Source organism: Achromobacter sp. EB05 (assembly GCF_044232075.1).
In the GTDB taxonomy this organism is placed as follows: Bacteria; Pseudomonadota; Gammaproteobacteria; order Burkholderiales; family Burkholderiaceae_B; genus Achromobacter; species Achromobacter dolens.
In genome coordinates this window covers 394,804-451,821 of sequence record NZ_CP155917.1, presented here as the reverse complement: position 1 = coordinate 451,821, position 57,018 = coordinate 394,804, and the positions used below count along the sequence as shown (strand labels likewise).

Below are 57,018 nucleotides of genomic sequence, written 5' to 3'. Positions count from 1 at the left end.
ATATTGGTGTAGGTGATGTAACCATCGGATGTCTGCCCGCGCTTCAGGCAATCACTGCGATTGGGACCGTATGCGAGCGCCTGGGTGCCTTGACCTGACTTGGCCGCGCTTGCGTCCGCGCCCTGCGTTGGGGTCCTGCTGTCGGCCTGGCGCGCCGACGACCTGCTCAACTGCGCCACCTTCTGCGCCCAGGCCGTTTTCAGACAGCCCACCATGGGCGCCTCCGCTCCCTGCCGGCCAGCCTGCAGCGCCTCATACTTGCGCAGCGCCTCCTGCGCCTCCGCCAGCGTCGCGCCATTCAATTGCTTGTTGTGCCGATTTGTCGCGCTCGCAGCGCCCGCGGCATTATTCGGTCCATAGATTTGCCGTATCTCCGCCTCGCAGACGGGTTTTGCAGGGGAGGCCGGCGGCGGATTGCCGGACGCTGCCCGCGGCGACTTCGGCGCCCACTGGACGATCTGCGGCGGAAAACCGTTTTTCCTCAGATTGCCAAGGCGATACTCATATTCCGTGCGCAGTGCATTGTCGTCCTTGTCCTCGCCCAGGCCCGCGATGGCGCAGTGATAGAAATGGGGGCTGCCGTAGCGTTCGCCGTTATCCTCGCGGTACTTGCCTATCCCCTTGAGATAATCGATCCATTGGACCCTGAGCGCTTTCCATGTTGCCTCATCGGCCCTTTCAACCTGGAATATCTCCGTTCGATAGAACTGGTCGGCGCCGATGCCCTCGCCAACGCGTGACAACAGGATCCCTGCCTCGCAATAGGCGGACGCGGCCACGGCGGCGTGCGCGGCCAGCATTCCGAACAGGAAGAAAAGCGGACGAACCACAATACGGAAGGAAAGCGCGCGCATAAAGCCCTCCAAGCGCAGTAAGCGGATTGGGACGATATTCCCAATCCGGCCGCCCCCGCATCTCCAGGATTGGGGATACGGCGGGGCTGCCATCCCTACGCCTGCAACACCAACGCGCTCAACTGCGCGGCCCGCCTGATTCCCGTTTTGGCATAGATGGCTTTCAGTTGGAATCGCACGGTTCCCAGCGATACGCCGCGCACCTCGGCACACTCCCGCGGCGACAAGCCATCGCAGCAAAGCAGCATCGCCAGTTCGGCCTCGGCCCGGGTCAATCCATGGAACAAGCGCAGGCGCTCCGTCTTGGCCTTTGGCGCGGCCAAGGCCACGCCGCTCATCAGCGTCAGGCGGCCTTGCGCCGCCCGTGCAAGGCGCGACCGCTCGGGAACCGGCGTCAACGCCAGCGGCAACGGCGCACCGGAGCGCTTGCGCAACTGGATGCCGCCGGCCGCGCAGGCGGCTCGCCACTCGGCCTCGCTGGCGCCATGCGCGCTCACGAAGCGGCCGTCAACGAAACGCACCGCGGGTTCGCTCGCCATCAGCGCCTCGGCTGCCCGATTCGCGCGGATCAGCCGACGTTGTTCGTCCAAGATGAAAAGCGGCGTATCGATCCCGTCGAGCATGGATTCGGCGATGGCGAGCCGGGTTTCCAGAACCCCGACACGCGCCTGCAAGCGCAGGGCCCGGCTGACGTGCGGATAGAGGATATTGACGGCGTCGCGCTGGCCGTCGGACAAGCCGCGCGAATCCGCGGCGCCGCTCAGGCTCAGATAGGCGCTATCGAACGCGCCCCGGTGCAGGAATAACCCCGACAGGCTGCCCAGGCCGTGCGGCCGCAGGAAATCCTGGTAATAAGGATGGGACAGGCGCTCACGTTGTGAAAAGGCCCGCGTGTCCTCGAACCAGCGTCCGGCCTGCCAGGTGGACGCCACCGGCACGACCGGGTCGTCCTTGAAGAATGCAGCGTCATAGGCTTGCTGGAAGGTGGCCGTCCAGGCCTCATCGTCTCCGGCCGCGACGTTGACCGAAGGCCGCAACGAGGAGGAATCCAGCGCCATCAGTACCACCATACGCCGGCCCACCAGTTGCCGGATCCGCTGCAACGGCACGTCCCAGCCGTGCCCGCCCAGTCCCGCTGCGTAAATGTCTTCGATCACGGCATCCAATGCCGCGCTGCGGATGCTCTCTGCTCTGGAATCCATGCTTGCGACGTTTCGCCTCGTGTGGATGAAGCAGGCGACCGCGGACAATGCGGCGGAGCCGGTGGTGCGGGCAGGATAAGGAACGCGCTGGCGCCGCGTCAATCGGGAAAGACCGGGCAACGAGACACCCGCATGGCAGGAAAGCGGGACGCGGCCAGGCGATGGTGTGGATACGAGGAAAGAGGGGAGATCGGCGCCGGCCAGTCAGCATGATGGCGCTGGCATTTTCTGGCGGCCCGCCGATGCGGCATGGGCGTGGGCGCAAAGCGCCGCAACGTTGCTGATGGCGCGCCCGACAGGAATCGAACCTGTATCAAGAGCTTCGGAAACTCTCATTCTATCCATTGAACTACGGGCGCAGCGCAAGGAGGCGGTATTGTACCTAGTTTTGCGCAATCTGCATGAAGTGGATCGATTCGCCGGGCAAACTGCGTGAAAACCCCGTCCGTCCGTTGGACGCGCGTCCCTGACACCGTTATATAATCCAGCGTTTGCTTGCAAGGCGGTCTGCTTTTTGCCGCCCTTTGTGCAGTACTGATTTTCTGTTGCCGCCGCCAGGCGCCCCGGTACCCGTTAGCAGGATTTGGTCATGAGCAACGAGCAGGAACACATAGAAGAGCACTCCTCCCCCATCAAGACCCCGAAGCAACTGATCGTCACGGTCATACTGGCCTTCGTGGTGCCTATCGCCATCATCATCCTACTGGTGAACATGGTCGCCTCGGGCGCCAAGGTCGGCGCCGGCTCCGATACCCTGTCCACGGAAGCCGTCACGAAACGCATCGCCCCCGTCGCGGGATTCGAACTGGTCGACGCCAACGCGCCCAAGGTCTTCAAGACTGGCGAACAGGTCTTCCAGGCCGTCTGTACGGCCTGTCATACCGCCGGCGTGGCGGGCGCGCCCAAGGTCGGTGACAACGCCGCTTGGGCCCCCTTCATCAAGTCCGGCTTCGACGCGATGATGAACGTCGCCCTGCATGGCAAGGGCGGCATGCCCGCCAAGGGCGGCAACCCGACTCTGTCCGATTTCGAGGTTGCGCGCGCCGTGGTGTACATGGCCAACAAATCCGGCGGCTCGCTGCCGGAGCCGGCCGCCCCCGCTGAAGAAGGCGCCAAGAAGGAAGCCGACGCCGCGCCGGCCGCGCCCGCGGCTGCCGCTCCCGCCGCCGCACCGGCTGCCGCGGCTCCTGCTGCTGCCGCGCCCGCTGCCGCTGCGCCGGCTCCCGCCCCCGCCGCCGCGCCCGCGCCGCAACAGGCTGCCGCGGTCAACCCCGCTGGCGAGAAGCTCTACAAGAGCGTCTGTTTCGCCTGCCACGCCACCGGCGTGGCCAACGCTCCCAAGTTCGGCGACAAGGCCGCCTGGGAGCCGTACATCAAGACCGGCATGGACGCCATGGTCAAGGTCGCGATGCAGGGCAAGCCGCCGATGCCGCCCAAGGGCGGCGCGGCCAACGCCTCGGAAGACGACATCCGCGCGGCCGTGCAATACATGGTGGACGCGGCCAAGTAAGCCGCACATAACCCGGACGCGACGCCGCGCCAGTCGAAAAAAAGCCCCTCGATGCATTCGAGGGGCTTTTTGTTTCGGGTCGCGCCGTCAGTCGGCGGCCGAGGTCTTGAGCAGCGACATGCCCAACTGCACGCGGCGTTGCAGCCACAGGCTGGGACGATAGCGCGGATCGCCGGTAACGCGCTGGATGTTCTTCAGGATCTCCAGGATGCGCTCCGCGCCCAGCGCGTCGCCCAGGGCCAGCGGCCCCACCGGATAACCCAGCCCCAGCGTCACGGCGCGGTCGATGTCCTCGGGGGTGGCGATCTGCTGTTGCGCGATATCGGCGGCGATGTTGACGATCATGGCCACGATGCGCTGCGCGACGAAGCCCGGAGAATCCTCGACCACCGACACCGGCACGCCGTCGCCGGCCAGCACCGCGTGCGCGGCATCGCGCCATTTGGCGTCGGTTCCCGGCGACACCATCAGGGTGCGGCGCTTGGCCTTGTCGAACGCGTGCAGCGTATCGAGGCCGACGCAGCGCGCAGGATCCAGCCCTTGCGCCGACACCGTGGTGGATACATCTTCACCGAATGGGGTGACGATGATGAGCGCATCGGCCGCCGGCGTGGAGCCGGACACCAGCGGCGCGCCCAGCTTTTCCAGCAGCGCGGTGGCGCGTGCGTAGCCTTCCGGATGGCGCGGACTGACCCAGACCTTCAGGCCCTGCGGCAGCGCTGGCACGGGCGGCTCGGCCGGCACCTGCTTCTGTCCATCCACATACTTGTAGAAGCCCTCGCCGGCCTTGCGGCCGATCAGGCCGCCGGCCAGGCGCACGGTGGTGATGGGCGACGGACGGAAGCGCGGTTCGTCGAAGAACTGGCGGTAGATGGATTCCATCACCGGATGCGAGACGTCCAGCGCGGTCAGGTCCAGCAGCTCGAACGGGCCCATGCGGAAACCGGCCTGCTCGCGCATGATGGCATCCACCTGCGCGAAGCTCGCCACCGATTCCTGCGCCACGCGCAGGCCTTCGGTGTTCATGCCGCGACCGGCGTGGTTGACGATGAAGCCGGGCATGTCCTTGGCGCGCACCGGCGTGTGGCCCATGCGGCGCGCCAGTTCGGCCAGCGCGTCGCCGGTCTCGGGCGCGCTGCGCAGGCCGTCGATGACCTCGACCACCTTCATCAGCGCCACCGGGTTGAAGAAGTGATAGCCCGCGACGCGCTGCGGCAGCTTGCAGGCCGCGGCGATGGCGGTGATCGACAGCGACGAGGTGTTCGAGGCCAGGATGCAGTCGTCGGCCACCACGCCCTCCAGGGCGGCGAACAGGTCGCGCTTGACGTCCAGGCGCTCGACAATGGCTTCGACCACCAACTGGCATTGCGACATGTCGGTCAGCGCCGTGGCGGGCTCGACGCGCGCCAGCGCGGCCTGCGCGTCGGCGGCGGTCAGCTTGCCCTTCTCGGCCAGCTTGTCCCAGGTCTGGCGCAGCGACTCGCGCGCGGCGGCCACGGCGTCGGCGCTGGTGTCGTACAGGCGCACGCGCAGGCCGGCCTGCGCCGCGATCTGGGCGATGCCCCGCCCCATGGCCCCGGCGCCCACGACGCCGATGGTTTGAATCTCCGTCATCAACTTCTCCTGCCTGTCATTGGAATGGTGTGTGCGCCGCGCCCAGCGCGGCGACGGGATGGCGCGCGCGGATCAGGACGGGCTTTGCGCCAGCGCCTGGATTTCCGCGGCCGACAGCCCGAGCTTTTCGGCCAGCACCTGCGCGGTGTGTTCGCCCAGCATGGGCGGCGCTCGGCGGTATTCGACCGGGCTGCCCGAGAACTTCAGCGGACTGGCGGCCATGGGCACGGTGCCCGCGGTCGGATGCGGCAATTCGCGCTTCATGCCGCGCGCCAGCACCTGCGGGTCTTCGTAGACCTGGTCGAGCGTATTGATCGGGCCGGCCGGCACGCCCACGGCCTCGAGCGAGGCGAGCCAGTGATCGCGCGCGCCGGTGGCCATGCGTTCGGCCAGCAGCGGCACCAGCGCCTCGCGGTTCTTGACGCGCTGCGGGTTGGTGGCAAAACGCGGATCGGCCGACAGCTCGGGCAGGCCGATGGCGCCGCAGTAGTTGCGGAACTGGCTGTCGTTGCCGACCGCGACGATCAGGTGGCCGTCGCTGGCGGCGAAGACCTGGTACGGCACCAGGTTCTGGTGCGCGTTGCCGGCGCGGCGCGGCGCGTTGCCGGAGGTCATGAAGTTCAGGTTCTGGTTCGCCAGCATGGCGACCTGGCAGTCCAGCAGCGCCATGTCGATGTGCTGGCCCAGGCCGCTGACCGAGCGCTCGTGCAGCGCGGCCAGGATGCCGACGGTGGAGTACATGCCGGTCATCAGGTCGGCCACGGCCACGCCCGCTTTCTGCGGGCCGCCGCCGGGCAGGTCGTCGCGCTCGCCGGTGATGCTCATCAGGCCGCCCATGCCCTGGATCATGAAGTCATAGCCCGGGCGGCTGGCGTACGGGCCGGTCTGGCCGAAGCCGGTGATGGAGCAGTAGATCAGGCGCGGGTTCGCTTCCTTGAGGCTGGCGTAGTCCAGGCCGTACTTGGCCAGGCCGCCGACCTTGAAGTTCTCGACCAGGATGTCGCTCTGCAGGGCCAGTTCGCGCACCAGTTCGGCGCCGCGCGGCGAGGCGATGTCGAGGGCGACGGAGAACTTGTTGCGGTTGGCCGAGAGGTAGTAGGCGGCTTCGGTGGTGTCGTTGCCGGCCGCGTCCTTCAGGTACGGGGGGCCCCAGGCGCGGGTGTCGTCACCGGCGCCGGGGCGCTCGATCTTGATGACCTCGGCGCCGAGGTCGGCCAGGTTCTGGGTGCACCAGGGGCCGGCGAGGACGCGGGTCAGGTCCAGGACGCGGATGCCTGTCAGGGGAGCGGGACGTTGCGACATCTTTTATCTTTTCGCCAAAGAGTATTAGGTCAGTGGGGATATTAGCCGGTGGGGGCTTGGGTGTGTTGGGGTGGTCGTTTTGGGGGGACGCGGGTGGGTTCTTTAGACGCCCTTTGCGGTGTGGCGTGGGGAATGGGGGGCTACGATTGCGGTCCGGAGCGTTCGCTCCGGACTGCCCCTTACTCATCCTCGTCCTCGCCTGCGGCGACTCCTTCGGATTCCGTCGGGCGCATCTACACGCCCCCCATTCCCCACGCCACACCGCAAAGGGCTGCATTTAGGGCTCATGACGGGCGCTGGGACGGACGGTGTGCTTGGCATTCTGGTGACGACCATCGGGCGTGGCCGGTGGATGCACGCCACGCCTTCTCCCTGCTTAACTGTTGGCCTTGATGACCTCGCGGGCGATGACCAGTTGCTGGATTTGCGAGGTGCCTTCGAAGATGCGGAAGAGGCGCACGTCGCGGTAGAAGCGTTCGACGGCGTATTCGGACATGTAGCCGGCGCCGCCGTGGATCTGGACGGCGCGGTCGGCGACGCGGCCGACCATTTCGGTGGCGTAGAGTTTGCAGCAGGCGGCCTGCATGGTGGTGTTCTCGCCACGGTCGCGCAGGCGGGCGGCGTCCAGGACCATGCAGCGGGCGGCGTAGAGTTCGGCCTGGCTGTCGGCGATCATGGCCTGGATCAACTGGAACTCGGCGATGGGCTGGCCGAACTGCTTGCGTTCGGTGGCGTATTTGACAGCGTCGCGCAGCAGGCGGTCGGCGATGCCGACGCACAGGGCCGAGATGTGCAGGCGGCCCTTGTCGAGCACGCGCATCGAGGTGCGGAAACCATTGCCTTCCTCGCCGCCCAGCAGGGCCGAGGCGGGGACGCGGCAGTTGTCGAACACCACGTCGCTGGTGAGCGCGCCGGCCTGGCCCATTTTCTTGTCGGGCTTGCCGATGATGAGGCCGGGCGTGCCGGCTTCGACCAGGAAGCACGAAATGGAATTGGCGCGGCGTTCGGGCGCGGTGCGCGCCATCACCGAGAACAGGCCGGCGATGGGCGCGTTGGTGATGTAGCGCTTGGTGCCGTTGAGCACGTAGTGGTCGCCGTCGCGTTCGGCCGACAGCCGCAGCGCCATGGCGTCGGAGCCGGCGTCGGGTTCGGTCAGCGCGAACGAACCGATCAGTTCGCCACTGGCCAGGCGCGGCAGATAGCGGGCGCGCTGTTCGTCGGTGCCTGCCAGCACGATGGCCTGCGAGCCGATGCCGATGTTGGTGCCGGCCAGCGAACGGAACGCGGGCGAGGTCTGGCCCAGTTCGAACACCACCTTCACTTCTTCTTCCATCGTCAGGCCCAGGCCGCCGTGGTCGGGCGAGATCGACAGGCCGAACAGGCCCAGCTCGCGCATTTCGGCGACGATGTCCGGCGGCACCTGGCCGCTGGCGGCCAGTTCATCCTCGGCGGGAATCAGGCGTTCGTGCACGAAGCGGCGCACGGCGTCCAGCAACAGGGTCAGGGTTTCGGTATCCAGGGCCATGATCTGAGTCTCTCGGGAGTGCGGGGCGGCGGCGCTCAGGGGCGCATGCCGCCAACCAGTAAATCGAAATAGCCGGCGGCGATGGTCTCGGCGCTGTCGCCCTGGCCTGGCTTGTACCAGCGCACCATCCAGTTCAGCATCGACAGCACGGCGCGGCCAGTGGCGGGCACGTCCAGCGGCCGGAACGCGCCTTCGGCCACGCCCTGCGCGATCAGGTCGCGCAGGCGCTTCTCGTAGCCGTCGCGCAGCCGGGCGGCGTCCTCGCGCTCGGGCAGCGCCATGCCGGAATAGCCGATCAGCATGGTGACGAACTCGGCGTGGTGCTGCTCGAAGTAGCGGGCGTGGCCGACCATGAAGGCGCGCAGGCGGGCGGCGCCGCCCTCGGCGCGCGCCACGTCCTGGCCGACGCTCTGGTTCAGGCCATTGAGCACCGCCAGGATGATGGCGTCGTAGATGTCCTGCTTGGTGGTGAAGTAGTGATAGATGGCGGCCTTGGACACGCCAATGGCGGCGGCCAGGTCCGACACCGAACTGCCGTCGTAGCCGCTGCGCGCGAACAGCTTGGCGGCTTCGGCCAGGATGCGTTCGCGCGGCGCCGCCAGCGTTGGCGGGCGGCCGGCGCGGGCGCGTTTGGTGGCGGGGGCTGCGGAAGTCGCCATGAGGGAACCTGGTGAGGCGGCGTCGAGGCAGGCAATGCCGGACCGCGGGCGGTTCCGTTCCATTGACAGCGGTTCGGCGCTTGCCGTTAAATAAAGATTAATTAATTACCGGACGGTCGGTAGGTAATTGTAGGCACATCCCTTTCCGCCACGCAAGCGCGGCTTGGGCGCTCAACCCGAAACCACACGTGACGCCGTTATGCCCCACTCCCTCGTGACAGATCTGTATGGCCAGATGTCCCTGCCGGTCATCAGCGCCCCCATGTTCATCGTGTCCAACCCGAAGCTGGTCGTCGCCCAATGCACGAGCGGCATCGTCGGTTCGTTTCCGGCGCTGAACGCGCGTCCGCAGAGCCTGCTGACCGACTGGCTGGACGAGATCCAGGCAGGGCTGGCCTCGTACCGCGAGGCCAATCCGGGCGCCGCGGTCGCGCCCTACGCCGTCAACCAGATCATCCACCAGTCCAACGACCGGCTCGAACAGGACCTGGCGGTGTGCGCCAGCCACCGCGTGCCGCTGATCATCACCAGCCTGCGCGCGCCCGGCGACCTGGTCAAAGGCATCCACGACTGGGGTGGCAAGGTGTTCCACGACGTCACCACCATCCGCCACGCCGAAAAGGCGCTGGAAGCGGGCGTAGACGGGCTGATCCTGGTGTGCGCGGGCGCGGGCGGCCATGCCGGCACGCTCAGCCCGTTCGCGCTGGTGTCCGAAGTGCGCCGCTTCTATGACGGCCCGCTGATCCTGTCGGGCGCCATCACCTCCGGCGCCCAGGTGCTGGCAGCGCTCGCCATGGGCGTGGACTTCGCCTACATGGGCACGCGCTTCATCGCCAGCGAGGAAGCCAACGCCAGCGAGGGCTACAAGTCCGCCATCGTCGAGGCCAGCGCGGCCGACATCCTCTACACCCCGTTCTTCACCGGCATCCCCGGCAACTACCTGAAGGCCAGCATCAGCGCCGCCGGCCTCGATCCGGCCAACCTGCCGCAGCCGGACAGCGGCGCCTCCAATTTCGGCTCCAGCCGCGTCAAGCCGTGGAAGGACATCTGGGGCGCGGGCCAGGGCGTGGGCAACATCGGCAGCGTGCAACCGACCCGCCAGATCGTCGAGACACTACGCCGCGAGTACGCCGAGGCCAAGACGCAACTGGCCGCCAGGACCTTCGCATGAGCGCCGGACTGCGGGTCACGCGCGACGGCGCGGTGCTGACGCTGGTGATCGACCGCCAGGATCGCCGCAATGCGCTCGACACGGCCACCTACGCCGCGCTGACCGAACAGCTCGCGCTGGCCAGCGCCGACATCGGCGGGTCGGCGGTGATCCTGGCCGGGGCCGGCGAACACTTCACCGCCGGCAACGACCTGCGTGACTTCCAGGCCGAGCGCGGCGCCGGCGACAGCGCCGGGCTGACCTTCCTGCGCGCTTTGACGCAGGCCGACGTGCCGGTCATCGCCGCCGTCGAGGGCTACGCCATCGGCATCGGCGTGACGCTGCTGCAGCATTGCGACTTCGTCTACATCGGCGAGGGCGCCACGCTGCGCATGCCGTTCGTGGCGCTGGGCCTGTGCCCGGAGGGCGCGTCCAGCCTGCTGATGCCGCGCCTGGCCGGCGCCCGCCGGGCCGCCGAATGGCTGTTGCAGGGCAAGGCGTTCTCGGCGCGGGAAGCGTGCGAGGCCGGCCTGGCCACCGCGGTCACCGCCAAGGGCGGCGCCCTGGCGGCCGCGCAGGCCACCGCCGCCAGCCTGGCGAAACAACCGCCGACAGCGCTGCGGCTGACCAAGGCCATGCTCAAGCGCCCGGACCGGCAGGCGATCCAGGACACCCTCGATTACGAGGCGCAGCAGTTCCGCGCCCGCCTGCAGACGGAAGAGGCCCAGGCCGCCTTCGCGGCGTTCTTCAAGAAGTGAATCCGGCACGGCCGGGCGCCTTGCGCGCCCGCGCCGCCGTATGCGACGCCTGGGCCGGCTCGCTTGGCCAGATCCCGCCCGGCGCGGGGCCGGACGCGGCCGGCAACCGCCCTTGTCAGAACGGCGAGTCAGGCCGGAAGTTCGGCGCCCGCCGCTCGCGCAGCGACTGCACGCCTTCGCGCACGTCCGGGCCGCCGAACCCCATGAATTCCAGCGCCAGCGACGTATCGAAGGTCGGGCCGGCCATGCGCAGCCAGTTGTTCAGCGAATACTTGGTCCAGCGGATCGCGGTCTGCGAGCCGGCCGCCAGGCGGTTGGCGACCTCGAAGGCGCGGCCGATCAACTCGGCCTCGTCCACGCACAGCGACACCAAACCGATGCGCTCGGCCTCTTCGCCGCTCACGGTTTCGCACAGCATCAGGTAGTACTTGGCGCGCGCCATGCCGCACAGCAGCGGCCAGACGATGGCGGCATGGTCGCCGGCGGTGACGCCCAGGCGGGTGTGGCCGTCGATGATGCGGGCGTCGCGCGCGGCGATCGAGATGTCGGCCAGCAGGCCGGCCACCAGCCCCGCGCCCACGGCGGCGCCGTGCATCGCCGAGACGATCGGCTTGCTGCAATTGATGATGTTGTAGACCAGGTCGCGCGCCTCGCGCCAGACGCGGGTGCGCACGTCGAAGTCGTCCGCCATCTGCTGCACCAAGTCCAGGTCGCCGCCGCCCGAGAAACCCTTGCCCTCGCCGCGGATCACCACCACGCGGGTATCGGGGTCGGTGTCGATATCGCGCCAGATGTCGGCCAGCTCGCGGTGCATGCGGTCGTCGGCGGTGGACAGCTTGCCCGGCTTGCCGTCCTTGGACCCCATGATCAGCTCCAGCACGCCATTGGGATGGCGGCGCAGCTTGAGGGACTCGTAGGCGGAATAGTGTTCCAGCGTGATATCGGTCATCGTCGTCTCCGGTGGCGCGGGCGGAAGGCCGCGCGTTTTGGGGCACTATAGTGGATAGCCCCTGCGCCGACGATCCCGGAGCCTCAGCCCATGAACACCCCCGATTCCTTCTTTGTCGGCGAGATCCGCCGCGACGATCTGCCCGCCCTGTTCGCCGCGCGCGGCCCAGACACGCACAAAGGCAGTTTCGGCACCGTTGGCGTCGTGGGCGGCGGGCGCGGCATGGAAGGCGCGGCGCTGCTGGCCGCGCGCGCCGCGCTCAAGACCGGCGCCGGCAAGGTGCTGGTGGGCTTCGCCCAGGACGCGGCGCCGCTGCCCTGCGACCCGCTGCAACCGGAACTGATGCTGCGCGACGCGCGCTCGCTGCTCGACACGGACTGGGGCGTGACCGCCTGGGTCGCCGGGTGCGGCATCGGCGCCGGCCCGAGCGCGGCCAACGCCCTGTCCGAGCTGTTCGTGCTGCGCCATGGCGCGCCGCTGGTGCTGGATGCCGACGGCCTGAACCTGCTGGCCAACGGCGGCATCCGGCCCCACTGGGGCCACGGACCGGTGGTGCTGACCCCGCATCCGGCCGAGGCGGGCCGACTGCTCGGCCTGGACACCTCCCGCATCCAGGCCGACCGCCCGGCCGCCGCCCAGGCGCTGGCGCGGCGCTTCGGCGCCTGGGTGGTCCTGAAGGGGGCCGGCACGCTGGTCTGCGGCCCCGACGGCACCTGGCGCCGCAACACCAGCGGCAACCCGGGGCTGGCCACGGCCGGAACCGGGGACGTATTGGCCGGCATGCTGGGCTCGTTATTGGCCCAGCGCCTGCCCCTCGAGCAGGCCGTGGCCGGCGCGGTCTGGCTGCATGGCGCGGCCGCCGACGCCCTGGTGGCCCGGGGCATCGGGCCGATCGGGCTGACCGCGGGCGAGCTGGCGGATGCCGCCCGAGGCCTGCGCAACGGTGGACCGACAGGCTAAGTCCCTGGGGGAAAAAACATTTTTACAACATACTAGGGTTTTCCCCTAAAAACGCGTTGCTTTTGATTTAGGGTTATCCCTATAATGGTTTACCCCAAGACGAAACGGACTGGAGAAAACCATGAGCGAACTGACCCTGAACCACACTGCCCGCCTGACCGACGCGCTGGAGCGCGACCTGCTCCGCGGCGCCCTCGAGAACCAACCGAATTCCCACCCGCTGACCAACCTGAAGAAGGCTGGCAAGGCGATCGCCGCCGCTGTCGCTGGCGTGTTCGCCTTCATCGACGAAGTCAACGAGTCGATGAACAAGGCCCGCGCCGCCAGCTCGCGCTTCTCCGGTTCGCAGTGGTAAAACCAGCCGTGCCGGCCTGAGTCGCGACCGATCTCCCGCGATTCAGCCTGGCGCGCTGCCGGTGCGACGCCCGCCGCCCACGCGGCGCCCGTTGCATCGGACCCGGCGCCCGGGTCTTCATTACCGGGCGCCATCGCGCCGCGCCGGCCCCCCTTGCGGGGCCCCCGCGACGCCCTCCACGATGCCATTCCCGATCGCCCCAGTGCGAAGCCGTCCCGAAGCGGGACCGCCTCGAACTGGGGCGATCGGCATTTTTCGCGCGGCTTCGCCCGCTATTCCCCCTCTCGGCGTTTACCCTGACGCCGGCCCGGCGCGCATTGACAGCGCGCGAAGCCCCTACCGATAATCGGCCCCTTGCCGTCGTGCCTGGCGCCAAAAACACCGCAAGCCCCCCGGCCGACGTTGCGTTCCCCCGGTGGCCCCGCCCGCTGTTTCCCCCCGCCAGCACGATCCGGTTCGTTTCCCATCCGGAGTTGTCACCATGAAGTTGCGCACCACCCTGGCCCTCGTGGCCGCCGCCATTCCCTTGGCCGCTGCCCAGGCCCAGACGCTGAAGATCGGCCTGTCCGCCGAACCCACCTCGGCCGACCCCCACTACCACAAGATGACGCAGAACGACGCGTTCTCCGCGCACGTCTACAGTTCGCTGGTGGGCCGCAGTGCCGACATGAAGCTGGTGCCCGCGCTGGCCACGTCCTGGAAGAACCTGGACGACCTGACCTGGGAATTCAAGCTGCGCGACGACGTCAAGTTCTCCAACGGCAAGCCGTTCACGTCCGAAGACGTGCTGTTCACGATCTGCCGCACGCTGAACAACGAGACCAACGTGTCGCAGTCCTACATGGACACGACCAAGCTGATCACCGACGTGCAGACGCCGGACGCCCACACCGTCATCATCAAGACCGGCGCCCCCTTCCCGCTGATGCCCGCCGAAATGGCGCGCTCGCTGCCGATCATCTGGAACGGCATCGTCGAGCACGGCAAGCTGACGTTCGACCCGAAGAAGGGTTGCGGCGTAACCGGCGCCTGGCCGACGGTGGCCGACTTCAACAACGGCAAGGACGCCATCGGCACCGGCCCGTACACCCTGAAGTCGTACGTCAAGGGCACCGGCATCGAGCTGGTGCGCAACGAGAACTACTGGGGCCCGAAGCCCTACTGGAAGGAAGTGAAGTTCGTGCCGGTGCCGGCCGCCGGCCCGCGCCTGACCGGCCTGCTGTCGGGCGACTTCGACATGATCGAGAACCCCGCCGCGCGCGACCTGCAGCGCCTGAAGGACAACCCCAAGTTCGGTTTCGTGGCCACGCCCTCGACCCGTCTGGTGTTCTTCCAGCCCGACGTGGCGCGCAACCCGAGCCCGTTCGTCAAGAGCGCCGACGGCAAGAACCCGCTGCAGGACCTGCGCGTGCGCAAGGCGATTTCGATGGCCATCGATCGCAAGACCATCACCGCCCGCATCATGGACGGCATGGCCACCCCGGCCTACCAGTACATGCCCGACGGCATGTTCGGCGCGCTGCCCAAGGCCCCGGAAATCAAGTACGACCCGGAAGGCGCCAAGAAGCTGCTGGCCGAAGCCGGCTACCCCAACGGCTTCGAGCTGACGCTGTCGTCGACCAACGACCGCTACGTCAATGACGGCCAGGTGGCGCAGGCCGTGGCCCAGTACCTGGCCCGCGTCGGCATCAAGACCAACGTCGACGCCATGACCGCCTCGATCTACTTCCCCAAGCGCGCCAAGCGCGAGTTCAGCTTCTCGATGGGCGGCTGGCCGGCGGAAACAGGCGAAGCCTCGGCGCTGTTCCAACTGTGGGTCGCCTCGCTCGACTCGCCCAACAGCCTGGGCACCAGCAACTACGGCGGTTTCACCAACGCCGACTTCGACAAGGTCTACAAGCAGGCCATCGTCACGGTCGACGCGCCCAAGCGCGAGAAGCTGCTGCAGGAAGCCACCCAGATCGCGCTGGACAACGTGCCGCTGATCCCGCTGCACTTCGAAAGCAGCATCTGGGCCTTCCGCAAGGGCATCTCCTATGAAGGCCGCCGCGACCAGTTCACGCTGGCCACCTCGGTCAAGCCCGACGCCAAGTAATCCGGCGCGCGCGACATGAAAACGGCTGCCTTCGGGCAGCCGTTTTTCTTTGGATGCGCGTCGCGTCCCCACCGGACGGCCGTGGCGGTCTCAGGCGCCCGGCCCTTGCGCCAGCAGCACGTCCAGCTCGCGCGACAACAGGTCGATGAAGGCTTCCGTCTTGGGCGGCAGCTGGCGCCCCTGCATGACGTGCAGCTGCAAGGTGCGCGACTGCAACTGCGCGTTGGAGATCGGCACCGCCACCAGCTCGTCGCGCTTGAGGCTCCAGGCCACCGAGATGTAGCCGCTGAGCATGATGGCGTCGGAACCGAACACGAAGCCATGCAGCGGCGAGGAATCATTGCAGGTAAAGGTCGGTTCGAGCTGCACCGATTCCAGCAGGCAGCCCATCTCGAACAGATGGCGGGTGGTGGTGCCGGGGCCCGTCAGCGCCAGCGGGTAGCGGCCCAGGTCCTGCAAGCTGACGCTCTTGCGGCCGGCCAGCGGGTGGCCCGCGGCCATGACGGCGTGCACCGGCGCGCGCCGCGAATAGCGCACGCTGACGCCGCTGAGCCGTTCGACGTTGAAGGTCATGCCCAGTTCGACGCTGCCTTCGGCGACGCGGCGCGCGACATCGGCCGGCGTGCCCACGTGCAGGTCGAAGCGCGCCTCGGGCCAGTCGCGGCGAAAGCGCGCCATGGCCGACGGCAGGAAGATGCGCGCCACGCCCTCGACCGCCGCCATGCGGATCTCGTTGCGCGCCATGCCCTTGAGCGCGGCAATCTCCTGCAGCACCGAGTCCGATTCCAGCAATGTGCGGCGCGCGTGGGCCAGCAGCAGCCGGCCGGCCTCGCTCAGCACCATGCCGCGCGCGGCGCGCTCGAACAGCGGCGCGCCCGCCTCTTCCTCCAGCTTGGCGATCTGCCGGCTGATGGCCGACACCGCCACGTGCAGGCGTTCGGACGCCCCGCTCAGGCTGCCCGCCTGGGCGACCTCGACAAAGTAACGCAGGGCGATGCCGTGCATGTTTCCCCCTCGCTGGGGCCTGACGCCGATGAAAATAGCTTTGCCTTTTTTGCAAAGCTTCCGATAAATATTCTAATTGTAGAGAAAGCTTCCCTGATCCTAGAATTTGCGCAACGATTCAGCAGGGTGCGCAATGACGCGCCCTGCCAGACAAGGGGAAGTCCGTGCCAGCAGCAGTCACGAGCGCCAGCCGCGCCGCCGCCATCGGCCGCGCGGTCGCGTATGCCGATAGCGGCGCCTTGCAGCGCGACCTGGCGGAGCTGGTCGCGCACCGCACCGAAAGCCAGAACCCGGACCAGCGCGCCGCGCTCCACGACTACCTGCGCACGGCGGTCGCGCCGCGCCTGGAAGCGCTGGGCTGTTCCTGGCGCGTCGAGGACAACCCCGTCGCCGGCGGTCCGCCGTTCCTGCTGGCCGAGCGCATCGAGGACCCGGCCCTGCCCACCGTGCTGATGTACGCCCACGGCGACGTGGTGCGCGGCTATGACGAGCAATGGCGCGCCGGCCTGGCGCCGTGGCGCCTGACCGCCGAGGGCGACCGCTGGTATGGCCGCGGCGCCGCCGACAACAAGGGACAGTACTGCATCAACATGACCGCGCTGGAACAGGTGCGGGCCGAACGCGGCGGGCGCCTGGGCTTCAATCTGCGCATGCTGGTGGAATGCGGCGAGGAAGTCGGCTCGCCCGGCCTGCACCAGGCCTGCGCCGCGTGGCGCGAGTCGCTGGCGGCGGACGTCTTCATCGCCTCCGACGGGCCGCGGCTGGCGGCCGACCTGCCGACACTGTTCCTGGGGTCGCGCGGCACGCTGCTGTTCGACCTGACGGTGGACCTGCGCGGCCACGCCCACCACTCCGGCAACTGGGGCGGCGTGCTGCCCAATCCCGGCCTCATCCTGGCGCACGCGCTGGCCAGCCTGGTGGATGCGCGCGGCCGATTGCTGGTCGACGGCCTGCGTCCGCCGGCGATTCCGCCCGCCGTGCGCCAGGCGCTGGCGGACATCCAGGTCGGCCAGGACGACGACGCGCCCGAGATCGACCTGGACTGGGGCGAGCCCGGCCTGTCGCTGGCCGAGCGCCTGTTCGGCTGGAACACGCTGGAAGTGCTGGCTTACAAGACCGGCAACCCCGACAACCCGGTGGGCGCGATTCCGCCTCGCGCCAGCGCCACCTGCAACCTGCGCTTCGTGGTCGGCACCGACTGGCGCCAGGCCGAGGGCATCCTGCGCCGGCACCTGGACGCGCGGGGCCTGCGGCAGGTCCAGGTCCGCGTGCGGCGCGGCACGCCGGCCACCCGGCTGGACCCGCACGATCCATGGGCGCGCTGGGCCGTGGCCTCGCTGGCCGCCACCACCGGCAAGACGCCCGCGCTGCTGCCGAACCTGGGCGGCACCGTGCCCAACGACGCTTTCTCGGAAGTGTTGGGGCTGCCCACCATCTGGGTACCGCATTCCTATCCCGCCTGTTGCCAGCATGGCCCCGACGAACACCTGCTCGCCTCCGTGGCGCGCGAAGGCGCGGCGGTGATGGCCGGCCTGTTCTGGGACCTGGGCGAACAGGGCGCGGCCGTGGCCGCGCAACGCGAGCGCCTGACCGCCACCTGACCGCCTTCGGGCGCCATCCCTTATACAATCCCCCTCGCTTGATCGGAGTTCCCATGTCCTCGTCCCCTACCGCGTCCCGTCCGCGCCCCTTTTTGCTCGCCTGTCCGGATCTGGCGGCCGAGCGCGTGGGCAACACGGATACCCCCGGCGTCTGGCATTTCGACTCCGGCGTGCCGGGCAAGCGCGTGATGCTCAGCGCCCTGGTCCACGGCAACGAGCTGTGCGGCGCCTGGGCCCTGAAGGACGCGCTGGCGGCCGGCCTGCGGCCGCGCCGTGGTTCGCTGACGCTGGCGTTCTGCAACCTGGCCGCGTTCGACCGCTTCGACCCCGCCAACTACGCGCCGGCGCGCTTCGTCGATGAAGACATGAACCGCGTCTGGAGCGACGACAAGCTGGCCCAGCCCATCAGCCAGGAACGCCGCCGCGCTGCCGCCCTGCGTCCGTGGGTGGCGCAGGCCGACTGGCTGCTGGACTTCCACTCGATGAGCAATTCCGACGTGCCGCTGCAACTGACCGGCATGGAACAGCGCAACATCGACCTGGCCCTGTCGCTGGGCAACCCCGCCACGATCATCGCCGACGCCGGCCATGCCGCCGGCGTGCGCATGCGCGACTACGGCCGTTTCGGCGAGGCCGGCGACAACGGCACCCGCTCGCTGCTGATCGAATGCGGCTTCCATGGCGCGCCCGAGGCGCGCGGCGTGGCGGTCGATCAGATGGCGCGCTTCCTGGTGGCGGCCGGCACCGTGGACGAGGCCGACCTGCCCGCCGCCTGGTTCGCCCCCCAGGCCAGCGCGCAGCGCGCGCTGCGCGTGACCCACGCGATCGCCGCCAAGAGCGCCGACTTCCGTTTCGCCGAGCCCTGGAAGGGCCTGGAGACGCTGGCGCGTGCCGGCACCGTCATCGGCTGGTCCGAGGGCGAGGCCGTGACCACGCCGTACGACAACTGCGTCCTGATCATGCCGTCGACCGCCAACCTGCGGGCCGGGGTGACGGTGGTGCGGCTGGCGCAACCGATCGTCTGATGCATCGCGCGGCGCGCCCTTGATGGCGCGCCGCCTCATATAAAAAAAAGCCAAGGGAAGCAGCATGTCCGCAAACGTTTTCATCCGCAGCGCGTTATCGACCTGTACGCTGGCGGCCGCCCTGGCCGCTGGCGCCATGGCCCAGGCCCAGCCGACCCCGCAGACGCTGCGCATCGGCCTGTCGTCCGAACCCACGGCGATGGACCCGCACTACCACCAGGTCACGCCCAATGATGCGATGACCTCGCACATCTTCGAGACGCTCGTCGGCCAGGACGCCAAGATGAATCTGGTGCCGCGGCTGGCGACCGCCTGGAAGGCGGTGGACGACACCACCTGGGAATTCACCCTGCGCGACGGCGTGAAGTTCTCCAATGGCCAGCCGTTCACGCCCCAGGACGTGATCTTCACGCTGTGCCGCGCGTTCCACAACGAGCAGTCGATCGGCGGCTCGTACCTGAGCGTGGTGCAGAAGCTGGCCAGCATCGACGTGCGCGACGGCAACGTGCTGGTCATCAAGGCCCACCTGCCCTACCCGCTGCTGCCCAACGACCTGACCCGCAACGCCATGCTGTGGAGCGGCATCGTCGAGCATGGCCCGATCCGCTTCGATCCCAAGAATGGTTGCGGCGTGACCGGCCCCTGGCCCACCATCAGCGACTTCAACAGCGGCAAGTCCGCCATCGGCACCGGCCCGTACACGCTCAAGTCGTACGTCAAGGGCAGCGCCATCGAGCTGGCGCGCAACGACTCCTACTGGGGCGACAAGCCGGCCTGGCCGAACGTGCGCCTGATTCCGGTGCCGGCCGCCGGCCCGCGCCTGACCGGCCTCCTGGCCGGCGACTTCGACCTGATCGAGAATCCCGCCGCGCGCGACGTCAAGCGCATCTCGGAAACGCCGGGCTTCGGCTACGTCATCACGCCGTCCGTGCGGGTGGTGTACTTCCAGTTCGACGTGGCGCGCAGCCCCAGCCCGATGGTGCGCGCCGCCGACGGCAAGAACCCGCTGCAGGACGTGCGCGTGCGCCGCGCCATCTCGATGGCGATCGACCGCAAGGCCATTACCGCCCGCATCATGGACGGCGCCGCCACCCCGGCCAACCAGTTCCTGCCCGACGGCATGTTCGGCACGCTGCAGCCGCCGCCAGAACTGAAGTACGATCCGGCCGCCGCCAAGAAGCTGCTGGCCGAGGCCGGCTACCCGGACGGCTTCGAGCTGACCATCTCGTCGACCAACGACCGCTACATCAACGACGCGCAGATCTCGCAGGCCGTGGCCCAATATCTGTCGCGCGTGGGCATCAAGACGACCGTGGACGCGATGACGCGCTCGGTCTACTTTCCCAAGCGCGCCAAGCGCGAGTTCAGCTTCGCCATGGGCGGCTGGTCGTCGGAAACCGGCGAAGCCTCGTCGTTCCTGCAGTACTGGGTCAGCGCCTTCGACAAGGAACACGGCCTGGGCACCAGCAACTACGGCGGCTATGACAATCCGGCCTTCGACAAGGTCTTCAAGCGCGCCCTGACCACCGTCGATCCGGCGGTGCGTGAGAAGCTGCTGCAGGAGTCCCTGACCCTGGCGCTGGCCGACCTGCCCAGCATTCCGCTGCATTTCGAAAGCAGCATCTGGGCGTTCCGCAAGGGCCTGACGTACGAAGGCCGCGCCGACCAATACACCCTGGCCATGTCGGCCAAGCCCGCCAATTAAGATCGCCGTTTCCGGCGCCTGCAACCCCGAGCCCACCAAGGAAATATCACGTGGCCCTTTTCATCCTACGCAGACTGATCCAGAGTCTGTTCGTGCTGCTGGCCGTCTCGGTCGTGGTCTTCTTCGCGGTGTATGCCGTGGGCGACCCGATCGAACTGCTTGTCAGCCCCGAAGCCAGCCAGGCGGCGCGCGAGGCGATGATCGCCCGCCTCGGCCTGGACCTGCCCGTGTGGCAGCAATACACAGGGTTCCTGTGGCGCGCGCTGCACGGCGACCTGGGCACCTCGTTCGTGCACGGCATCCCGGCCATCGAGCTGATCGTGCAGCGCATCCCCGCCACCTTCGAGCTGGTGATCGTGGCCATCGGCCTGACCTGTGTGATCGGCATTCCGCTGGGCCTGGTGGCCGGCCTGTACCGCGATGAGCCCCTGGGCCGCGGCATCATGGCGTCGTCGGTGCTGGGCTTCTCGCTGCCCAACTTCTGGCAGGGCATGATGCTGATCCTGCTGTTCGCGGTGTGGCTCGGCTGGCTGCCCGCCACCGGCCGCGGCGACACCGTGACGGTGCTGGGCGTGCGCCTGTCGATCCTGACGGCCGACGGCTGGTCGCACCTGATCATGCCGGCCATCAACCTGGCGCTGGCCAACATCGCGCTGGTGCTGCGCCTGACCGCCTCCGGCGTGGTCGAGGCCCGCAGCCAGGACTACGTGAAGTTCGCGCGCGCCAAGGGCATCAAGCCCGGCCGCATCGTGCGCCGCCACATCCTGCGCAACATCCTGATCCCGGTGGTCACCGTCATCGGCATGGAATTCGGCAGCCTGATCGCCTATTCCACCATCACCGAGACCGTGTTCGCGTGGCCCGGCATGGGCAAGCTGCTCATCGACAGCGTCTACCAGCTCGACCGGCCTGTGGTGGTCGCGTACGTGATGCTGGTCACCCTGATCTTCGTGGTCATCAACCTGGTTGTGGACATCCTGTACGCCGCGCTCGACCCGCGCGTGCAGCTCGTGACCCCCGCTCAATAATCGCCATGGCTCAATCTCCCAATACCGGCCGCACCCGTACCGTCCAGCCCCTGGCCGATACGCCCAAGCGCGCCTCGATCCTGAAGAAACTGCGGGCCCGGCCGACCGTGCGCGGCTCGGTCATCGCCCTGACCATACTGGTGCTGCTGGTGGTGTTCGCGCCCTACTTCGCGCCGCAGAATCCCTATGATCTGGCCAACCTGTCGCTGATGGACGGCCGCCTGGCGCCGCGCCAGGCGCTGATGGACGGCAGCATCGCCTGGCTCGGCACCGACGACCAGGGCCGCGACATGCTCAGCGCCATTCTCTATGGCCTGCGCATCAGCCTGATGGTGGGCCTGTCGGCCGTGGTGCTTGCCACCGCCGTGGGCGGCGCGGTCGGCCTGGTGGCCGCCTACGTCGGCGGCCTGGTCGACACCGTGCTGATGCGCATCGTCGACTTCATCCTGGGTTTCCCGACCATCCTGGTGGCGCTGGTGCTGCTGGTGGTGCTGGGGCGCGGGGTCGACAAGGTGATCCTGGCGCTGGTGCTGGTGCAATGGGGCCACTATGCCCGCATCATGCGCAGCCGCGCGCTGCAGGAGCGGCGCAAGGAGTACGTCGAGGCCGCCGCCAACCTGGGCTTCCCGGCCTGGCGCATCATGGTGTTCCACCTGCTGCCCAACTGCCTGGGCCCCGTCATGGTGTTCGCCACCATCCAGATCGCCACCGCCATCGCGCTGGAAGCGACGCTGTCGTTCCTGGGCGTCGGCGTGCCGATCACCGAACCCTCGCTGGGCCTGCTGATCTCCAACGGCTTCCAGTACCTGCTGTCGGGCGACTACTGGATCAGCCTGTTCCCGGGCATTGCGCTGCTGTTGCTCATTCTTTCAATCAATATCGTCGGCGACCGCCTACGCGAAAGCCTGGATCCGAGGAAATGACCCACCCCCGAAGCGCTTCGCGCTCCCCCCTCAAGGGGGCATGCCAGCGGACCGGCGGAGCCGGCTCCGCGGCATCCCGATTGGGCAAGGCCTCCCGCATGCTTGGCGGCTGGCGCAATGGACAAATGATATGAATGACACGCTTCTAGAAGTGCGCGGCCTGCGCACCGCATTCCATACCGAGGCCGGCGCCTGGCTGGCGGTCGACGGCGTCGACCTGACCGTGCGCCGCGGCGAGATCGTGGGCCTGGTCGGCGAGTCCGGCTCGGGCAAGTCGGTCACCGGCTTCTCGCTGCTGGGGCTGATCGATCCGCCCGGGGAAGTCGTCGACGGCGAAGTGAAGTTCAAGGGCAACGACCTGCGCAAGCTCTCCGAAGAGCAGATGCGCCAGTTGCGCGGCAACCGCATCGCCATGATCTTCCAGGACCCGCTGATGACGCTCAACCCGGTGCTGCGCATCGGCGAGCAGATGATGGAGGCCATCCTGACGCACGAGGACGTGCCGCGCGCCGAAGCGCTGGAGCGCTGCCGCGAGGCACTGGCCATGGTCGGCATCCCGTCGCCGGAGAAGCGCCTGAAGAGCTACCCGCACGAGTTCTCGGGTGGCATGCGCCAGCGCGTGGCGATCGCCATCGCCATGATCAACAAGCCCGACCTGATCATCTGCGACGAGCCGACCACGGCGCTGGACGTGACCATCCAGGGCCAGATCCTGTACCGCATGCAGGAGATCTGCCGCGAGCACAACACGGCGCTGATCTGGATCACCCACGACCTGGGCGTGGTGGCCGAGCTGGCCGACCGCGTCGCGGTCATGTACGCCGGCCGCATCGTCGAGAGCGGCCCGGTCGAACAGGTGCTGGACGCGCCGCGCCATCCCTACACCCGCGGCCTGCTGGACTCGATGCCCGGCGCCACCACGCCGGGCGCGCGCCTGCACCAGATCAACGGCATGGCGCCCAGCCTGGCCGGCCGCCCGTCGGGCTGTGCCTTCCGGCCGCGCTGCACCCACGCGGTCACGCGCTGCACCGAGCAAGCCCCCACCGTTACCACCGAAGGTCCGCGCAGCTATCGCTGTTACGTCCCGATCGCCCGCGAGGCCGAGCAAGCATGAGTCAAGCCGATACCCCCGTCATCGAGCTCAGGAACGTCCACAAGCGCTTCGAACAGCGTCCCGACCTGGCCCAGCGCATCCTGGCCCTGGGCGGCCGCCCGATCGACCGCCGCACCGTGTACGCCGTCAACGGCGTCGACCTGCGCATCGGCCGCGGCGAAGTCGTCGGCCTGGTGGGCGAGTCCGGCTGCGGCAAGTCCACCCTGGGCCGCGTCGTTGCCGGCCTGCACCGCCAAACCGAAGGCGACCTGCTCTACCAGGGCCAGGACGCGCGCCGCCTGCGCGGCGCCGACAAGCTGGCCTACACGCTGGGCGTGCAGATGATCTTCCAGGATCCGCAGGCCTCGCTCAACCCGCGCCAGCGCCTGCGCCAGATCCTGGGCGAATCGCTCAAGGTGCACAAGCTGGCGCCGCCGGCCGAGATTCCCGCGCGCATCGACCAGGCCCTGAAGGAAGTGGGCCTGGACACCGAGTACCGCGACCGCTTTCCGCACCAAATTTCGGGCGGCCAGCGCCAGCGCATCGGCATCGCCCGCGCGCTGATGGTGGCGCCCAAGTTCCTGGTGTGCGACGAACCGGTGGCGGCGCTGGATGTTTCGATCCAGGCGCAGGTGATCAACCTGTTCATGGACCTGCGCGAGCAGCACGGTTTCACGTACCTCTTCATCAGCCACGACCTGGGCGTGGTGCGCCACATCTCGGATCGCGTGGCTATCATGTACCTGGGCAAGATCGTCGAGATCTCGACCTCGGCCGAGATCTTCGCGCGCGCCAACCATCCGTACACCCAGGCCCTGATGGCCGAGGTGCCGGACGTGGCGCGCCGCGGCCGCAAGTTCACGCCGATCAAGGGCGAGATCCCGTCGCCGCTGAATCCGCCGTCGGGCTGTACCTTCAACCCGCGCTGCCCGCACGCCATGCCGCGCTGCCGCGAGCAGGCGCCGACGCTGAAGGAAATCTCTCCGGGCCACTGGTCGGCCTGCCACCTGAACGAAGCCACCGCCTGAACGCCATGAAACCCTCTGACATGTCCAACGTGGACCGCATCGCCATCGAAATGGGCCATGCCGGCCGCAACGCCATCACCTATATCGACGAGGATCGCAATTCCGATCGCCCGTTCAAGCTGCAGACCTACCGCCCCTACGGCTACACGCCGGATCGCCCGGTGGTGATCGTGCAGCATGGCGTGCTGCGCAACGGCGACGAATACCGCGACTTCTGGGTCGAGGCCGCCGACAAGCACAAGCTGCTGATCGTGGCGCTGACCTTCTCCAACGAGATCTGGCCCGGCGTGGAAAGCTACAACAATGGCCGCGTGTTCTCGGCCGGCGGCAATCCGCGCCACATCGACGGCTGGACCTACGCGCTGGTCGGCAACGTGATCCGCGACATGATCGACGCCGAGATCACCGATGGCCAGAATGTCTACCTGTTCGGCCACTCGGCCGGCGGCCAGTTCGTGCACCGCCTGATGAGCAGCCAGTCGCACGCGCCGTTCAAGGCCGTGGCGGCCGGCAACCCCGGCTGGTACACCCTGCCGACCTTCGACTACCCCTTCCCCGAAGGCATGGACGGCGTCGGCCTGACCGAGGACCACCTGGTCAAGCTGCTGGCCTATCCGATGACGATCCTGGCCGGCGACCAGGACATCGCCACCGACGACCCCAACCTGCCGTCGGAACCGGCCGCCATGCGCCAGGGGCCGCACCGCTTCGCCCGCGCCCACAACTACTTCGAGGCCGGCCGCAAGGAAGCCGAGCGCCGCGGCGTGCCGTTCAACTGGACGCTGCAGGTGGTGCCCGGCATCGGCCACGACGGCCGCGCCATGTCCGCGGTCTGCGCCAGCCTGTGGTTCGAGGGCGGCATGCCGAGCGACGCCGAACTGGCCCGCCTGGCCGGCCAGCAGGTCGCCTGAACGTTCCCTTTCATTTCCGCTAGCAGAATCGCCATGTCCTCCACTTCCCGCACTGAACAACTCGTCGCCGGCATCCAGAGCTGGCTGCAATGCGAATCGCCTTCGAACTTCCCCGAAGGCATCGCCGCGATGGCCCGCATCATCGCCGACTACGCCGCCGCGGCCGGCCTGACGGTGGAACTGTCGTCGCTCGGCCCCGCCACCGGCCCGCTGCTGTACGCCACCAACCGCGCCGCTGGCGACACCCGCCCCGGCATCCTGATCCTGGCGCACATGGACACAGTGCACCCGGTCGGCACGCTGCTGGAGAACCCGGTGCGCATCGAGGGCGACCGCCTCTACGGCCCCGGCAGCTACGACATGAAGGCCGGCATCTACCTGGCGCTGACGGCGCTGGCCAGCGTGGCCCGCCCGGGCGCGACGCAACTGCCGGTGGATTTCTTGGTGGTGCCCGACGAGGAAACCGGCAGCCATGCCTCGCGCGCGCACATCGAACGCTTCGCCGCCAATGCCAAGTACGCCCTGGTGTGCGAACCGGCCCGCCCCAACGGCGGCAAGTGCGTGACGGCGCGCAAGGGCACCGGCATGCTGAACCTGAACGTCAAGGGCCGCCCCGCCCACGCCGGCATGCAGCACGAGAAAGGCCGCAGCGCGATCCGCGAAATGGCGCACCAGGTGCTGGCGCTGGAAGCGATGACGGACTACGAGCGCGGCATCACCGTGAGCGTGGGCACGATCGCCGGCGGCACCGTCACCAACACCGTGCCGGCGCTGTGCCGCTGCGTGGTGGACTTCCGCGTGCCCGACATGGGCGCGGCCGAAGACGTGCTGCGCCGTATGCGCGAGCTGTGCGCGGTGGGCCCGGACGTGGAACTGGACATCGACGTGGAACTGAACCGCCCGCCGATGGTGAAGACCGAGGAAGCCGCCGCGCTGCTGGCGCTGGTGCAAGGCTACGCGGAACGCGCCGGCTTCCTGCTGGAAGACGCGCCGATGACCGGCGGCGGCAGCGACGCCAACTTCACCTCGGCCATGGGGATTCCGACGCTGGATGGTCTTGGGGCGGATGGGGACGGGGCGCATACGCTGAATGAGTACATCTTGGTTTCTACGTTGGAGCAGCGGTTGAAGTTCTGGGAGTTGTTGTTGAAGGAACTTGCTTAGAGTTCTTTTTGCGGCGGGTTGGGTTCTTTAGCCGCGGGTGTCGGGGCAGGCGGAGGATGGCGGGGCTACGATTGCGGTCCGGAGCCTTCGCTCCGGCCTGCCCCGTCGTCATCCTCGTCCTCGCCTTCGGCGACTCCTTCGGATTCCCTCGGGCGCATCTACACGCCCCGCCATCCTCCGCCTGCCCCGACACCCGCTCACGATGAGACTTAGTGACGGGCTCTGGGGCGAATGGGGTGCTTGGCATGCTATTGCCCATCAGGGGTGGGGAGAGGATCTTGCGGGGCCCGCCTCAAGCCGGCCGCGCGGGCGGCCTTTTGAGGCTTACGCGGCGTCTTGCGTCGTCGCGTTGACGCTGGCGCGCGTGGATGCGGCGCTGTCGAGCACGACTGAGAGATTGCGCGCAGCACACTTGTTTGTGGGCGGCGCGGCAGACTCGTGACGCGCAACATGACATCCATCGCGCCGCCCACCACCGCCCCTCCCCCTGATGTGCGGCCCAAATAGAAAACCCCTCAACACCAGCGCACAGCGCACCCGTCTCGCCTTCAAATGCGCAGACGCCCCTTGCGGCCGCCTGCCCGAGGGGCGGCCTACGAAGCGCCCCGCCGCCCCCGAATAGAAAGCCCCGCCCCCATCGCCTAGAATATTCCCAAGAAAATCCCAAAAAAAGCCCATGCAAGAACACCCCCAAAACAGCGCCATCGCCTACGGCCTGGCCACGATCGCCGCCGACGGCACCGTCCTCGATACCTGGTATCCGCGCCCGTCCCTGACCGACAAGACGCCCGCGGGCGGCACCCGGCACCTCACGCCTGAAGAAGCGCGAGCCGCGCTCGGCGAGCACGTGCCCACCTCGCTGGGGCGCGACACCCGGCGCAAAGTCGACATCGTCGCCGTGCGCACCGCCATCGCCTCGCTCGACCAGCCGCCCGCCGACGCACACGACGCCTACCTGCGCCTGCACCTGCTCAGCCACCGACTCATTCGGCCGCATGGCGCCAACCTCGACGGGTTGTTCAACGTGCTCGCAAATGTGGCCTGGACCTCCGCCGGCCCCTGCGCCGTCGACCAGGTCGACGCGCTGCGCTGGCAACTGCGCGCCACCGGGCAGATCCTTGAAATCCGCGGCGTCGACAAGATCCCGCGCATGACCGACTACGTCGTGCCCGCCGGCGTGCGCATCGCCGACACCGCCCGCGTGCGGCTCGGCGCGCACCTGGCCGCCGGCACCACCGTGCTGCACGAAGGCTTCTGCAACTTCAACGCCGGCACCCTCGGCGCCTCCATGGTCGAAGGCCGCATCAGCGCCGGCGTCATCGTCGATGACGGCACCGACATCGGCGGCGGCGCCTCCATCATGGGCACCATGTCCGGCGGCGGCAAACAGGTCGTGGCGATTGGCAAGCGCTGCCTGCTTGGCGCCAACTCCGGCATCGGCATCTCGCTGGGCGACGACTGCGTGGTCGAAGCGGGCTGCTACGTCACCGCCGGCACCCGCGTGCTGACGCCGGAAGGCGCGGTGGTCAAGGCGGTGGAGCTGGCCGGCCAGCACGGACTGCTGTTCCGCCGCAACTCGCAGACCGGCGCGGTCGAAACGCTGGTGCGCACGGCCGCCTGGGGCACCTTGAACCCGGCGCTGCACACCGGGCACTGATCGGGCGGGCCCGCGGCGCGGCGCCGTCGTCAGGCGTGCAGCAACCGCCGCATCGCCTGCGGCGACTGGCCGAACGCGCGCAGGAACGCCTTGCGCATGCGGTCGCGGTCGCCAAAGCCGGTTTCGCGCGCCACCACCTCGGCCGCATGACGGCCGGACTGCATCATGTCCTGCGCCGCCTCCAACCGCAGATGTTCCACCGCCTTGGCCGGAGACTGGCCCGTTTCCTGGCGGAACACACGGCTGAACTGGCGCGGGCTCAGGTGCGCGGCGCGCGCCAGCTCGTCCACCGACAATTCGGCCTTCAGGTTGGCCTTGGCGTAGGCCAGCGCCGTCTGCACCCGATCGGACTTCGCATCCAGCTCCAGCAACGCCGAATACTGCGACTGTCCGCCCGCGCGGCGTTGTGTCAGCACCAGCTTGCGCGCGACCGCGCGCGCCATGTCCGCCCCCAGGTCCGCCTCCACCATGGCCAGCGCCAGATCAATGCCGGCGCTCATGCCCGCCGAGGTCCAGATCGGGCCGTCAGCCACGAAGATGCGGTCCTCGTCCACCTTGACCCGCGGATACTCGCGCTGCAGGCGCCGCGCATAGAACCAGTGGGTGGTGGCGCGGCGGCCGTCGAGCAGGCCGGCCTGCGCCAGCACGAACGCGCCGGTGCACATCGAGGCGCAACGGCGCACCCGTTCGCTGGCGCCGCGCAGCGCGCGCAACAGGCTCTCGGACGCGCCCTCGCCGGTGTTGTCGCCGGCGACGATCAACGTGTCGAACGCGCGCCGCCCCAGCTTCTGCGTGTCCTGCGCAAACCCCAGCGAACTGGCCACCGGGCCGCCATGCTCGGACACCAGGACGACGCGATAGGCCGGTTCGCCGCTCTGGCGGTTGGCCATCTCGAAGACCGCGCTGGCCGCCAGGCTCATGAGCTGGAAGCCCGGGTGCAACAGGATCGCGATGGTTTTCATGGCTGTTCCGTCCGTTTTCATCGTATGTCCTGAAAAGACGTTTCTATGTCATTGAGGATATTCCATCCCGGTTCTACTCTGCAAGGGTACCGGCACTACCAGCCGTCCCCATTTCGGAGTCTTTCATGAGCAACACCCCGTCTGGCAAATCCCCCGGCCGCGCCCTGGTCACCGGCGCCTCGTCCGGCATCGGCGCGCGCTACGCCCACCACCTGGCCCATCGCGGCCACGACCTGACGCTGGTGGCGCGCAACGTCGAACGCCTGGAAACCCTGGCCGCGCGACTGCGCGCCGAGACCGGCCGTGACGTGCGCGTGCTGCCAGCCGACCTGTCGCGGACCGACGGTGTGCAACGCGTGGCGCAAGCGCTGCGCGAGGACGACTCGCTGACCCTGCTGGTGAACAACGCCGGCATCGGCGCGGTGGCGCCGCTGCTGCAATCCGATGCCGCCCAGATGCAGGCCATGATCGACCTGAACATCAGCGCCCTCACCCACCTGACCATGGCGGCCGCGCCCGCCTTCGTGGCGCGCGGCGGCGGCACCATCATCAATATCGCGTCGATCGTCGGCCTGCACCCCGAGCTGCTCAACGGCGTCTACGGCGCCAGCAAGGCCTATGTGCTGGCCTACTCGCAGTCGCTGCGCCACGAACTGGCGGACAAGGGCCTGCGCGTCCAGGCGGTGCTGCCCGGCGCCACCGGCACCGAGTTCTGGGACCAGGCCGGCAAGCCGGCCAGCGAGTTGCCGTCCGCCATCGTGATGAGCGCGGACGACATGGTGCGCAGCGCGCTGGCGGGCCTGGACCAGGGCGAGTTCGTCACCATCCCGTCGCTGACCGACCCGACCCTGCTGGAACGCCTGGAAGCGGCGCGCCAGGCCCTGGGGCCGGAACTGTCGCGCAATACGCCGGCGGCGCGCTATGGCATTCAGGCGCCCGGCGGCACCGGCACGAACGGATAGTGCTCGACGCGGCCCCGGCCCGCGATGATGGCGGTGGATTCGGGCACCTCTTCCCAGGCGCCCGGCATCTCGCTCAGCGGCTCGGACAGCAACAGGAATGCGTCATCGTCCAGCGCCGCGACCTTCGGGTCGTCGGGATAAAGCTCGCGCAGATGCCGCACGCAGGTGTTGTGGAACAGCGTGCGCGAATCGCGCTCGCTGGAATAGCGCACCGCGATCAGGCGCTCGCCATCCAGCGCGCACACGGTCATGTTGATGGGCCGGGCCACCCCTTGGCGCCGGCCGGTCTCCTCGACCGCGCCGACCATGCGCGCCAGCGCCTGCAGCGCGTCTTCCTCCAGGCCGAAAGTCAGCGCCAGCAGGAACATCACCTCGGAATCGGTCGACCCTTCCAGTGAACCGAAGTAGGCCGGCGCGATCATCAGCATCAGGTCGCGCCGCAGCAGCGGATAGTCGCGGATCACGCCGTTGTGCACGAACAGCCAGTTGCCATGGCGGAACGGATGGCAGTTGGTTTCCTGGGCCGGCGTGTCGGTGGCGGCGCGGATGTGCGCCACGAACAGCGGCGAATGGATGGCGCGCGCGGCCTCGCGCAGGTTGCGGTCGTTCCAGGCCGGATGCACGCTGCGGTAGCGGAACGGCGGCTCGGGCGGTCGGCCGTACCAGCCCAGACCGAAGCCGTCGCCATTGGTGGTGGTGGCGCCCATGCGCGCATGCAGGCTCTGGTCGATCAGCGAGTGCGTGGCCTTGAACAGCACGCTCTCCATTTGCAGGGGACTCCCGGTGTAAGCCAGCCAGCGGCACATGATGCGCTCCTTGAAAAACCGGCCCGGCGCGGGCTCGCCGGGTCCGCCCCAGTGTAGGAGCGAGGCGCAATTTTCTACAAGCCCGGCCCGGCGCCGGCGGGCATAGTGAGGACCTGTCTGTCTTCACCGGAGCCCCGTATTGGACACCCCCGCCGCCGCCTCGCCCCAACAGGGTTTCGCCAGCGACAACACCGCCGGCGCCAGCCCCCAGATCCTGGCCGCGCTGCTGCGCGCCAATGAGGGACAGGCCCCCGCCTATGGCGCCGACGACATCACCCTGCGCGTCGAACGGCGCCTGGCCGAGATCTTCGAACGCGAGATCGACGTGCTGCTGGTGCCCACCGGCACCGCCGCCAATTCGCTGGCGCTGGCGGCGCTGACGCCGCCCTGGGGCAGCGTGCTGTGCCACGCGCACAGCCACATCGCCAACGACGAATGCGGCGCGCCGCAGTTCTACAGCGGCGGCGCGCGCCTGGCGCTGCTGGAGGGCGCGGCCTCCAAGCTCGACCCCGCCCGGCTCGCGGAACAAGCGCGCCACAAGGCCGGAGACGTGCACTCGATGCCGCCGGCCTGCGTCAGCATCACACAGGCCACCGAGACCGGCAGCGTGTACACGCTGAACGAGATCCGGGCCCTCGGCGCCGTCTGCCGCGATGCCGGGCTGCCCCTGCACATGGACGGCGCGCGCTTCGCCAATGCCCTGGTCAGCCTGGACTGCACGCCAGCGGAAATGACCTGGAAGGCCGGCGTCGCGGCGCTGTCGTTCGGCGCCACCAAGAACGGCGCGCTGGGCGCCGAGGCCATCGTGCTGTTCGAACCCGGACGCGCCGCCGAACTGGCCTACCGGCGCAAGCGCGGCGGCCACCTGTTTTCGAAGATGCGGCTGCTGTCGGCACAGATGGAAGCCTATCTGGCGGACGACCTGTGGCTGCGCAACGCGCGCCAGGCCAACGCCATGGCGGCGCGGCTGGCGGCGGGCATGGCGAACCTGCCGGGCGTTGAACTCCAGGGGCCGGTCGAGGCCAACATCCTGTTCTGCCGGCTGCCGATCGTCGCCATTGACGGCCTGCTGGCGCAGGGCTTTCGCTTCTACCACGACCGCTGGGGCCCGGGCGTGGCGCGGCTGGTCACGTCGTTCACCACGCACGAGCAGGACGTCGATCACTTCCTGGCGGCGTTGCGCGCGCTGGTGCGATAACGACCCGCGCCGTCCCTCCGGCGCGCCGCGCGCCAGCGCCAGGACGACGCGGGAATCGGCGCGCTCAGGCCGCGCGCCGGTAGGCCGAGGGCGGCACCCCATAGGCCGTGCGGAACGCGCGGTTGAAATGGCTCTGGTCGTAGAAGCCGACATCGGCCGCCACCTGCGCGATCGGAGCGCGCGCCCGCGCCAGCGCGGCGCAGGCCCGCTCCAGGCGCAGCCGCGTCAGCCAGGCGTGCGGCGTCAGCCCCACCGACAGCGCGAAGCGGCGCAGGAACTGGTAGCGGCTCAGGCCGCAGAGCCGCGCCAGGTCTTCCAGACCGATCTTGTCGCCCAGGTGGGCCTGGCAATAATCCCGCACGACCCGCTGGTGCGCGAGCGACAGGCCGCCGCGCACCGCCTGGGGCGTCACCGCCCCCGTGCGCGCGAACAGCGTCCCCATCAGGGCCAGCGAGACGGACTCGTGCGCCAGCGGCCCGGCGGCCGCATCCGCCATCCAGGAAGCGTGCAACGCCTTGAAGCGGGCCGCCAGCGCGGGCTCCTCGATCAAGGTGCCCAGGAACCGCTCGTCGGATGCGCCGCCCGAGACTTCGGCGATGAAATCGCGCATCAGGTCGGGCGACAGACGGAAGGTCTTCAGGGTGTAGGACTGGCCATAGTCGGCCACGCCGGCGCCATCATGGACCTCGCCGGGCGGCATCAGGGCGATGCCCCCGGGCCCCAGCAGCGTGCTGCGGCCACGGAAGGTCTGGCGCTGCACGCCCTGGGTCACCAGGCCGATGTGGTAATCGACGTGGTAGTGCCGGTCGAACTGGAAGTCGACCAGCCGCGCCACGCCCAGCACCAGGCCCGGCGTGCCGGGCACCGGTTGGTAACGCACGTCATCCTTCATCGTCAGCGCCATGATGCAAAGCGGCAGGTATAGATCCTGGACGCTCCCCCGTCATGTAATTTATTGCGGGGCTATTTCTTCAGCAAGGCCTTGAGCATGGCCATGCGTTCCTTGGGATTCATGGCGGCGGTGGTCTCGTCTTCCTGGATGCCCGGAGCATCCAGGCCCATTTCCTCGATGAAGCGCGACGGTTCGCGCACCAGGTCCTCGCGCGCCCGGCGCCGGCGCTTGCACCAGCTCAGGTTGAGGCTGCGCTGGGCTCGCGTGATGCCCACGTACATCAGCCGCCGCTCTTCCTGGATACGGGTGGCCAGGTTCTCCGCGGCGCGCGCCGGATCGCCCACCTCGTCGTCCTTGCCCAGGTGCGGCAGCAGGCCTTCTTCGACGCCCGCCAGGTACACGTGCGGATACTCCAGGCCCTTGGAGGCATGCAGGGTCGACATCTTGACCGCGTCCGGCTCCTCTTCCTCGCCCCGTTCGAGCATGGTCACCAGCGCAACGTGCTGCACCAGTTCGAACAGCGACATGTTGTCCTCTTCGGCCTTGCGCTTGAGCCAACCGGTCAGCTCCAGCACGTTCTGCCAGCGGGTCTGCGCCGGGCGTTCGTCGAACAGCTCGAACAGATGGCGTTCGTACTGGATCGCCTGCACCAGGTCGTCCAGGATCACGCCGGCGGGTTCGGCGGGCGCGCCATCGGTGCCGGCGGTGGCGCCACGGCCGGCGCGCCACTGCATGCGGCGGATGAATTCGGTGAAGGTGCGCAGCGGTTCGAGCTGGCGCGGCGCCAGCAGGCTTTCCAGCCCGGTCTCATCGACCGCCGCCAGCAGCGACAGCTCGCGAGTGGCGGCATACTGGCCCAGCGTCTGCAAAGTGGCCTGGCCGATGCCGCGCTTGGGCGTGGTGGCGGCGCGGATAAAGGCCGGATCGTCCTCGTCGTTGGCCAGCAGCCGCAGGTAGGCCAGGATGTCGCGCACCTCGGCCTTGTCGAAGAAACTCTGCCCGCCCGCGATCGTGTACGGGATCTTCAGGTTGCGCAGCGCCTGCTCCAGGATGCGCGACTGGTGATTGCCGCGATACAGGATGGCGAAATCCTTCCACTGCGCCTGGCGCTCGAAGCGCGAGGCCGAGATCTTCATGGCGATGGACTCGGCCTCGTGCTCCTCGCCGTCCATCGCCGAAACGACGATCGGCTCGCCCACGCCCAGGTCCGACCACAGCTTCTTTTCGAACAGCTTGGGGTTCTTCTCGATCACCTGGTTGGCCGCCGCCAGGATGCGCTGCACCGAGCGGTAGTTCTGCTCCAGCTTGATGAGCTTGAGATTGGGATAGTCGGTGGTCAGCTTGGCCAGGTTCTCGATGGTGGCGCCGCGCCAGGCGTAGATGGCCTGATCGTCGTCGCCCACCGCCGTGAACATGGCGCGCGGGCCGGTCAGCAACTGCACCAGGCGGTACTGGCAGACGTTGGTGTCCTGGTATTCATCGACCAGCAGGTAGCGCACGCGGTTCTGCCAGCGCGTGCGCACCTCTTCGTTGTTGGCCAGCAGGATGGCCGGGATGCGGATCAGGTCGTCGAAATCCACGGCCTGGTAGGCGGCCAGCGTGGCGGCGTAGCTGCGATAGACGTTGGCGGCCTCGACGTCGCCCGGCGTGATGGCTTCGCGCGCGGCGTCGTCGGGTTCCATCAGCGCGTTCTTCCACAGCGAGATGATGCCCTGCACATGGCGCAAGCGGCCCTTGTCGGTGGTGGCCAGCAGCTCCTGGATGATCGCCATGGCGTCATCGGCGTCCAGGATCGAAAAGGTCGGCTTGAGACCCGCGTTGCGCGCCTCTTCGCGCAAGAGCTTCACGCCCAGCGAGTGGAAGGTGCTGATGGTCAGGCCCTTGCCCAGCTTGCGGTCCACCAGCGTCTTGACGCGCTCATCCATCTCGCGCGCGGCCTTGTTGGTGAAGGTCAGCGCCACCACGTTGCGGCCCATGTAGCCGCATTCGCGCAGCAGGTAGGCGATCTTCTGCGTGATGACGCGCGTCTTGCCGCTGCCGGCGCCGGCCAGCACCAGGCAGGGGCCGTCCAGGTACAGCACCGCCTCTTTCTGCGCGGGGTTCAGGCCGTGGCCGATGGGTTCGTGTGCGGACATGGGAGTCGGGGAAAGGGGAACGACATAGAGTAAACGGACGAATGCGCGGCGCCTGTCAGATTTCCAGCGGGTCGACCTCCAACTGCCAGCGCACCCGGGCCTCGTTGGCCAGGTACGGCAGGTGGTGCGACCACGACGCCAGGAAAGCCTGCAGCGCCGGACGGCTGGTGCTTTCCACCAGCAACTGGGCGCGCTCGATGTTGGCCACCCGCACCACGCGCAGCGGCACGGGGTCGTACAGCATGATCGCGTCCAGCCCCGGGAAGTCGGCGGCCCACTCGCCTTCGGGCAGCGCGCGCGCCTGTTGCAGGAACGCCTGCGCCACCGCCAGCTCGCGCGCCTCGGCCGTCAACAGCGCCTGGTAGGCGAACGGCGGCAGGCCGGTGCTTTCGCGTTCCTGCAGCGCATGGCGCGCGAAGCCCGCGTAGTCATGGCGCAGCAGCGCCTGGTACACCGGCTGCTCGGGGTAGCCGGTCTGGATGATGACCTGGCCGTTGCCCTGGTGGCGGCCGGCGCGGCCGGCCACCTGCATCAATTGGGCGAACAGCCGTTCGGGCGCGCGGAAGTCGTGCGCGAACAGCGCCGAATCGGGATTGAGCACGCCGACCAGTCCGAGCCGCGCGAAGTCGTGGCCCTTGGACACCATCTGCGTGCCGACCAGGATGTCGACCTCGCCCGCGTGCACCGACGCGAACAGGGCCTCGGCGCTGCCCTTCTTGCGGGTGCTGTCGGCGTCGATGCGCAGGATGCGCGCCTCGGGGAACAGTTCGGCCAGGTGTTCCTCGACCCGCTGCGTGCCACGGCCCATCGGCGCCAGGTCCTGGTCGCCGCACTCCGGGCACGCGTGCGGCACCGGCGCCTGGTAGCCGCAGTGGTGGCATTGCAGGCGATGGCCGCGGCCGGCGGCGCGGTGCAGCACCGTGAACGCGGTGCAGCGCGGGCAATTGCTGACCCAGCCGCAGGACTGGCAATGCAGCACCGGCGCGTAGCCGCGGCGGTTCAGGAAGATCAGCGACTGTTCCTTGCGCGCCAGCCGTTCGCCAAGGGCCTCCAGCAACTGTGGCGACATGCCGTGCTTCATCTGCAGGCGGCGCGTGTCCACCAGCTTCATGGCCGGCAGCGAACTGGCGCGGGCGCGCGCCGGCAGCGCCAGCCGCAGGTAGCGGCCGCGCTCGGCATGCTGCCAGGTCTCCAGCGACGGCGTGGCCGAGCCCAGCACCACCGGGATGTCCAGGTCGTGCGCGCGCCACACCGCCAGATCGCGCGCGGAATAGCGCAGGCCGTCCTGCTGCTTGTACGAGGCGTCGTGTTCTTCGTCCACCACGATGAGGCCCAGTTCGCTCATGGGCGCGAAGATCGCCATGCGCGTGCCCAGCAGCATGCGCGCCTGCCCACGCTGCGCGCGCGCCCAGGCCTGCAGGCGCTCGCCATCGGACAGGCCGCTGTGCAGCACCGCCAGGCCGTCCGGCCCGACCAAGCCTTCCAGGCGGGCGCGCAACGCGCCCTCCAGTTGCGGCGTCAGGTTGATTTCCGGCACCAGCAGCAGCACCTGGCGGCCGGCGGCCAGCACTTTCTCGGCGGCGCGCAGGTAGACCTCGGTCTTGCCGCTACCGGTCACGCCGTACAGCAGCACGGGCTTGAACTTGGTGAGTCCGGCGATGGTGTCCACGGCCTCGCGTTGCGCATCGTTCAGTTCGGGTGGCTGGTCGGCCTCGGCCGGGTTGCGGACCGCCTTGCGCTTGCGTCCGTCCAGCCGCGCCACCGGACCACCGGCCGAGCGCTTGCCCTGATAGGCGGTCGGCTTGCGCAGCGGCGGCGGCAACGTCGGCAGCATCACCTCGCCCAGCGGCCGCTGGTAATACTCGGCGGCGAAACGCGCCAGGCGCAGCCAGGCCTCGTCGAAGGGCGGCAGGTCGCGCAGCACTTCCTCGATCGGCTTGATCTGCTTCGGCTCATAGGACGGCTCTGCCGGGTTGTCCACCACCACGCCGATCAACTTGCGGCGCCCGAACGGCACGATCACCCGCAGGCCCGCCCCCACGGGTTCGTGGTGCCGGTAGTCGAACGGGCCGGGCAGCGGCACGTCGAGCGCAACGCGCACCCAGCAGACCACCGCAGGCGCGGCCGGCATGGATTCGACCAGCGCGAAGTCTTCAGACATGGAGAAGGGAACGGAACATGAACGGAACTGGCCCGAAAGGCGCGATGACGGTGGCTGGAAGAGCGGACCGGGCCGGCGCCCGGACCAGAGAGGATTGTCGCCGCAATCCCTGCCGGGATTCCAGCCCCGCCTGTGGATAACTTTGGGGAAAAGGCGAGAGCAACGTCAGAAATTGGAATAAGGCAAGATTGCATCAACTCTTGCAACCCTGTTGAAAACCCATTTTATTCCATTAAAAACATCGACTTAAGCAAACTTCCAAGATTGTAAAATAGCTTCCAGAGGGTTTTCCCCGAGTCTGATCTTGCTGTGCACAACTGCGCTCGGGGGGCCTCGATGTCCGGCCCTGCGGGCCGAAGCGTTCACTCACTTACCCTCTGAGCGAACGGCTGTGACGGTGGACTTCGTCGACCAATTCGGCTACCGCTTCGGGCGGCGTGAAGCGCGAAATGCCATGGCCGAGATTGAAGACATGGCCGCCCTTGCCCACCGGGCCGAAGGCGTCGAGCACGCGGCGCGCTTCGGCGCGGATGGCCTCGGCGCCGCCAAACAGCGCCATGGGATCGAGGTTGCCCTGGAACGCGACCGAATCGCCGGTGCGGCGCCGCGCCGCGGCCAGGTCCACCGTCCAGTCCAGGCCGACGGCGTCGCAGCCGCAAGCGGCGATGTCCTCGAGCCACTGGCCGCCGCCCTTGGTGAAAACGATGGCGGGCACGCGGCGGCCTTCGTGTTCACGGGTCAGGCCGGCCACGACCTTGCGGGTGTAGGCCAGCGAAAATTGCTGGAACAGGCCGTCGGCCAGCACGCCGCCCCAACTGTCGAACAACATCACGGCCTGCGCGCCCGCGGCGATCTGTGCGTTCAGGTACTGAAGCGTCGCCTCGGCGTTGATTTCCAGGATTCGATGCAGCAGGTCGGGCCGCGCATACAGCATGGTCTTGATCAGGCGATAGTCATCGCTGCCCTGCCCTTCGACCATGTAGCAGGCGATGGTCCAGGGGCTGCCCGCAAAGCCGATCAGTGGCACCTTGCCGCCCAGGTCGCGGCGGATCGTGCTGACGGCATCGAACACATAGCGCAGCCTGTCCATGTCGGGCACGGCCAGGCGCGCCACGTCTTCCTCGGTGCGCACCGGCCGGGCGAAGCGCGGGCCCTCGCCTTCGGCAAAGTCCAGGCCCAGACCCATGGCGTGTGGCACGGTCAGGATGTCCGAGAACAGGATGGCCGCGTCCAGATCGAAACGCTCCAGCGGCTGCAGCGTGACTTCCGAGGCGTAGTCCGGGTTCTGAGCCAGGCCCATGAAGGAACCGGCCCGGGCCCGCGTCTGGCGGTATTCGGGCAGGTAGCGGCCCGCCTGGCGCATCAGCCAGATCGGGGTGTAGGGCACGGGCTCGCGCAACAGCGCGCGCAAGAACACATCGTTCTTCAAGACGGAAGCAGACACGACTATCCTCGATGATCGGAAGCCGTGATTTTACTGCCCCAAGCTGACAGGGCATGGCGGCGGCGCGGCCGGCATTTGCCGGCGCGCAAACCGGGCAAATTCAGCCGGCGTCGCCAACCCCTTCGGCCTGCATCGCGGCCTGGCGCCGATACGGCGCGGCATCGATGCCGTGCTTGCGCATCAGCGCCCAGAACGCCCGCCGATGCTTGCTGGAAGCGCGCGCGGCGCGCGCCACGTTGCCATGATGACGCGACAGCGCCAGGCGGATGTAGTCGGACTCGAACCCATCAACCACCCGCGCCTTGGCCTGCCGGAAGGCCTCCTGGGTGTCGCGGCGGGGTTGGTAACGCAACCCCGCCAGCCCCTGCTGCAACACCTGCCGCGGCACTGGCGGCCGGGTGCATGGCTTGCCGGCCGACAGCGCACCGCCCGCGGCATACGCCGCCTCGGGTTCCCGCAAGCCCTCGGCCAACAGGGGCGAGCGCCGGGCCAGCCGCCCCAACCGCACGCGCAGGCTTTCGAGGCAATATGGCGCGGCCAGGAAATCCGATGCGCCCAACCGCAGCAGATCCTCGATGGCGGGCGCGGTCATGTCGTGCACGAACAGCAGGATGGGCGTGGCCAGCGCGCCGGCGGCCTGCTGCAGCGACATGCGGGTCCAGGCCAGCGATGCCGGCGCGACCGGCAGGATGCAGTGATCGTAGCGCCGCAGACCGACGGCCAACCCCGCCAGCGCATGGATGTCGGGGCCGCCCGACGCGCCACCGGGCGTGCGCAATGGCACCAGGTGCAGGCGCACCCGCGCCAGCCGGGGCTGGTCGCGCGCGACCCAGTGGCCCATGGTGATTTCGTGGCCCGGGGCGAGCAGCACCCCGCAATCCATGGCTTCTCGCATGCAATCCCTCCTGGCTTGTGTTCCAAAGATTGCAGGCTACCGTTGCAGAACACGCCCGGCCATTCGTAGTGAGCGCAAGCGGGACTGCGGTCGACCGAGGGAAGCCGCCGCCGAACGAGCACGAAAGGCGGGCATGAAAAAAGCGGCCCAGGGCCGCTTTTTCCGGATCCGGGGCGAACCCCGGCAGGTCGTGCGCTCAGTGCGAGCGACCGCCTTGACGCAGCTTGCGCGCGGCGACGGCTTGCGCCGCCAGCATCGCCAGCTCGGCTTCGACAACCGCGATGTCGGCCTTGTCCTTGGCGTTGGCCAGGGCCTCTTCGGCGCGCTTGCGCGCTTCCAGGGCACGGGCCTCGTCCAGGTCGGCGGCACGGATGGCCGTGTCGGCCAGGACCGTCACGCTGCCCGGCTGCACTTCCAGAATGCCCCCGGCGACGAAGATGTTTTCCTCGCCTTGGTCGGCACGAACGATCTTGACCGTCCCGGGGCGTATGCGCGAAATCAGCGGGGTGTGACCGGGCAGGATGCCCAGCTCACCCGCCTCGCCAGGCAGCACCACGAACTTCGCCTCACCGGAGAAGATCGCTTCCTCTGCGCTGACGACATCCACATGCAGGGTAGCCATATCGGTTCCTTATTGCAGTTTCTTGGCCTTCTCGAAGGCCTCGTCGATCGAGCCGACCATGTAGAAGGCCTGTTCCGGCAGCGCATCGCACTCGCCGTTCACGATCATCTTGAAACCACGGATGGTTTCGGCCAGCGGCACGTACTTGCCGGGCGAACCGGTGAACACTTCGGCCACGTGGAACGGCTGCGACAGGAAACGCTGGATCTTACGGGCGCGGGCCACGGCCTGCTTGTCTTCCGGCGACAGTTCGTCCATGCCCAGAATCGCGATGATGTCGCGCAGTTCCTTGTAGCGCTGCAGCGTCTGCTGCACGCCACGGGCCACGGCGTAGTGCTCTTCGCCGACGACTTGCGGGTCGAGCTGGCGGCTGGACGAATCCAGCGGATCCACGGCCGGGTAGATACCCAGGGCGGCGATGTCACGCGACAGCACGACGGTCGAGTCCAAGTGCTGGAAGGTGGTGGCGGGCGACGGGTCGGTCAAGTCGTCAGCGGGCACGTACACGGCCTGGATCGAGGTGATCGAGCCGGTCTTGGTGGACGTGATGCGCTCTTGCAGCTTGCCCATTTCTTCGGCCAGCGTGGGCTGGTAGCCCACCGCCGACGGCATACGGCCCAGCAGTGCCGACACTTCGGTACCGGCCAGGGTGTAGCGGTAGATGTTGTCCACGAAGAACAGGATGTCGCGGCCTTCGTCGCGGAACTTCTCGGCCATCGTCAGGCCGGTCAGCGCCACGCGCAGACGGTTGCCCGGGGGTTCGTTCATCTGACCGAACACCATGGCGACCTTGTCCAGAACGTTCGACTCTTCCATTTCGTGGTAGAAGTCGTTGCCTTCACGGGTGCGCTCACCCACGCCGGCGAACACCGACAAGCCGCTGTGCTGCTTGGCGATGTTGTTGATCAGTTCCATCATGTTGACGGTCTTGCCCACGCCAGCGCCGCCGAACAGGCCGACCTTGCCGCCCTTGGCGAACGGGCACACCAGGTCAATAACCTTGATGCCGGTTTCCAGCAGTTCCACCGACGGCGACAGCTCGTCGAAACGGGGAGCCGGTTGGTGGATGCCACGCTTTTCGTCGTGCTGGATTTCGCCAGCTTCGTCGATCGGGCGGCCCAGCACGTCCATGATGCGGCCGAGCGTGCCGGTGCCGACCGGCACCGAGATCGGGGCGCCGGTGCCGGCGACCTTCATGCCGCGGCGCAGGCCGTCGCTGGAGCCCAGGGCGATGGTACGCACCACGCCGTCACCCAGCTGTTGCTGCACTTCCAGCGTCAGACCCTTTTCGGCGAACGAGGAACCCTCGTCGACCAGAGTAAGCGCTTCGTAGATCTTGGGCATGTGATCGCGGGGGAACTGAATATCCACCACGGCGCCGATGCACTGAACGATGGTTCCGTTGCTCATGTCGATTCCTTGCTTGATAGCTTTTGACGGGATGCTGCCTGCCTCAGACGGCGGCAGCGCCCCCTACGATTTCCGAAATTTCCTTGGTGATCGCGGCCTGGCGGGTCTTGTTGTAGACCAGCTGCAGATCGCCGATGACCTTCTTGGCGTTGTCCGACGCCGCCTTCATGGCGACCATCCGGGCCGACTGCTCCGAAGCCATGTTCTCGGCCACGGCTTGGTACAGCAGGCCTTCCACGTAACGCTGCAGCAGGTCGTCGATCACGCTACGAGCGTCGGGTTCGTAGATGTAATCCCAGCTGTAATCCGATTTCACTTCCGAAGTCTTGGCCAGGCTTTCGGCGCCCGTCTGGTACGGATCTTCCAAACCGCTGGCCAGGGGCAGCAGACGCAGGAACAGCGGCTCCTGCTTCATCGTGTTGACGAAGCGGGTCGAAGCCACGTACAGCGCGTCGATGCGGCCTTCCAGGTAGGCGTCGAGCTGCACCTTGATCGCGCCCAGCAGGCGATCCAGTTGCGGCTTGTCACCCAGTTGCACTTCCTGGGAAACCAGCTTGGCGCCGATACGGGACAGCACGCCCACGCCCTTGTTGCCGAAAGCGGTCGCCTGAACGGCGATGCCGTTCTTCTCGAACTCTTTCAGCTTCGTCAACACCACGCGGGTGATGTTGGTGTTCAAGCCGCCGCACAGACCCTTGTCCGTCGTCACCATGACCACGCCGACCGCCTTGATTTCGCGCTCGACCAGGTACGGGTGGCTGTACTCGGGATTGGCCTGCATCAGGTGCGCGGCGATCTCGCGCACCTTGGTGGCGTACGGACGGCCCGCGCGCATCCGCTCCTGCGCCTTGCGCATCTTGGATGCGGCGACCATTTCCATCGCCTTGGTGATCTTGCGCGTGTTTTGCACGCTCTTGATCTTGGTTCGGATTTCCTTAATTCCGGGCATTGCGCTTTCCTGTGAAGACTGGCCGATGGGTTGTCGCTTGCGCCTCAACCATCCGATAAGGATGGGTGAGGCGCTTGCGCGCCTAACCCATCACTTTCTTAAAAAGCACCGTGCTTCTTGAATTCCTGGATGGCGGCGGCGAGTTCGCTTTCGTCATCCTTGGACAGTTCCTTGGTGTCTTCGACGCGCTGGATCAGGGCCGCGTGCTTGGCCTTGAGCTGGTCCTTCAGCGCCTTTTCGAACGACAGCACCTGGGCCACGTCCACGTCATCCAGGTAGCCGTTGTTGACCGTGTACAGCGTGACGGCCAGTTCCCACACTTGCAGCGGCTGGTATTGCGGCTGCTTGAGCAGTTCGACCACGCGCTTGCCGCGCTCGAGCTGGCGACGGGTGGCGTCGTCCAGGTCCGAGGCGAACTGCGCGAAGGCGGCCAGTTCACGGTACTGCGCCAGGTCGGTACGGATACCGCCGGACAGCTTCTTGACGACCTTGGTCTGGGCGGCACCGCCCACGCGCGACACCGAGATACCGGCGTTGATGGCGGGACGCACACCGGCGTTGAACAGGTCGGTTTCCAGGAAGATCTGGCCGTCGGTGATCGAGATCACGTTGGTCGGAACGAAGGCCGACACGTCGCCCGCCTGGGTTTCGATGATCGGCAGCGCGGTCAGCGAGCCGGTCTTGCCCTTGACGGCGCCACCGGTGAACTTCTCGACGTAGTCTTCGTTCACGCGAGCGGCACGCTCGAGCAGGCGCGAGTGCAGGTAGAACACGTCGCCCGGGTAGGCTTCGCGGCCCGGCGGACGGCGCAGCAGCAGCGAGACCTGGCGGTAGGCCCAGGCTTGCTTGGTCAGGTCGTCATAGACGATCAGGGCGTCTTCGCCGCGATCGCGGAAGTATTCGCCCATCGTGCAGCCGGCGTAGGCGGCCAGGTACTGCATGGCGGCGGAGTCCGAAGCCGAGGCGGCCACGACGATGGTGTATTCCATCGCGCCGTGCTCTTCCAGCTTGCGCACCACGTTGTTGATCGTCGAAGCCTTCTGGCCGATGGCGACGTACACGCAGGTGACGCCCTTGCCCTTCTGGCTGATGATGGTGTCGACGGCCACGGCGGTCTTGCCGGTCTGGCGGTCGCCAATGATCAGTTCGCGCTGGCCGCGGCCGATGGGAACCATCGAGTCGATAGCCTTGATGCCGGTTTGCAGCGGCTGCGACACCGAGCGGCGGGCGATAACGCCGGGGGCCACTTTTTCGATGATGTCGGTGGCCTTGGCGTTCACGGGGCCCTTGCCGTCGATCGGCTCGCCCAGCGTGTTGACCACGCGGCCTTTCAGCTCGGGGCCGACCGGCACTTCCAGAATGCGGCCGGTCGTCTTGACCGCGTCGCCTTCGGACACGCCGGTGTAGTCACCGAGAATAACGGCGCCGACGGAATCACGCTCGAGGTTGAGCGCCAGACCGAAGACGTTGTTGGGGAATTCGAGCATTTCGCCCTGCATCACGTCGGACAGGCCGTGGATGCGGGTAATACCGTCGGTCACGGACACGACGGTGCCCTGAGTACGGACATCAGCCGAAGCGCCCAGGCCCTCGATGCGGCTCTTGAGCAGTTCGCTGATCTCGGAGGGATTGAGTTGCATATTGACTCCTGGAATCCTGTTAGTGCTGCCTTTAAGCGGCGAGCGTATCGCGCATGCGGGCCAATTGGGCTTGTACGGAAGTATCGAGCACCTGGTCCCCGACGGCCACGCGCACGCCGCCGATCAACGACTGGTCGACGGTGACGACGGGCTTGAGCTTCAGGCCGAATTTCTTCTCGAGGGCAACGACCAGTTCTTGGACCTGGGCGTCGCTCAGCTCGAACGCGCTGGTGATTTCCGCCTGCGCCGTGCCGTCGTGACGGTTCCGCAGCACCACGAATTGCGTGGCGATCTCGGGCAGCAGCAGCAACCGGTCGTTTTCGACCAGCAGCTCGATGAAATTGCGGGCGGCCTGGGGCAGTTCGGCCTTCACCAGGCCGGTAAACAGCTCGACGCGCTGCTTGTCGCCCAGACGCGGATCGGCCATGGCCTCGCGCACGTCGGGGTTGGAGGCGACCTGCGACAGCTCGCTGACCAGGTCGGCCCAAGCCTGCAGGCCGGCCTTGTCGTCGCGCGCGGCGGCGAACAAGGCTTCGGCGTAGGGCCTGGCAACAGTGGAAAGTTCAGCCATGACGGTCCCGGATTAAAGCTGCGCGCGGAGCTGGTTCAGCAGCTCGGCGTGGGCGCGGGCGTCAACCTCGCGCTTGAGGATCTGTTCAGCACCCTTGACGGCCAGCGCGGCGACGTCGTCGCGCAGCGAATCACGGGCGCGCTGGACTTCCTGCGCGGCATCCTGTGCAGCTTGCGCCACGATGCGGGCACGCTCGGCTTCCGCTTCACGGCGGGCCTGCTCGATCAGGGAGGCGGCTTGCTTCTCGGCCTCGATGATGCGGGCGTGGTTTTCGGACTTGGCAGAAGCCTCGATCAGACTGACACGCGCCTGGGCCTGGGCCAGATCGGCCTTGCCCTTCTCCGCGGCGGCAAGGCCGTCGGCGATTTTTTGGCGGCGCTCGTCCATCGCCTTCGTCAGAGGAGGCCACACGAATTTCATCGTGAACCAGCCCAGAACGAAGAACACGAGCATCTGGAAAATGATCGTCGCGTTCAGATTCACGGTCGTTCCTTTAACACCTTGCGGCTCCGACGGCGCCCGGGACGGGCAACGCGGAGCACTCGATACTTTGCCGGTCGGCGACGGGGCTCAGGCCCGCATCGCCGCCAGCGTCATGACCCGCCTTTTCGCCGGCGGGCGTGCCTTAGCCGACGAACGGGTTGGCGAAGGCGAACAGCATGGCGATACCCACGCCGATCAGGAATGCCGCGTCGATCAGGCCAGCCAGCAGGAACATCTTGGTTTGCAGAGCGTTCATCAGTTCAGGCTGACGAGCCGAAGCTTCCAGGTATTTGCCGCCCATCAGTGCGATGCCGATGCAAGCGCCGATAGCGCCCAGACCGATGATAAGACCGCAAGCGAGAGCAACGAAAGCGACGTTGGTCATGACAACTCCTTGGTTAGAAATCTGAAGTCAAAAAAATAAAAGATTGGGGTACTGCTCAATGCAAGAGGATCTTGCTATCCAGCGCCGGCCCGGAGGCCGACGCCGGAAATTCGGGGGATCAGTGGCCTTCGTGCGCCTGGCCGAGGTACACCAGGGTCAGCATCATGAAGATGAAGGCCTGGAGCAACACGATCAGGATGTGGAAGATGGCCCAGATCGAGCCGGCCAGCACGTGGCCGATTCCCAAGCCGATGCTGGCGCCGTTGAAACCGGTCCAGGCACCGCCCAGCAGGGCGATCAGCATGAAAATCAATTCGCCGGCGAACATGTTGCCGAACAACCGCATGCCCAGCGACACGGACTTGGCGGCGTATTCGATCAGGTTCAGCAGCAGGTTGAACGGCGCCAGGACGAGCGCGCCCAGGCCATGCGCATGGAACGGCGCGGTGAACAGTTCCTTGACGAAGCCGCCCGGGTGCTTGATCTTGATGCCGTAGTAGAACATCAGCAGCAGCACGCCCAGCGACATGCCCATCGGCACGTTCAGGTCGGCGGTCGGCAGCACGCGGTGGTAGTAGAGGGGGTCGCCGTGGTGCGCGCCCAGGCCGGTCAGGCGCCAGATCGACGGCATCAGGTCAACGGGCAGCAGGTCCAGCGCGTTCATCAGGATGATCCAGAGGAACACGGTGAGGGCGAGCGGAGCGATGAAGAGGCGGCTCTTGGCATTGTGGACGATGCCCTTGGCCTGGTCGTCGACCATGTCGACGATCATTTCCACGAAGGCCTGGAAGCGGCCCGGAACGCCGGCGGTCGCGCGGCGGGCGGCGCGCCACAGGAAGAAGATGACGATCAGGCCCGTCAGGCCGGACCAGAACAACGAGTCGTAGTTGATGATGTCAAACTGAGCAATTGCAGTCTGTTTTTCGCCCGTATTGTTCAGGTGCACCAGGTGGTGCTGAATATAAGCGGACTGAGGCGACACGTCGCTGGCAGCAGCCATTTGAATCCTACCCTATTTGCTGTATGCCCGAGCCCTTGCGAGCCGGACGATTCCACGATTCCGTTTGCCGTTACCTACCCGGCGCGCTATGACAACTTGCGGAACATCAAAAGCAGGAGATATCCCTTCAGCGTGAGTATCAAGCCCAGCAGCGCGGCGGGCCAGACGAGACTGTCCTGCGCCACACGCGAAAGCAGCCACAACAGCAACGCCGTTGCGAACAACTTGATCAACTCACCAGAGAGAAAGGTAAAGGGACTGGCCTTACCGGCCCGAACACTGACAGCCAGGCGCAATGCGAACAACGCATTGGGTATGAAATACGCTCCAGCCCCCGCCAGCGCCGACCAACCTGCCGCCGCCCCTCCGACAAACCCCGCTATTACTGCTGCTGCGAGCCCCATGGCGCCTTGCGCCGCCAGTGCCAACAAGAGTCCGCGGCCAGCCTGCGCATTCAGCGCCGCGCGGTCCGCGTCGCTGAGAACCAGCACCCGGTCCACCGGATCCTGATCCGCCAGAACCTGGCGTGCCTCGCCCTGTTGCGCAAGGGGCTGATTCAACCCACAGGATGCATCCCGGGTTTTCTCATCCCAACCGCGCGCAGGTTCGTGCCGCACTGTGTTCTGCTGCATCAAACTTCCCCGCTTAAAGCCTCATCCCGCAAGCCTTGCCCCTGTCAGAACCCTGGCGAAATCCCTGCCATGTGTTCTTATCCCGCAAGCGTCAAACCCGCAGAGTATAGCGTGATTCTTTTTACCCGAGCAAATGAACTTTCGGCGGTTTGTAAGGCGGCAACAGCATCCGCCGAGCCGCCCGCGGCGTGAAAAATTGGGGACGCGAAATCGGAGCGCCCTTGCATGCGCCAAGGGTCGCGCGGACCTCGGGCGAGCAAATAAAAACGGCCCCTCGCGGGGCCGTTGTTCGCGTCTCGGCGGCGAAAGCCGCGCCGCGTCGGATCGGTCAGTCGCGCTTGACCGGCGGCGGCGCCCACTGCCCGTCGAGCGCGACATCCTGCGGCCAGTACAGGCGCATGCTCAGCAGGAACTGGCCGTCGGCGGCGGGCGTCGCCAACCAGTTGGCGCGCTTGCGCTCGCCCGGATCGCGGCGCTGGATGTAGATATCCAGGGAGCCGTCGGCGTTGTACTTCAGGCCGTCGGTGCTGCGCAGCGCATAGCGGTTGGCCGGGTTGTCGGCGAAGCCGTGCTTGTCGTTATAGACATGCAGCGACCAGAAGGCGTTGGCCGGCGGCAACTGGCCCTTCTCGAAATGCAGCACGTAGTCCTCGTTCGAGTTGAGCGGGCGACCCTTGCTGTCGGCCACCGTGACCGGATAAAGCACGTCCTCGGCGGTCGGCGCGCCCAGGCCGGCATAGGCGATGGCGGCGCGGCGCGTGTAGTCGGTGCCATAGGTGCCGATGCCGGTGAGCACGGTGTTCCAGCCGTTCATCGGCGTGGCCAGGCGCGACACGCCATCGGCGATGCGGCGGCCGGCCAGCGGCTGCGCCTCGGTCAGCGCCTGTTGCACCGCGGGACTCAAGCGGCCATACGAGAACGGTTGGCGGGCGTCCAGACCGATGCGGCGCATGCGGTCCAGAATCGGCGTGTCGTTGGCATGCGGCGGATTGTTGCGCATGACGTCGAAGAACAGCGTGAAGAACGACGCCGCATCCAGGCCCGCGGCCTGCTCGGCCGGCGTGCCCTCGCCCACCGTCACCGGGGTGGACATTGGCATCGGCACGTCGCTGCCGATCGGGGCCGTGCCTACGCCCGGACCTGTCTGCGGATACGGCGTGGCGCTGCCAGGACCGCGATGGCGGCCGGGCGCCGGCGCCACCGGCGTCACCATGGGGCTGGCCGACATGTTGGCCTGGATCTGGTTGACCGCGGCGTAGTCCTGCGGACCGCCGGTCTGGGTCCAGCCGATCAGCCAGCCTGTCGAGGTGGGGCTGCGGATCACGTCCACGCCCGGCGGCGGCACGCCTTCCCAATGGGGACCGACGATGGCGAACGATTGCGCGCCCTGGCCATTGGTGCGCGTGCCGCGCGAGGCGAACACGTCGCTCCACATATCCAGCGCCGAGAGCACGGTGTAGCGGTTGCCGGTGTCGGGCAGGCGCACGATCAGCGGTGCGCGCGAGACATCGAACCACAGGCTCGAATACAGCGCGTCGGCGCTGGGCCACGGCGTGTCGGCGGCGCGCGGATCGGGGAAGGCGGCCTTGTGGCCGAACTGGTTGACGGGCGCCTTGCCTTCGAGCGGCGACTGCACCGCAGTGGCCTTGCGGCGCGCCAGCTCCATCACCACCATCGGATAGGCGTAGACATAGGCGTCGATCGCGATGTCGCGCAGTTCCTGCGCGCTCATCTGCGGCGCGGGCGCGTTGGCGGCGGGATACGGCGTTTCCGATACCAGCCGCAGCGTCGGCTGCGGCGATTGCGCTTGCGTAGCGGTCATGAAGCAGGCGCTGAGGGCGCCCGCGAGCACGGCGGCTGACCACCGGCGGTTGAAGGGGGAAGTACGCATGCAAGGCTCCTTGTTGCTATTGTTTGCAGACGAGCCGCCGCGCTTGGGGCTTACCAGTTCGGGCAAGCCTCTCTGGCGCGACATCCCGTTTTCAGAGTGACGCCTTTTCAGGATAGGGCCGATCACTGCAACAAGGTGCTGTCCAAAAGTTTCAAGGCGCAACGCGCCAACCCGATCGCGCAGGCATGAAAAACGCGCCCGGAAAGGGCGCGCACGGGAAAACAGGGCCGGACGTCGGGGGCCACGCGCCCGGGATACCCGGCCCGGGCGCAGCCGGGCCGGCGTAACAAGGCTTAACGGTGTTTGAAGTCCGGTTTGCGCTTTTCGGTGAAGGCGGCCATGCCCTCCTTCTGGTCCTCGGTGGCGAACAGGGAATGGAACACGCGGCGCTCGAACAGCAGGCCTTCGTTGAGCGAACCTTCGAAGGCGCGGTTGACGCATTCCTTGGCCATCATGACCGAGGGCAGCGACATCGAGGCGATCACGGTGGCGGCCTCCAGGGCTTCGTCCATCAGCTTGTCGGCCGGCACCACGCGCGACACCAGGCCGGCGCGCTCGGCTTCCTCGGCGCCCATCATGCGGGCGGTCAGGGCCATGTCCATGGCCTTGGCCTTGCCCACCGCACGCGGCAGGCGCTGGGTGCCGCCGGCTCCGGGAATGACGCCCAGCTTGATCTCGGGCTGGCCGAACTTGGCCGTGTCGGCGGCGATGATGATGTCGCACATCATGGCCAGTTCGCAGCCGCCGCCGAGCGCGTAGCCGGCGACCGCGGCGATCACGGGCTTGCGGATGCGCTTGAGGGTTTCCCAGTTGCGGGTGATGTATTCGCTGCCGTACACATCCATGTACGACCAGTCTTTCATGGCGCCGATGTCGGCGCCCGCGGCAAAGGCCTTTTCGCTGCCGGTGATGACGACCGCGCCGATGTCCGCATCCGCCTCGAAAGCCAGCAGCGCCGCCCCGAGCTCGTTCATCAGTTGATCGTTGAGCGCGTTGAGCGCCTTGGGGCGGTTCAGCGTCAGCAGACCGACGCGGCCGCGGGTTTCGACCAGCACAAACGACTCGCTCATTACCTGTCTCCAGAGGATGGGATGAAATAAGATATACGCATGGAAAAAACCGATGCTTTCCCCATACTTTACCGCCTCGCGCCCCACGACCCCGCGGGGCACCGCTACCGGATAACCCTAACCATCCAGGCGCCCGCGCCGGACGGCCAGCGCCTGTCGCTGCCGGCCTGGATTCCGGGCAGCTACCTGATCCGCGATTTTTCGCGCCAGATCGAGTCGCTGACGGCCCATTGCGGCAATCGCCGCGTGGCTGTCGACAAAATAGACAATCACACCTGGCAGGCCGCGCCCTGCGACGGCCCGCTGCGGGTCGAGTACACGGTTTACGCCTGGGACCTGTCGGTGCGCGGCGCGCACCTGGACGAAACCCACGGTTTCTTCAACGGCACCAGCGTGTTCCTGCGCGTGCATGGACAGGACCACCTGCCCTGCCTGGTGGACCTGGCGCCGCCGCGCGGCATCGACGGCTGGAAGGTCTACACCAGCCTGCCCGAGGCCCGCGGCCACACGGGCGCGGCGCGCCGCCATGGCTTCGGCCTGTACCTGGCGCCGGACTACGACGCGCTGATCGATCATCCCGTTGAAATGGGCACGCCGCAGGTGGCGAGCTTCACGGCGCATGGCGCCGAGCACGAACTGGTGTTCACGGGCGTGGCGCCCAACCTGGACCTGGCCCGCATCACCGACGACGTGCGCAGGATCTGCGAAACCCAGATCGCCTTTTTCGAACCGCGCGGCAAGCGCGCGCCGTTCCTGGACAGCAGCGACCGCTATGTCTTCATGACGATGGTGACGGGCGACGGCTACGGCGGCCTGGAACACCGCGCCAGCACGGCGCTGATGACGGCGCGCAAGGACCTGCCGGTGCTGGGCCAGCAGGGCCAGGGCGAAGGCTATCGCGGCTTCCTGGGGCTGGTCAGCCACGAGTATTTCCATACCTGGAACGTCAAGCGCATCAAGCCGCAGGCGTTCGTGCCGTACGACCTGGCGCAGCCGGACCTGACGCGGCTGTTGTGGGTGTTCGAGGGGTTCACGTCCTACTACGACGATCTGCTGCTGCTGCGCTCCAACGTCATCACGCAGAACGATTACCTGCGCCTGCTGGCCAAGACCATCACCAGCGTGGCGCGCACGCCGGGGCGGCACAAGCAGTCGGTGGCGGAAAGTTCGTTCGACGCGTGGACGCGCTATTACAAGCAGGACGAGAATTCGCCCAATGCGCTGGTGAGTTATTACACCAAGGGCGCGCTGGTGGCGCTGGGGCTGGATCTGCTGATCCGGCAAGAGTCGGCGGGCGCGCATTCGCTGGACGATGTGATGCGCCTGCTGTGGCAGCGGTACGGGCGCGATTTCTATCGCGGCAAGGCGCAGGGGCTGGCAGAGGATGGCCTGCCGGCGCTGATCAAGGAGGCGACCGGCGTGGATGCGCGGCGCTTCATCGCACGGCATGCCTACGGGACGGCGGATGTGCCGCTGGCGGAGCTGCTGGCCGCTCAAGGCGTCAAGCTGCAATGGAAAGCCTCGGTCAATATTCCTTCGCTGGATGTGCGCACGCGCAAGCAGGGGGATTCACTGATGCTGGCGACGGTGCTGGAGGGCGGCGCGGGACATAAGGGCGGGTTGTCTGCCGGGGATGTGCTGGTGGCGATCGATGGCTTGAAGGTCGAAGGGGCCGCGGGCGTCGAAGTGTTGCTGGGGCAGTATCGGGTGGGGGATCGCGTGGACGTGCATGTGTTCAGGCGGGATGAGTTGCGGGTGTTTCAGGTTCGTTTGAATGGGCCTGAGGCGCTGGATTGTGTGTTGTCGGTTGGGTGAGTATTTTTTTGAGGGCCTTCTTTATTGGAAGGCTCTTTTTGCATTGGGGCCGTGGGGTTCTTTAGGCGCGTGTGGCGGGGCAGGCGGGGGAGGACGGGGCTACGATTGCGGTCCGGAGCCTTCGCTCCGGACTGCCCCTGCGTCAACCTCGTACGCCTTCGGCTCCCTTCGGTTTCCCTTGGGCGCATCTACACGCCCCGCCCTCCCCCGCCTGCCCCGCCACACGCTCGCGTTGAGACTTAACGGCCGTTGCTGGGGTGGGCTGTTTGCTTGGCGTTTTTGCCGTCTAGGTGTGGGGTGGGAGGGTCTTGCGGGGCCCGCCGCAAAGCGGCCGCGCGGGCGGCCTTTTGCGGCTTACGCGGTGTCTTGCGTCGCGATGAGGGCGCTGTCGCGTATGCGAGGATTTGCGTCTTGCGCGAGCGTTTTCTCGGGTATGCGGGTCTTGAGGGGGCTGTCTCGCTTGAACCTACAGTGACTTTTCCGGTTGCACACGGTGGGCGCGAAGCGCCCTGCCGGGTCAGTTCAACTTCGCGCCGGAGACTTCGACGGCTTGTTTCCAGGTGTCGAGTTCCTTGTTGATGTGGTCGGCGAAGACGGCGGGGGTGGAGCCTACGGTCTCGTAGCCGTAGCTGTTTAGCTGGGCCTTCAGGTCGGGGGTGTTGATGGCGGCGGCGATGGCGCTGCTGAGGGTGTCGAGGATGGCGGGTGGCGTGTTGGCGGGGGCCAGGATGCCGTACCAGCCGTTGACGACGAAGCCGGGGACGGCTTCGGCGACGGTGGGGACGTTGGGCAGCAAGGGGGAGCGGTGTTCGCCGGTGACGGCCAGGGCCTTGAGCTTGCCGGACTGGACCTGGGGCAGCGAGGTGGAGATGCTGTCGAACATCAGGGAGACCTCGCCGCACAACAGGGCGACGACGGCGGGGCCGCTGCCTTTGTAGGGGACGTGCAGCATGTCGGCGCCGGTGCGGTGCTTGAAGATCTCGGCGGCCAGGTGGCTGGTGTTGCCGTTGCCGGCGGAGGCGAAGCTGAGCTTGCCGGGATGCTGCCTGGCGTAGGCGATGAGTTCAGGGATGTTGTTCGCTGGCGTGGACAGCGGGGCCGAGACCAGCATGGGCAGGGTCGCGACCAGCGAGACCGGGGCGAAGTCGCGCCGGGTGTCGTAGGGCAGCGAGGGGTAGAGGCTGGGATTGATGGCGTGGGCGGCCAGGACCATCAGCAGGGTGTAGCCGTCCGGTTTGGCACGCGCCAGTTGCGAAGAGGCGATGGCACCGCCGGCGCCCGGCTTGTACTCCAGCACCACGGGCTGGTTCCACTTCTTCTGCAAGGCCGCGCCGAGCGGGCGGGCCAGCATGTCGGCGCTGCCGCTGGGCGGGTACGGGATCAGCAGCGTAATCGGCTTGTCGGGATAGGCGCCGGCGGGTGCTGCCGCCGCGGGCTGTGCGCGGACGGTGGTCGCCGCGGCAAACAACAGGCTGGCGGTTGCCAGGACGGCTAGGACGGGACGGTGCATGGCGGACTCCGGGATGGCTCGGACAGGGCGGGTTGCGTCAGCCCCTGACGTAGCGCGGCGCGCCGGCGGCATCGAGCGCGATGACCGATGGCGTGTCGGTAAACCGCAAGGGCGCTTCGGTGGCGGCCTGCAGATCGTCGGCGCTGACGCCCCGCAGCATGGCGTGCACGCGCAGGCCGTCGGGCGTAACGTCGATCACGGCCAGGTCGGTATAGATACGTGTGACGACGCGCGCGCCGGTCAGTGGGTAGCGGCATTGGCGCAGGATCTTGGGCGCGCCGTCGCGGCCGCGGTGTTCCATCATGGCCAGCACCTGGCGCGCGCCGACCGCCAGGTCCATGGCGCCGCCGACGGCCGGAATGGCGTCGGCGGCGTCGGTCTTCCAGTTGGCCAGGTCGCCGCGTTCCGAGACCTGGAAGGCGCCGAGCACGGCGTAGTCGAGATGGCCGCCGCGCATCATGGCGAACGACACGGTGTGTTCGGTGATGGAGGCGCCCGGCAGCAGCGTGATGGGCTGGCGGCTGGCGTTGATGAGGTCCGGATCGATGGCGTCTCCAGCCGCGGCCGGCCCCATGCCGGTGATGCCGTTCTCGCTATGCAAGAGGATGTCCTTGTCGGGCGGCAGGTAGTCGCCCACCAGGGTCGGCATGCCGATGCCGAGGTTGACGACCGAACCGTCGGGGATATCGCCGGCCAGCAGTTGCGCGACCTGCTGGCGGGTCATAGGGGTGATCGTCGGCATGTCAGGTCTCCACCCGCACCACGGTTTTCACGAACAGGCCGGGCGTCATGATGTACTCGGGCGCGAAGGCGCCCAGCGGCACGACCTCGTCGACCTGGGCGATGGCGTGGCCGGCGGCCATGCACATCACGGGATTGAAATTGCGCGCGGCGTGGCGGTACATCAGGTTGCCCCAGCGGTCGCCCTGGTGCGCGCGGATCAGTGCGTAGTCGCCGCGCAGCGGCTGCTCCAGCACGTAGCCGACGCCGTCGATCACCTCCTGGCGGCGGCCTTGCGCCAGCTCGGTGCCGTAGCCGGTGGGCGTGTAGAACGGCCCCAGGCCCGCGCCGGCCGCGCGCAGGCGTTCGGCCAGGGTACCCTGCGGCACGCATTCCAGCTCCACCTCGCCGGCGCGGAAGGCGCGGGCGAACGCTTCTGAATTGGGCGGGCGCGGATGCGAGCAGATGATCTTGCGCACCTGGCGGCGATTGAGCAGCGCGGCGATGCCGCGGTCGTGGGTGCCGGCGTTGTTCGCGATGAGGGTCAGGTCGCGCCGGCCCAGCTCGGCCAGGCAGTGCAGCAGTTCGTACGGCACGCCGGCCTCGCCGAAGCCCCCCACCAGCACGCTGGCGCCGTCGGGAATGACGGCCACGGCATCCCTCATGCAAGCCTGAATCTTGTCGATCACTTATTGCTCCTGCGCGATGCCCGCGGCGTCCACGATCTGTTTCCAGCGCGTGCGTTCCTGGTCGATGAAGGCGGCGAACTCGGTTGGCGTGTTGCCGCCGGCCTGCCCGCCCATGGCACGAAAGCGCTCGGCGATGTCGGGGCTGCGCACCACGTCGCGGGTGGCGGCATAAAGCGTGTCGATGACGGTGGCGGGCGTGCCGGCCGGCGCCACCAAGCCGAACCAGGCGGTGACCACCATGTCGGGCACGCCGGCCTCGGCCATCGTCGGCACGTCGGGCAATTCCGCCAGGCGCCGCGCGCTGGTGACGGCCAGCGCGCGCAGCTTGCCCGACTGGATGTAGGGCATGGAGCTGGGGAGGTTGTCGATCATGAAGGTGAACTGCTGGCCCAGCAGCGCCGCCACCGCGGGGCCCGCGCCCTTGTAGGGCACGTGCGTGCCGCCGATGCCGGCGCGCTGCTTGAACAGCTCGGCCGACAGGTGCGGCGACTGGCCGCTGCCCGAACTGCCGAACGACACCTTGCCCGGGTCCTTGCGAGCCAGCGCCAGCAGGTCGGCCACGCTGTGCGCGGGCGAGGCCTCGTTGACCACCAGCACGTTGGGCACGGAAATCACCAGCGTCACCGGCGCGAAGTCGGCCGGCTTGTAGGGCAGCGTCTTGTAGAGCGCGTAGTTGATGGCGTTGGGGCCGATGTTGCCCATCAGCACCGTGTAGCCGTCAGGCTTGGCGCGCGCCAGGGTCTGCGCGCCGATGATGCCGGCGGCGCCGGCGCGGTTCTCCACGATAACCTGCTGGCCCAGCTTCGCGGCCAGCTTGTCGGCGATCAGGCGCGCCGCGATGTCGGTGGTGCCGCCGGGCGAAGCCGGCACGATGAGGGTGATGGGCCGTTCGGGCCACGCCGCCAGGGCGGGACCCGCCATGGCGAGCGACAGCGCGCTGGCGGCCAGCCAGCGTTGCGGGTGCGGCATGCTTGTCTCCCTGCGCGATCCTGGTGCGAATCAACTTGTGCGGGAGAGTGTGGCCGCGATGCCGCGAAATGCCTATTCCGGAATCTGGAGGAGCGGCTTCGCCTGCGCAAAAGAGCGCGCGTCTCAGCGCGGCGGGCGCGCCGCGATCTGTCCCGCCGTGCGCAGGAACGCCTGCAGCGCGCGGTTGCCGTCGTCGCGCCGCGTGACTGCGTAGACCGTGCCGCTGCCGACCGCGGCCGGCAGCGCGCACACCGCGATGCGCGCGCCGAAATGGCCGCACGCCGAGCCCGGCACCAGGGCCACGCCCAGCCCGGCCGCCACCAGCGCCAGTTGCGCCGGCACTTCGGCCACGCGCTGCGCCACCGACTGCGCCAGGCCGGCGCGGGCGCAGGTATCGGCCAGCTCGCGGGCGAAGGCCGAGGTCTCGGTGCGCAGCATCACGAAAGCGTCCTGCCTGAGGTCGTCCAACGCCAGGCGCTTGCGCCCGGCCAGGCGGTGCCCGGGCGGCAGGGCCGCCACCACCGGATCGGGCCACAGCGCCAGCGATTGCAGTTCGTCGTCGTCCACGGCGGTGCGCGAGATGCTGACGTCGATCCGGTGGCCGCGCACCGCGTCCAACTGCGCGGCGGGATTCATTTCATTGAGCAGCACCGACACCTGCGGGTGGGTCTGCGCATGGCGCGCGATCAGCGCCGGCACCGGCCCCAGGAAGTGCGAGCCGGACAGGCCGATCTCGACCCGCCCCGCCCTGCCCTGGTCGACGGCGCGCGCCCGCACCGTGGCGTCCTTGAGGCCGGCGAGCGTGGCGCGCACGTCGTTCAGGAACGCGGCGCCGGCCTCGGTCAGCGTCACCCGCCGGTTGGTGCGGTCGAACAGCCGGACCTCCAGCTCGCGCTCGAGCTGGGCGATCTGCAGGCTCAGCGGCGGCTGCGAAATGTGCAGCCGGGCAGCGGCGCGGGTGAAGTTGAGTTCTTCGGCCAGCACGGCGAAATAACGGAGTTGGCGGATTTCCATGGCGGCCAATGATTTGCGAAAGATATGAAACCAGACAAAAACTATATTGGAAACTATCGTTCGCGGCGAGCAGAATCGGCTTCTCGCGCCCTCCCGGGCGCTGACAACGCTTACCGGAGA

50 protein-coding genes and 1 tRNA gene (1 of these 51 only partly in view) are annotated in these 57,018 nt (G+C 67.8%); 19 read left to right on the top strand and 32 right to left on the bottom strand.

Annotated elements, in window-relative coordinates; genetic code table 11:
- The 3 genes from AAID08_RS02110 to AAID08_RS02100 all read right to left on the bottom strand — a co-directional run.
- A protein-coding gene (locus tag AAID08_RS02110) for a hypothetical protein (protein WP_395757314.1) crosses the window boundary here: on the bottom strand, positions 1–854 show its 5' portion. The gene continues 304 nt to the left of window position 1, outside the view; the window shows 854 of its 1,158 coding nt (coding positions 1–854); it begins with the start codon at positions 852–854; its stop codon lies beyond the left edge, outside the window.
- A 95-nt stretch (positions 855–949) separates the two neighbouring features.
- The gene (locus AAID08_RS02105; protein WP_395757313.1) at positions 950–2,056 is read right to left on the bottom strand and encodes a helix-turn-helix transcriptional regulator; all 1,107 of its coding nucleotides are present in this window, start codon (positions 2,054–2,056) and stop codon (positions 950–952) included.
- A gap of 284 nt (positions 2,057–2,340) precedes the next feature.
- Positions 2,341–2,415, bottom strand: a tRNA-Arg gene (locus AAID08_RS02100).
- A gap of 230 nt (positions 2,416–2,645) precedes the next feature.
- Between AAID08_RS02100 and AAID08_RS02095 the strand changes: the two genes are divergently transcribed.
- Positions 2,646–3,566 carry a cytochrome c5 family protein gene (locus AAID08_RS02095; RefSeq protein WP_049070873.1) on the top strand — a complete coding sequence of 307 codons (921 nt, stop codon included), beginning with the start codon at positions 2,646–2,648 and terminating at the stop codon, positions 3,564–3,566.
- A gap of 87 nt (positions 3,567–3,653) precedes the next feature.
- On the opposite strand, the gene AAID08_RS02090 is transcribed toward AAID08_RS02095, so the two are convergent.
- From AAID08_RS02090 to AAID08_RS02075, 4 genes are all read right to left on the bottom strand, one after another.
- The gene (locus AAID08_RS02090; RefSeq protein ID WP_064524973.1) at positions 3,654–5,180 is read right to left on the bottom strand and encodes a 3-hydroxyacyl-CoA dehydrogenase; all 1,527 of its coding nucleotides are present in this window, start codon (positions 5,178–5,180) and stop codon (positions 3,654–3,656) included.
- Between the two features lie 72 nt (positions 5,181–5,252).
- The gene (locus AAID08_RS02085; protein WP_059269117.1) at positions 5,253–6,482 is read right to left on the bottom strand and encodes a CaiB/BaiF CoA-transferase family protein; all 1,230 of its coding nucleotides are present in this window, start codon (positions 6,480–6,482) and stop codon (positions 5,253–5,255) included.
- Positions 6,483–6,858: 376 nt separating this feature from the next.
- On the bottom strand, positions 6,859–8,007 hold the full coding sequence (locus AAID08_RS02080; protein WP_006386797.1) for an acyl-CoA dehydrogenase family protein: 1,149 nt from the start codon (positions 8,005–8,007) through the stop codon (positions 6,859–6,861).
- Positions 8,008–8,042: 35 nt separating this feature from the next.
- Positions 8,043–8,666 (bottom strand): TetR/AcrR family transcriptional regulator, encoded by a 624-nt coding sequence (locus AAID08_RS02075; protein ID WP_020925435.1) that lies wholly within the window; start codon positions 8,664–8,666, stop codon positions 8,043–8,045.
- A 199-nt stretch (positions 8,667–8,865) separates the two neighbouring features.
- On the opposite strand from AAID08_RS02075, the gene AAID08_RS02070 reads away from it, so the two are divergent.
- Positions 8,866–9,837 carry a nitronate monooxygenase family protein gene (locus tag AAID08_RS02070; protein WP_054503596.1) on the top strand — a complete coding sequence of 324 codons (972 nt, stop codon included), beginning with the start codon at positions 8,866–8,868 and terminating at the stop codon, positions 9,835–9,837.
- On the top strand, positions 9,834–10,574 hold the full coding sequence (locus AAID08_RS02065) for an enoyl-CoA hydratase-related protein (protein WP_395757312.1): 741 nt from the start codon (positions 9,834–9,836) through the stop codon (positions 10,572–10,574). The genes AAID08_RS02070 and AAID08_RS02065 overlap by 4 nt, the downstream gene beginning before the upstream one ends.
- Positions 10,575–10,689: 115 nt before the next feature.
- Here AAID08_RS02065 and AAID08_RS02060 read toward each other — a convergent pair whose 3' ends face one another.
- Positions 10,690–11,523, bottom strand: coding sequence for an enoyl-CoA hydratase/isomerase family protein (locus tag AAID08_RS02060; RefSeq protein ID WP_006392559.1), 834 nt, complete (start codon positions 11,521–11,523; stop codon positions 10,690–10,692).
- Between the two features lie 90 nt (positions 11,524–11,613).
- Here AAID08_RS02060 and AAID08_RS02055 point away from each other — a divergent pair, with 90 nt between their 5' ends.
- The 3 genes from AAID08_RS02055 (at position 11,614) to AAID08_RS02045 (ending at position 14,933) form a co-directional block, all read left to right on the top strand.
- Positions 11,614–12,483 carry an NAD(P)H-hydrate dehydratase gene (locus tag AAID08_RS02055; RefSeq protein ID WP_395757311.1) on the top strand — a complete coding sequence of 290 codons (870 nt, stop codon included), beginning with the start codon at positions 11,614–11,616 and terminating at the stop codon, positions 12,481–12,483.
- A 121-nt stretch (positions 12,484–12,604) separates the two neighbouring features.
- Positions 12,605–12,838, top strand: a complete 234-nt coding sequence (locus tag AAID08_RS02050) for a hypothetical protein (protein WP_049070864.1) — start codon at positions 12,605–12,607, stop codon at positions 12,836–12,838.
- Between the two features lie 481 nt (positions 12,839–13,319).
- Positions 13,320–14,933, top strand: coding sequence for an ABC transporter substrate-binding protein (locus tag AAID08_RS02045; RefSeq protein ID WP_054419285.1), 1,614 nt, complete (start codon positions 13,320–13,322; stop codon positions 14,931–14,933).
- A 90-nt stretch (positions 14,934–15,023) separates the two neighbouring features.
- Here the strand turns inward: AAID08_RS02045 and AAID08_RS02040 are convergent, their stop codons facing one another.
- Positions 15,024–15,938, bottom strand: a complete 915-nt coding sequence (locus AAID08_RS02040) for a LysR family transcriptional regulator (RefSeq protein WP_049070861.1) — start codon at positions 15,936–15,938, stop codon at positions 15,024–15,026.
- Between the two features lie 164 nt (positions 15,939–16,102).
- Here AAID08_RS02040 and AAID08_RS02035 point away from each other — a divergent pair, with 164 nt between their 5' ends.
- The 10 genes from AAID08_RS02035 (at position 16,103) to dapD (ending at position 28,073) form a co-directional block, all read left to right on the top strand.
- A complete protein-coding gene (locus AAID08_RS02035; RefSeq protein ID WP_395757310.1) occupies positions 16,103–17,539 on the top strand; it encodes a M20 family metallopeptidase in 1,437 nt (478 codons plus the stop codon).
- 53 nt (positions 17,540–17,592) lie between these two features.
- The gene (locus tag AAID08_RS02030) at positions 17,593–18,564 is read left to right on the top strand and encodes a succinylglutamate desuccinylase/aspartoacylase family protein (protein WP_049070857.1); all 972 of its coding nucleotides are present in this window, start codon (positions 17,593–17,595) and stop codon (positions 18,562–18,564) included.
- 64 nt (positions 18,565–18,628) lie between these two features.
- Positions 18,629–20,269 (top strand): ABC transporter substrate-binding protein, encoded by a 1,641-nt coding sequence (locus AAID08_RS02025; RefSeq protein ID WP_395757309.1) that lies wholly within the window; start codon positions 18,629–18,631, stop codon positions 20,267–20,269.
- Between the two features lie 50 nt (positions 20,270–20,319).
- The gene (locus tag AAID08_RS02020) at positions 20,320–21,297 is read left to right on the top strand and encodes an ABC transporter permease (RefSeq protein ID WP_006392551.1); all 978 of its coding nucleotides are present in this window, start codon (positions 20,320–20,322) and stop codon (positions 21,295–21,297) included.
- A gap of 5 nt (positions 21,298–21,302) precedes the next feature.
- Positions 21,303–22,220: an ABC transporter permease gene (locus AAID08_RS02015; protein WP_063569477.1), complete on the top strand. Its 918-nt coding sequence runs from the start codon at positions 21,303–21,305 to the stop codon at positions 22,218–22,220.
- Between the two features lie 130 nt (positions 22,221–22,350).
- Positions 22,351–23,334, top strand: coding sequence for an ABC transporter ATP-binding protein (locus AAID08_RS02010; RefSeq protein ID WP_395757308.1), 984 nt, complete (start codon positions 22,351–22,353; stop codon positions 23,332–23,334).
- Positions 23,331–24,341, top strand: coding sequence for an ABC transporter ATP-binding protein (locus AAID08_RS02005; protein WP_020925445.1), 1,011 nt, complete (start codon positions 23,331–23,333; stop codon positions 24,339–24,341). Before AAID08_RS02010 ends, AAID08_RS02005 begins: the two co-directional genes overlap by 4 nt.
- Positions 24,342–24,346: 5 nt before the next feature.
- Positions 24,347–25,252 carry a hydrolase gene (locus AAID08_RS02000; protein WP_035182640.1) on the top strand — a complete coding sequence of 302 codons (906 nt, stop codon included), beginning with the start codon at positions 24,347–24,349 and terminating at the stop codon, positions 25,250–25,252.
- A 33-nt stretch (positions 25,253–25,285) separates the two neighbouring features.
- Complete coding sequence (locus AAID08_RS01995; RefSeq protein ID WP_175189058.1) at positions 25,286–26,416, top strand: M20 family metallopeptidase; 1,131 nt, start codon at positions 25,286–25,288, stop codon at positions 26,414–26,416.
- A 676-nt stretch (positions 26,417–27,092) separates the two neighbouring features.
- Positions 27,093–28,073 (top strand): 2,3,4,5-tetrahydropyridine-2,6-dicarboxylate N-succinyltransferase, encoded by a 981-nt coding sequence (gene dapD / locus AAID08_RS01990; RefSeq protein ID WP_054503605.1) that lies wholly within the window; start codon positions 27,093–27,095, stop codon positions 28,071–28,073.
- Between the two features lie 29 nt (positions 28,074–28,102).
- On the opposite strand, the gene AAID08_RS01985 is transcribed toward dapD, so the two are convergent.
- A complete protein-coding gene (locus tag AAID08_RS01985) occupies positions 28,103–29,035 on the bottom strand; it encodes a GlxA family transcriptional regulator (protein ID WP_054503606.1) in 933 nt (310 codons plus the stop codon).
- A 125-nt stretch (positions 29,036–29,160) separates the two neighbouring features.
- Between AAID08_RS01985 and AAID08_RS01980 the strand changes: the two genes are divergently transcribed.
- The gene (locus AAID08_RS01980) at positions 29,161–29,997 is read left to right on the top strand and encodes an SDR family oxidoreductase (RefSeq protein WP_175189059.1); all 837 of its coding nucleotides are present in this window, start codon (positions 29,161–29,163) and stop codon (positions 29,995–29,997) included.
- On the opposite strand, the gene AAID08_RS01975 is transcribed toward AAID08_RS01980, so the two are convergent.
- Positions 29,964–30,803: a class II glutamine amidotransferase gene (locus tag AAID08_RS01975; RefSeq protein ID WP_395757307.1), complete on the bottom strand. Its 840-nt coding sequence runs from the start codon at positions 30,801–30,803 to the stop codon at positions 29,964–29,966. The genes AAID08_RS01980 and AAID08_RS01975 overlap by 34 nt on opposite strands.
- Positions 30,804–30,942: 139 nt before the next feature.
- On the opposite strand from AAID08_RS01975, the gene AAID08_RS01970 reads away from it, so the two are divergent.
- Positions 30,943–32,001 (top strand): threonine aldolase family protein, encoded by a 1,059-nt coding sequence (locus AAID08_RS01970; RefSeq protein ID WP_395757306.1) that lies wholly within the window; start codon positions 30,943–30,945, stop codon positions 31,999–32,001.
- A 64-nt stretch (positions 32,002–32,065) separates the two neighbouring features.
- Here the strand turns inward: AAID08_RS01970 and AAID08_RS01965 are convergent, their stop codons facing one another.
- From AAID08_RS01965 to AAID08_RS01890, 16 genes are all read right to left on the bottom strand, one after another.
- Positions 32,066–32,893: a helix-turn-helix domain-containing protein gene (locus AAID08_RS01965; protein ID WP_395757794.1), complete on the bottom strand. Its 828-nt coding sequence runs from the start codon at positions 32,891–32,893 to the stop codon at positions 32,066–32,068.
- A 71-nt stretch (positions 32,894–32,964) separates the two neighbouring features.
- Positions 32,965–35,028, bottom strand: coding sequence for a UvrD-helicase domain-containing protein (locus tag AAID08_RS01960; protein ID WP_059269091.1), 2,064 nt, complete (start codon positions 35,026–35,028; stop codon positions 32,965–32,967).
- Positions 35,029–35,083: 55 nt separating this feature from the next.
- Positions 35,084–37,189, bottom strand: coding sequence for a primosomal protein N' (locus tag AAID08_RS01955; protein ID WP_054503611.1), 2,106 nt, complete (start codon positions 37,187–37,189; stop codon positions 35,084–35,086).
- Between the two features lie 370 nt (positions 37,190–37,559).
- Positions 37,560–38,633, bottom strand: coding sequence for a uroporphyrinogen decarboxylase (gene hemE, locus AAID08_RS01950; RefSeq protein WP_054503612.1), 1,074 nt, complete (start codon positions 38,631–38,633; stop codon positions 37,560–37,562).
- 100 nt (positions 38,634–38,733) lie between these two features.
- Positions 38,734–39,528: a hypothetical protein gene (locus AAID08_RS01945; RefSeq protein WP_155755621.1), complete on the bottom strand. Its 795-nt coding sequence runs from the start codon at positions 39,526–39,528 to the stop codon at positions 38,734–38,736.
- 196 nt (positions 39,529–39,724) lie between these two features.
- Complete coding sequence (locus AAID08_RS01940) at positions 39,725–40,150, bottom strand: F0F1 ATP synthase subunit epsilon (protein WP_049070837.1); 426 nt, start codon at positions 40,148–40,150, stop codon at positions 39,725–39,727.
- A 9-nt stretch (positions 40,151–40,159) separates the two neighbouring features.
- Positions 40,160–41,560 (bottom strand): F0F1 ATP synthase subunit beta, encoded by a 1,401-nt coding sequence (gene atpD / locus AAID08_RS01935; protein WP_006386768.1) that lies wholly within the window; start codon positions 41,558–41,560, stop codon positions 40,160–40,162.
- Between the two features lie 43 nt (positions 41,561–41,603).
- A complete protein-coding gene (gene atpG, locus AAID08_RS01930; RefSeq protein ID WP_049070836.1) occupies positions 41,604–42,509 on the bottom strand; it encodes a F0F1 ATP synthase subunit gamma in 906 nt (301 codons plus the stop codon).
- Between the two features lie 98 nt (positions 42,510–42,607).
- Positions 42,608–44,149: a F0F1 ATP synthase subunit alpha gene (gene atpA, locus AAID08_RS01925; protein ID WP_049070835.1), complete on the bottom strand. Its 1,542-nt coding sequence runs from the start codon at positions 44,147–44,149 to the stop codon at positions 42,608–42,610.
- Positions 44,150–44,180: 31 nt separating this feature from the next.
- Entirely contained in the window at positions 44,181–44,720 is a 540-nt protein-coding gene (locus tag AAID08_RS01920; RefSeq protein WP_049070834.1) for a F0F1 ATP synthase subunit delta, read from the bottom strand.
- 12 nt (positions 44,721–44,732) lie between these two features.
- Complete coding sequence (locus AAID08_RS01915; RefSeq protein ID WP_006227275.1) at positions 44,733–45,203, bottom strand: F0F1 ATP synthase subunit B; 471 nt, start codon at positions 45,201–45,203, stop codon at positions 44,733–44,735.
- A 142-nt stretch (positions 45,204–45,345) separates the two neighbouring features.
- On the bottom strand, positions 45,346–45,588 hold the full coding sequence (atpE, locus tag AAID08_RS01910) for a F0F1 ATP synthase subunit C (protein ID WP_003815363.1): 243 nt from the start codon (positions 45,586–45,588) through the stop codon (positions 45,346–45,348).
- A 118-nt stretch (positions 45,589–45,706) separates the two neighbouring features.
- Positions 45,707–46,588 carry a F0F1 ATP synthase subunit A gene (atpB, locus tag AAID08_RS01905; RefSeq protein ID WP_006386764.1) on the bottom strand — a complete coding sequence of 294 codons (882 nt, stop codon included), beginning with the start codon at positions 46,586–46,588 and terminating at the stop codon, positions 45,707–45,709.
- Between the two features lie 86 nt (positions 46,589–46,674).
- The gene (locus AAID08_RS01900) at positions 46,675–47,088 is read right to left on the bottom strand and encodes an ATP synthase subunit I (protein ID WP_054503772.1); all 414 of its coding nucleotides are present in this window, start codon (positions 47,086–47,088) and stop codon (positions 46,675–46,677) included.
- A gap of 460 nt (positions 47,089–47,548) precedes the next feature.
- On the bottom strand, positions 47,549–49,111 hold the full coding sequence (locus tag AAID08_RS01895; RefSeq protein ID WP_269874357.1) for a DUF1254 domain-containing protein: 1,563 nt from the start codon (positions 49,109–49,111) through the stop codon (positions 47,549–47,551).
- A 293-nt stretch (positions 49,112–49,404) separates the two neighbouring features.
- On the bottom strand, positions 49,405–50,181 hold the full coding sequence (locus AAID08_RS01890) for an enoyl-CoA hydratase (protein ID WP_049070829.1): 777 nt from the start codon (positions 50,179–50,181) through the stop codon (positions 49,405–49,407).
- Between the two features lie 39 nt (positions 50,182–50,220).
- Here AAID08_RS01890 and AAID08_RS01885 point away from each other — a divergent pair, with 39 nt between their 5' ends.
- Positions 50,221–51,996, top strand: coding sequence for a M61 family metallopeptidase (locus AAID08_RS01885; RefSeq protein ID WP_395757305.1), 1,776 nt, complete (start codon positions 50,221–50,223; stop codon positions 51,994–51,996).
- 517 nt (positions 51,997–52,513) lie between these two features.
- On the opposite strand, the gene AAID08_RS01880 is transcribed toward AAID08_RS01885, so the two are convergent.
- The 5 genes from AAID08_RS01880 to AAID08_RS01860 all read right to left on the bottom strand — a co-directional run bounded on the left by AAID08_RS01880 (position 52,514) and on the right by AAID08_RS01860 (position 56,898).
- Positions 52,514–53,506: a tripartite tricarboxylate transporter substrate binding protein gene (locus AAID08_RS01880; RefSeq protein WP_395757304.1), complete on the bottom strand. Its 993-nt coding sequence runs from the start codon at positions 53,504–53,506 to the stop codon at positions 52,514–52,516.
- Between the two features lie 37 nt (positions 53,507–53,543).
- Positions 53,544–54,248, bottom strand: a complete 705-nt coding sequence (locus AAID08_RS01875; protein ID WP_054503616.1) for a 3-oxoacid CoA-transferase subunit B — start codon at positions 54,246–54,248, stop codon at positions 53,544–53,546.
- A gap of 1 nt (position 54,249) precedes the next feature.
- Entirely contained in the window at positions 54,250–54,915 is a 666-nt protein-coding gene (locus AAID08_RS01870) for a 3-oxoacid CoA-transferase subunit A (RefSeq protein WP_116792733.1), read from the bottom strand.
- Positions 54,916–55,884 (bottom strand): tripartite tricarboxylate transporter substrate binding protein, encoded by a 969-nt coding sequence (locus tag AAID08_RS01865; RefSeq protein ID WP_336236071.1) that lies wholly within the window; start codon positions 55,882–55,884, stop codon positions 54,916–54,918. It abuts the gene before it with no gap.
- Positions 55,885–56,007: 123 nt separating this feature from the next.
- Entirely contained in the window at positions 56,008–56,898 is an 891-nt protein-coding gene (locus AAID08_RS01860; protein WP_175143697.1) for a LysR substrate-binding domain-containing protein, read from the bottom strand.
- Positions 56,899–57,018: the final 120 nt, after the last annotated feature.

Excerpts from the sequence above, each read along its gene's own strand:
- AAID08_RS01940 (WP_049070837.1), bottom strand. The coding sequence starts at position 40,150 with ATGGCTACCCTGCATGTGGATGTCGTCAGCGCAGAGGAAGCGATCTTC.
- AAID08_RS02095 (WP_049070873.1), top strand. The coding sequence starts at position 2,646 with ATGAGCAACGAGCAGGAACACATAGAAGAGCACTCCTCCCCCATCAAG.
- AAID08_RS02105 (WP_395757313.1), bottom strand. The coding sequence starts at position 2,056 with ATGGATTCCAGAGCAGAGAGCATCCGCAGCGCGGCATTGGATGCCGTG.
- atpD (WP_006386768.1), bottom strand. The coding sequence starts at position 41,560 with ATGAGCAACGGAACCATCGTTCAGTGCATCGGCGCCGTGGTGGATATT.
- AAID08_RS02025 (WP_395757309.1), top strand. The coding sequence starts at position 18,629 with ATGTCCGCAAACGTTTTCATCCGCAGCGCGTTATCGACCTGTACGCTG.
- AAID08_RS01920 (WP_049070834.1), bottom strand. The coding sequence starts at position 44,720 with ATGGCTGAACTTTCCACTGTTGCCAGGCCCTACGCCGAAGCCTTGTTC.
- AAID08_RS02075 (WP_020925435.1), bottom strand. The coding sequence starts at position 8,666 with ATGGCGACTTCCGCAGCCCCCGCCACCAAACGCGCCCGCGCCGGCCGC.
- AAID08_RS01880 (WP_395757304.1), bottom strand. The coding sequence starts at position 53,506 with ATGCACCGTCCCGTCCTAGCCGTCCTGGCAACCGCCAGCCTGTTGTTT.
- AAID08_RS01890 (WP_049070829.1), bottom strand. The coding sequence starts at position 50,181 with ATGAGCGAGTCGTTTGTGCTGGTCGAAACCCGCGGCCGCGTCGGTCTG.
- AAID08_RS02050 (WP_049070864.1), top strand. The coding sequence starts at position 12,605 with ATGAGCGAACTGACCCTGAACCACACTGCCCGCCTGACCGACGCGCTG.
- AAID08_RS02090 (WP_064524973.1), bottom strand. The coding sequence starts at position 5,180 with ATGACGGAGATTCAAACCATCGGCGTCGTGGGCGCCGGGGCCATGGGG.
- AAID08_RS02070 (WP_054503596.1), top strand. The coding sequence starts at position 8,866 with ATGCCCCACTCCCTCGTGACAGATCTGTATGGCCAGATGTCCCTGCCG.
- AAID08_RS02045 (WP_054419285.1), top strand. The coding sequence starts at position 13,320 with ATGAAGTTGCGCACCACCCTGGCCCTCGTGGCCGCCGCCATTCCCTTG.
- AAID08_RS02015 (WP_063569477.1), top strand. The coding sequence starts at position 21,303 with ATGGCTCAATCTCCCAATACCGGCCGCACCCGTACCGTCCAGCCCCTG.
- AAID08_RS01960 (WP_059269091.1), bottom strand. The coding sequence starts at position 35,028 with ATGTCCGCACACGAACCCATCGGCCACGGCCTGAACCCCGCGCAGAAA.
- AAID08_RS01980 (WP_175189059.1), top strand. The coding sequence starts at position 29,161 with ATGAGCAACACCCCGTCTGGCAAATCCCCCGGCCGCGCCCTGGTCACC.
- atpA (WP_049070835.1), bottom strand. The coding sequence starts at position 44,149 with ATGCAACTCAATCCCTCCGAGATCAGCGAACTGCTCAAGAGCCGCATC.
- AAID08_RS01955 (WP_054503611.1), bottom strand. The coding sequence starts at position 37,189 with ATGTCTGAAGACTTCGCGCTGGTCGAATCCATGCCGGCCGCGCCTGCG.
- dapD (WP_054503605.1), top strand. The coding sequence starts at position 27,093 with ATGCAAGAACACCCCCAAAACAGCGCCATCGCCTACGGCCTGGCCACG.
- AAID08_RS02065 (WP_395757312.1), top strand. The coding sequence starts at position 9,834 with ATGAGCGCCGGACTGCGGGTCACGCGCGACGGCGCGGTGCTGACGCTG.
- AAID08_RS01875 (WP_054503616.1), bottom strand. The coding sequence starts at position 54,248 with ATGCCGACGATCACCCCTATGACCCGCCAGCAGGTCGCGCAACTGCTG.
- AAID08_RS02040 (WP_049070861.1), bottom strand. The coding sequence starts at position 15,938 with ATGCACGGCATCGCCCTGCGTTACTTTGTCGAGGTCGCCCAGGCGGGC.
- AAID08_RS01895 (WP_269874357.1), bottom strand. The coding sequence starts at position 49,111 with ATGCGTACTTCCCCCTTCAACCGCCGGTGGTCAGCCGCCGTGCTCGCG.
- AAID08_RS02005 (WP_020925445.1), top strand. The coding sequence starts at position 23,331 with ATGAGTCAAGCCGATACCCCCGTCATCGAGCTCAGGAACGTCCACAAG.
- AAID08_RS02085 (WP_059269117.1), bottom strand. The coding sequence starts at position 6,482 with ATGTCGCAACGTCCCGCTCCCCTGACAGGCATCCGCGTCCTGGACCTG.
- AAID08_RS02010 (WP_395757308.1), top strand. The coding sequence starts at position 22,351 with ATGAATGACACGCTTCTAGAAGTGCGCGGCCTGCGCACCGCATTCCAT.
- AAID08_RS01965 (WP_395757794.1), bottom strand. The coding sequence starts at position 32,893 with ATGAAGGATGACGTGCGTTACCAACCGGTGCCCGGCACGCCGGGCCTG.
- AAID08_RS02000 (WP_035182640.1), top strand. The coding sequence starts at position 24,347 with ATGAAACCCTCTGACATGTCCAACGTGGACCGCATCGCCATCGAAATG.
- AAID08_RS02055 (WP_395757311.1), top strand. The coding sequence starts at position 11,614 with ATGAACACCCCCGATTCCTTCTTTGTCGGCGAGATCCGCCGCGACGAT.
- AAID08_RS01945 (WP_155755621.1), bottom strand. The coding sequence starts at position 39,528 with ATGCGAGAAGCCATGGATTGCGGGGTGCTGCTCGCCCCGGGCCACGAA.
- AAID08_RS01985 (WP_054503606.1), bottom strand. The coding sequence starts at position 29,035 with ATGAAAACCATCGCGATCCTGTTGCACCCGGGCTTCCAGCTCATGAGC.
- AAID08_RS01975 (WP_395757307.1), bottom strand. The coding sequence starts at position 30,803 with ATGTGCCGCTGGCTGGCTTACACCGGGAGTCCCCTGCAAATGGAGAGC.
- AAID08_RS01995 (WP_175189058.1), top strand. The coding sequence starts at position 25,286 with ATGTCCTCCACTTCCCGCACTGAACAACTCGTCGCCGGCATCCAGAGC.
- AAID08_RS02060 (WP_006392559.1), bottom strand. The coding sequence starts at position 11,523 with ATGACCGATATCACGCTGGAACACTATTCCGCCTACGAGTCCCTCAAG.
- AAID08_RS02080 (WP_006386797.1), bottom strand. The coding sequence starts at position 8,007 with ATGGCCCTGGATACCGAAACCCTGACCCTGTTGCTGGACGCCGTGCGC.
- AAID08_RS01885 (WP_395757305.1), top strand. The coding sequence starts at position 50,221 with ATGGAAAAAACCGATGCTTTCCCCATACTTTACCGCCTCGCGCCCCAC.
- atpE (WP_003815363.1), bottom strand. The coding sequence starts at position 45,588 with ATGACCAACGTCGCTTTCGTTGCTCTCGCTTGCGGTCTTATCATCGGT.
- atpG (WP_049070836.1), bottom strand. The coding sequence starts at position 42,509 with ATGCCCGGAATTAAGGAAATCCGAACCAAGATCAAGAGCGTGCAAAAC.
- AAID08_RS02030 (WP_049070857.1), top strand. The coding sequence starts at position 17,593 with ATGTCCTCGTCCCCTACCGCGTCCCGTCCGCGCCCCTTTTTGCTCGCC.
- AAID08_RS01865 (WP_336236071.1), bottom strand. The coding sequence starts at position 55,884 with ATGCCGCACCCGCAACGCTGGCTGGCCGCCAGCGCGCTGTCGCTCGCC.
- atpB (WP_006386764.1), bottom strand. The coding sequence starts at position 46,588 with ATGGCTGCTGCCAGCGACGTGTCGCCTCAGTCCGCTTATATTCAGCAC.
- AAID08_RS01860 (WP_175143697.1), bottom strand. The coding sequence starts at position 56,898 with ATGGAAATCCGCCAACTCCGTTATTTCGCCGTGCTGGCCGAAGAACTC.